Raw genomic sequence first — 57,671 nt, 5'->3', positions numbered from 1 at the left:
ACTCAATCGCATCCGGGTGGAACACAAGGCTGCGCCCGAGTTCAAAATCGGCAGAAGCGTGAATGACTCGCTGCACGACAGGATACTGGTCCTCCGTGAATGAATGCTCGCCTAGCTCCTCTGTAATCATCTCAAAGCTCTTTTCTTCAATTTCCTGCGGCTGTATCGTAAGCGGCTTAAATTCCGTTTTGAAATCCATTCAAAATCCCTCCCAATAATCAAGCCAAAATCGTCTTCACTTGCTCCAAAATGCCTTCGAATTCCGTGAATACGGTACCGAACGCCAGCTCAGGCCGCGAGATCAGGATGACGTCGATGCCCATGCTGAGCGCGGTTTGCACCTTCTCGTCGACGGCTCCCGTCGAGCCGCTTTCCTTCGTCACCATAATGGTCGTGCCGTACTGCCTGTAGAGCGCTTCATTCATCTCACGGGAAAAAGGCCCCTGCATCGCGATGATGTTTTTTTGCTCGACGCCGAGCTCCTCGCATTTTTCCATGTTATCGCGCCTTGGCAGCATGCGAGCGACGAGCCGAATGCTCGGATCGTTAGCCAAATGCCGAGCGAATATATGCAGCGTCTTGCTACCGGTCGTCAGCATGACGGAGCCTTGGCGGCGCTTCGCTTCCAGCGCGGCCTCTTCATAGCCGGGGACGACCGTTAGCCCAGGGTGGTTGTCATAGACGAGCGAAGCTCGCTCGAAGCGAATATAAGGAATGCCCGCGCGCTTCGCCGCTTGCATGGCATTGCGATGCGCTTCCTCGGCGAACGGATGGCTGGCATCGATAACGGCGGCATACCCTTCGTTCGTAAACCGCTCGACCATCTCATCTTCGGTCAACCGGCCCACGCGAACCTCAAGCCCTTCATCCGTGAGGCTCTTCGCCGCGCTCTCCGTAACGACCGATGTCAGCAGCTTGCAGCCGCTCTGCCGAATACGCACGGCCAGCTCCCTCGCATCGCTAGTCCCGCAAAGCATGAAGATCATTGCGGCTCCTCCTTATGCTCGTGAGAATGGCCGTGTTCATGCGAATGCTCATGGTCGTGATGGTGATCATGTGAATGGTCGTGGTCATGGTGATGGTCATCATGGTCGTGTGCATGTTCGTGATCATGATCGTGATCGTGGTGATGGTGATGCTCCATATGAGCAGCCGCCTCCATGCGATATTTGCACAAATCGCAATTCATAGCTGCGCGTCCTTCGAATGCCTCCGCTACCCGGTCCAGCAATAGCTCCGCAAGCTCAGGATGAAACCCGAAATAGTCGGCCAGCACGATATTGCGGTCCGGATGCTGCTCTGCGAATTCCGCAACCATCTGCTCAATGCGCTTGATCAAAATGCCCGTGAACAGGAAGTACGGCAATACGTATACCGTTTTGGCGCCAAGCTGCAAGCATCGCTCCAGCCCTTCCTCAAAGGAAGGCTCAGTTACGCCGATAAAACAGCTTTCCGTCCATTTCACCGGCACCTGTTCCCAGAAGAGGCGAGCCATTTTATAAAAATCGCTGTTCGCATCCACGTCGCTGCTCCCGCGTCCCAGTAGCAGCACCGCTGTGTCCTGATCCCGCTCTCCGCCATATTTTTCTGTTGGGTAACCCGACTCTGCCAATCGGGATTTTAATATATTAATAACCTTCTGATGAACGCCAATCGGACGCCCGTACGCGAATTGGACATGCGGGTACCTCTTTTTCGCATGGTCAATCGCATCGGGAATATGAATCTTCGCATGTCCTGCTGCAAACAAAATGATCGGAACAAGCACAACTCGGCTCGCTCCTTGCGCAACGCATTTTGCAATGCCTTGATCGATCGACGGCTTCGCAAATTCCAAGAAGCACGTTTCAATGAGGAAGCCCGGCGCTTGCGCCCTGACTAGATCAGCAAATCGAAGCAGCTCCTCGTTTCCTTCCGGATCACGGCTGCCGTGACCAACAAGCAATATCGTTTCCATTCCAATCCTCCTCAATCTCCGCAAGCCGCGTCTACTTCAACAGGCGCATGATGGTCCTGATAGGCGAAGCCTGCAACTCGGCCAACCCGTTTGAAAAATTTATGAAACCGTTCGTTCGGATGTCCTTTTTCCGTATACTCCTTAAAAATACGTTCCATCACCGGCACGATATCGGCAGCGGAGATGCCCTCTGCCACCGGCTGCGCAGCATGGGCGTTGCGGCCAATCGTTTTGCCTCCGAGGAACAAATCGTACGCGCCTCTGCGGAACACGATGCCGATATCCTCCAGCACGGCGCCGTAACAAGCCATGCCGCAGCCGTTGATCCCGACCTTCAACTCTTTAGGCGTTTTAAGCCCGCCGATGGCCAGGTTCAGCTGCTCCGCAATCGGGATCGCTTCGTCCTTCTCCAGATTGCAAAAATCGCATGCCTTTACTTGCGCGACATCGCCGATAGGGAACACGAGCAGGTTTTCCGCCTTCAATCGCGACACAATGCTGGACGGGTCCTCCGTCTCCACGCGAATGATGATTTGATGATGCGGCGTATATTCGATCTCGCCCGATTCGCCGACCAGCTCGGCGATCTGCATCATTTGCTGGGCGCTGAATTTTTTGTTCGCGATACCTGGGGCAACGCCTAGCTCAAGAATAGACAAGGTTGTCCGCGCAGGGCTCGGCGACTGGGCCGCTGCTGTCATCCGCCCGCCAGCGACAATTCCCTTCGCTGTGAGCAGCTCAAGCGCTTCCAAGGCGAGCGACACCGGATGATGGGCTGGCTCTGTCTTGGTCTCAGGCGTAGCCGATTCTTCCTCTTCGCTCTCCCAATCTTCTTCTCGCGCGTTGAGCGACCACGGCTCCGCCTCTGTACGCAGGCGTTCGTGTGGCCGTAAAGCTTGCTCGACCGTATCGAGCGTATATTTACGCTTGTATCCGCGCGGCGTTATGATAAGTCCCTCATAGAAAAATGTCGTAGAGTTGCCGATGATGACCGTCGTGAGCATTCCGATATCATGCTCCAGCATCGCGCCGAGTGTCGTCACAATTACTTGCTCCCGGTCACGATAGGCGCTTTTCACTAAACCTACCGGCGTGTCGGGAGACCGATGCGCTAGCAAAATCCGCTGCGTCTCCACAATCTGTCTCGTACGCCGGCCGCTCCGCGGATTGTACAATGCGATAATAAAATCCGCCGCCGCCGCTGCTTCCACTCGTTTTGCAATCTGCTCCCACGGTGTTAAATGGTCGCTTAGGCTAATCGTGCAAGCATCGTGCATGACAGGCGCCCCAAGAAGCGAAGCGCATGAGTTAATCGCGGATATGCCCGGAATAACCTCAACCTCGACGCCCGTCGCCGGATTCCAATTTTTCTCGATCAGCACCTCGTAAACGAGGCCGGCCATGCCGTATACGCCGGAGTCACCGCTTGAGATAACGGCAACCTTTTTCCCCATTTCAGCCTGACGAATCGCTTCCTGTGCACGGCTGACTTCTTCGGTCATGCCCGTCCGGACAATTTCTTGATCGGTCAATAGTCCGCGAATGAGATCCACATAGGTGTTGTAGCCGATAATGACTTCACTTTCTTCGATCGCCTGCCGCGCACGTTCGGTGATATGCTCGAATGCTCCGGGACCGAATCCGATGATGAGCAGCTTGCCATTGTTGCTTGCCATGTTGCTCCTCCTTTTTCTGAGAAACTAATCTATTGGCGCGATAATCCCCTTGACACACAAAAAAAAGCATCCCCATTGGAGGAGATGCCCGCGATTAGAGTATGGTTAGGAAGCAATCAAGCAATGAGCACTGTCGGGAACAAGTTCGATCGACAAGTCTATCGCCTGCATGTTGCTATCTAAACACCTCCCTATTGCGCGTAGGTTCCAGTGGTGTGATAGAACAGGCAGGTCTCCTGACTTGCGGATCGTAGCTAGTGCCCAAGGCCTTCCCGTTTCTCGTTAAGAAACAGTGGCAGTTGTGCAGCTCCCCGCTTACAGTGGCGCGACCGTACCGGATTTTCACCGGTTTCCCTATTATGCCGAATCTTCATCCGACACCCGTTCTCGTCATATAGTTGTTTCATAAATTTATTAGAATATAGCATGCGAACGATAACTCCGTCCACTCCAAATTCCATTGTAGATCTATCTGCTAGCCTTCTACCTTTCACTGCATAACATTCCGTCCGCTAGAAAAAATCCGATTGATCATGCTCCGGTTAAAGGCAAACGCTATGCACGCGATCCGCAAGCATCCGTAGCACTAGCGGATCAATCGGAGCTAGATTCGATTTGTCGTATCGAACAGCCGATCCGAAATGAACTTCCTTTACGCCAGTTTCCTGAATGAAGTCGGTGATGCTTTCTGCCGCAAGTCCGTGGCCTGCCAAAATCGTCAACGGACTTGCGTCGACTGCTGCAACAAGCCGCGCCATCTCCCGCACCGATTGAATCGCCGGACGTGGCCCAGCGGAAGTCAATACACGTGTGATTTGCGGATATCGCTTCAGTGTCTCCAGCCCCGCGTGCTGATCAGCCAGCTCATCGAACGCACGGTGGAACGTTACTTGCAAACCGCGTGTTAGCGGCAGCAGCCGCTGAAGCACTATCTCGTCAATATTCCCCTCCGGCGTTAAAGCGCCTAATACAACACCTGCCGCGCCAGCTTTTGCAATTGCCTCGATTTCCAATGCCATCGTTTCGATATCGTGATCGTCATACACGAATGAACGGCTATGAGGTCGCACCATTACAAAAACCGGAATATGAACCTTTCGAACCACTTGCTCAACTAGTCCGATCCCAGGCGTTAACCCGCCTTCCGTAATGGCTGTTATCAGTTCAAGACGGTCAACTCCACTCGCCTCCGCCGTTAAGGCATCGTCCATGCAGGTTGCAATAACTTCTAGTATCATTTGTACGCCTCCAAGCGGCTTCGAGTATATAGGAATGTTTAAACGACTGCCCATCGGTTTATGCTGATCGCATATCGAATACAGCGGAAACCGGTTGTATAGTAGGAGAAACGATGATGAATGTCAATAACGACTTGTTAGTGAAAAAAGCTTATGCAAGCCCAAAGCTTCGGCAAATGATGGTGAACAGCGGAACGATGTTCCTGTACTGCGATTACGCAGGCTTTGCCTCGCAAAACGTTTATGGTGCAGCATGCTGCATGGTCTACAATCGAACGGTACGAATAACGGCTAAAAAGCTATTGCTTGAACAGGACTTTGGTTCGAGTTACGGCGAGATGATGGCCATCGTACATAGTCTGGAATTACTAAAGGATGCTTGCCTCGTACATCAACCCCGTATCGCCGTTATTTTTACAGATTACAGTCGTATCTCAAACATGTTGGTACAAGACCGTTTCTCGCAAATTCAAACGGAGCAAGGCAGAGATGAATTGCTAGCGGCTCTATCGAATGCCAACCGTCTTTTCCCTAATGTTGACGTTCAAATCAAGTATATTAGCAATCAAAAGAAAAACAACTATTTGCATCAAATCGCTCACAGTGCAGCCAGAAAAGCCGCTTTTACTTAATCAAACAGTAGATGCAGCAGGCAACGCAGCCATTCTGCCGCACCAGCGACTGCCAGCAGCAAAAACCGTCCCCGGCGATGGACGCCAGAGACGGTTTCTTCTAACGATCAATGCAAAAATCGCTTGTTGCGTTATGGCGAAGGGTTAAAATTTTGCAGCCCAAAGCCATATGGGTAAAGCGGATTTCCATAGTTAGTCGGTACCGGCTGATTATTGTTAATCAAGTTGCGGATTTCCGTGCGCTGCGCTTCAGTGGCGCCAATGTCGTATGGCAAATCCCATTTCTCCAGCTGATTGTTGACGTTGTCCGTGCCGATCTGGTCGACCGAGCGCGGAAGCTGGAATGGCAGCTGCCCCTTCGGCAAATAATCGCCGAACAGCAATTGTGCGGTCGCAAGGCCGCCGCCGTTGCCTGGACGGTAAAGCGCGACAATCGCGGAGCACTTATTCACGATGTTCGTCAATACATATGGCCTCGGCATAACGATGGCGCACACGACCGGTATATTCCGGTTGTAGAATTTGTCGATTTCCGCGATTTGATCCGCCGGAATGACCGGTGATTTATCCGCCCACTCCGTGCCGTGCGTGTAGCTCTTCTCACCGATGACGACGACGGCAGCTTTCGCCGAAGCGGCATCGTTCAATACGACGTTGACGCCCGTTCCTGCACGGTCCTTAATGCCTTGGTAATACGATTTGGCCGCTGGGTTGTCATGGTAGATCGACTGCCAGATAACGTTGGCGATGTTATCGGATGCCATGTCGTCGCTCGTTGCGCGAGGGCCCGCAACGACGATCGTTTCGCCATTATTAGGCTTGAGCGGGAGAACGCCGTTGTTTTTCAGCAGCGTCAGCGATTGGCGCGCCGCCTCGTTCACGATGTTGTTGCTTTCCGTGCTGTGCCAGATCGTCGTCGGGTAGTCCGGATCGCCGTAAGGATTCTCGAACATGCCGAGCCTGAACTTCAAATCCAGTACGCGGCGTGCCGCTTCATTCAGCCGCGTCCAGCCGACAGTGTTGATAAGCGTGTTGAAATCGGTGCCGGAAGCAACTGCTCCTCCCATGACATCGGCGCCGGCGTTCATGCTTTTCACCGAAATGTCGGTTGCCGCCGCAAGCCAGTCTGTCATGACGATGCCGTTAAAGCCGACAACGTTGCGCAAGTAGTCGAGCGTTGGCTTGCTGGAGCCAGCCCCTTCGCCGCTTGGATCAAGGAATGGCGCGCCGCCATAGCCCGGCATGACAGACGCTGGGTTCGCATCCATCGCCGCATACCACGGCTTCATGTGCCACTTGATCGTTGCACTGTCATAGACGATGGATTGCTCGCCGCCTGCGCCTTGGCTCGGCCAGTGCTTCACGGTAATCATCATCGATTTAGGGTTAACCTCTGGACCGCCTTGCATGCCGGCAATGATTGCCCGCAGCATTGCAGCGGAGAAGTCGGCGTTCTCGCCCGTTCCTTCCTGGAAGCGCGGGTACAGCACCTTCGTATCGACTTCTGCGATTGGGGACAGCGTGCCGGTGAAGCCCCATGCCTTCTGTTCACGACGCTGCAAGTCGCCTACTTGCCAGATCAGATTCAGATTGCGCGTAGCCGATAAGCCAAGCTCGGTCGGATAGATCGTTTTCCAGCCATGGACTTTGTCGCCGGTGAAACCGATCGGCACGCCAAGACGGGACTCCGCCGACATTTTCTTCTGCGCATCCGTGATGAAGCCAGTCACGCCATACGAGAAGACGAAACCAGCCTGCAGGTTCAATCCGTCGAGCGATTCCTGCGAGAAGAACAGCTGGTTGATCTTCTCATCGTTCGTCATCCGCGACATTAAGTCGTTGATTCGCGCATCGATCGGGTTATGCCAATCCTCATAAGGCTCAATCGTGCCGTTCTTGTTCAAGTCCCTGCTTCCGTTAATCAGGTTTACCCCGTCCGCCACTTGCTCCATATATGGAAGATAAACGCTGAATTGACCGATATTCGATTGGCTGCGATTGCCGCTCGCATCGACAGCAACGACGTACCACTTGTAGGTCCAGCGGTCGACAAGCGAAGGCGCGTTGAACGTCGTGCCCGTCGTTTCGCCTACCTTCGTATAGCGATCGAGCAAGTTACCCGAAGCGTTCCAATCATAATCGTTCCGCGTCACATTCACGTATACTTCGTATTTTGCTGTGCCTGCTTTTGCTTCCCAGGTCAATGCAGGCGTTCTCGTGGTGGTCACCATTTGGCCGTTAACTGGCGACAGCACTTTGAATGCGGCAATGGAATACACAGCCGTGGCCGCAGCCGAGTCCGTCATGTCTGTTTTGATTGCAATCGCGCGAATCGTCTTGTTCGTCGTAATGTTGATCGGTCCCGTATAGGTTGGGGATGCCGCTGTCGGCACCGATCCGTCCGTCGTATACTTGATCGTCGCGCCTGCGGTTGTCGTGGCGATCGCCACATTCTGCGGCGTCGTATACGCGCCTGGAGCAGGCGTGAACGTCGGCGTTGCCACCTTTGGCGGCAGCGGCGTCGTTTGACCATATACCTCGAACTCCCACAGCGAGTAGCCGTAAGGCGTGTTGCGCGTCGTCCCATACATCCGTACGTACCGCGCCGTAACAGGGGTGATCGTCAGGTTTTCGACGCCGCCTGCGCTAAACGCCTGCGTAAACGCATCGGTCCAGGTCGTGCCATTCGTGGACACCTGAATTTTGTATGTCTTCGCGCTTGCGGTTTCCCAATTCAGCTTCACGCCGGTCACGGTGTTATTCGCGCCCAAATCGACCGAGATCCACTGCGGGTCGCTGAACTCCGATTCCCAGCGCGTGCCCGCATTGCCGTCGAAAGCTGCGGCTGCCGTACTGCCGATCTGCGCGGACGATGCTGTCGCCGTTTTGTTCAATGCTAGATTGAGCGCCGACGGCTGCCGATCGATGATTTCGACTGCAATGGCCGAATTCGCATGCACCGTAAAGGTCAGCGGGTTGCCTTTTACTGTATTTCCATTTGCATCGGTCGTCCGGAAAGCGACGTCCTTTTGTTCAACCATGTAGTTAACGCCGATCGTCACCGACGTGCCGACTGGATACTTCGCCGACAGATTGATCGTCGTATTTTGCGCTTTGAGCGTTGTCGTCTGGTTGGAATCAGCCGGGGACAATCCCATCTCCAAATATTGGGCATACGGCCCAGTAATCGGAATCGTCACATCGCTCGGCTGAACTTGCGGTTGACTGTACACTTCGAACTCCCAAAGCGAATAGCCATAACCGGTATTGCGTACCGTGCCATACATGCGCACATAACGGGCCGAAACTGGCGCGAACGAAATCGTCTCGATGGCGCCTGCTCCATTCGTCTGCGTATAGACGTCCGTCCAACTGGTCGCATTCGCCGACACTTGGATTTTGTAAGACTTGGCGCTTGCAGTTTCCCAATTCAGCTTCACGCCGGCAACCGTCGTGGAGGCGCCTAAGTCAACATAAATCCATTGCGGGTCTGCAAACTCGGATTCCCAGCGCGTACCCGCGTTTCCATCGACAGCGGCAGTAGCTGCGCCGCCTGTAAGTGCCGTGGAAGCGATTGCAGGTTTATTGAGCGCTAAATTCGCATTGCTGGTCGTGCCAATTGTATAATTAGCCGTCGACACAGCCGAATCGGTCATGCCCGATTTCGTTGCGATCGCTTTAATCGTCTTGGTCGAGGCAACGTTGATCGCACCTGTGTAGGTTTGCGATGCTGCCGTCGGCGTCGAGCCGTCCGTCGTGTATTTGATCGTCGCACCAGCTGTTGCAGTTGCGATGGTCACGTTCTGCGCCGAGGCATATGTCCCCGCAGCCGGCGTAAACGTCGGCGCCGCAACCTGCTGCGCAGCTCCGGACGACGCGATATTGAACCAGTTCAAATTCCAGCCATTCGTTACTGCATAAACGCGCAGCGTCTGCGTGCCTGCGGACAAATTCACCGATGCGGAGACGGTTTGCCATGCTTGCCAGCCGCCCGTGTTCGGAACCGTAACCGTCGCTAGCGTAGTTGCGCCGCTTTTAAGCTGCAGCTGCGTGCCCGCATAAGGACTTGCTACACGAAAATCAACGGTATACGTCCCGGCGTTCTGCACGCTTACCGTATAGTCCATCCAATCGCCGATGTCCGTATACGCGACGTCCAATCCGCCCTCCGAGCATGTTTCCGTCTGGATGCCGTTCATCGCCGAGTAGCTTTCCGCTTCGATTTTGCCTGGATCCCCAGGCGCGGCGATAGCCGGTGAAGCCGGCGGCAGAAGACTTAAGGTTAGAGCCAATACAAGCAAGATATAAACGATTCTGTTGCGCAGCATTACTGATCCTCCCATTTCATTGTTATTTGGTTGAGGACGCGCCGTCGCCGACGAATAAGTTATGATCGGCAACGGCACGTTTGCTTGCAACTACCTGATACTGCCTAGCGACGGAATGTCCGTCAGCTTCCGAAACGGAACTTTTCGTTTGCGCCAATTGCAGTCGCGCTAGCTGTCAACGGGTTCGCTCCGTTTGCGGTAACATATTTGCCGTTAGCATCGCTGCGAAGTGATATCGTGCCATCGGCGTTGTTAATTCGCTGGAACGTCTCGGATGGGCCTATCGCGCTTTGATTTGCTGTAATCTGCCCGTTGCCGCCTGCTCCCGCGCTTGCGTATTTGTAGTTCATAAGCGCCAGCAGCGCGACTTTGCCGCTGCCCGCATCAATCAGCTCGAATTTTTCCCATGTGCTGGCCGTTTGGCGGCTAGCCGTTAGCAGGCTGTTATTGTAATTATCTGCGCTCACGTACAGCCCGTTTGCCCCTTGAATAGAGACGATGTTCCGGACGGGATGCGGCGGATACACGCCGCCTTCGCGCTGATAAACACGGACGTAGTCGACCGTGTATTTTTGCGGGAATACGGTCGATGCATCCGGCGATCCTGGCCATGCGCCGCCTACGGCTAGGTTCAGCAGCAGGAAGAAGTTATGGTCGAACGGCCACGTTCGTCCCGCTAAATCTTCAATGGTGCGCGTTTGATACAATTGGCCGTCGAAATACCAGCGGATGACGTTCGGCTCCCATTCGATCGCATAGGTGTGGAACGCATTGCTGAAGCCTGCCGGATACGTGTAGGACGTGCCGAGGCTCGTGCCTCCGCTGTAGCCCGGACCGTGAATCGTGCCGTACACGTTCGTTGGCGTGTGGCCGACGAACTCCATGATGTCGATCTCGCCGCTGTTCGGCCAGCCGGCCGTCGGGAGGTCGTCGCCAAGCATCCAAAATGCAGGCCAAATGCCTTGGCCCTGCGGCAGCTTCGCCTTCATTTCGAACTTGCCGTACTTGAAGCTGTATTTGTTCTGCGTTTTGATTCTCCCGGACGTATAATTCTGGTTGCCGTAGGATTCTTGCAGCGCCTTGATCACGAGGAACCTGTTGTTCGCATCCGCAGGGTCCTGCTCCAGATACACGTTGTTCGTCCGGTCGGTGTAATATTGCAGCTCGCCATTGCCGAAGCCGCCTCCGCCCGTTTCATACGTCCACTTGGACGTATCGACGCCCGTGCCTGCTGCGCCATTGAACTCATCGTTCCAAACAAGCTTCCAAGCGCCCGGCTGCTGCTGACCCGTCGAAATTGTGTACGTACCCGTCGTTACAACCGAGTCCGTCATGCCCGACTTGATTGCGATGGCTTTGATAGTCGTCGAAGACGCCACATTAATCGGTCCAGTGTAGGCCGGCGAAGCCAACGTTGGTGTCGAGCCGTCGGTCGTATACCGAATGGTCGCGCCAGGCGTTGCGGATACGAGCGTTACGCTCTGCGCCGACGAATATGTGCCGGGCGACGGTGTAAACGTCGGTGCGGAAACCTGCTGTACAGGCGTACTATTGCCGTACACCTCGAAGTCCCACAGCGAAAAGCCGTATGCCGTCGCGCGCTGCGTGCCGTATATGCGAACATATCGGGCGGATGCAGCCGTAAACGTCACGTCGTCAATGCCGCCGTCGCCTGTCGCCGTCGAATAAACATTCGACCACGCCGCGGCGTCGTTCGACAATTGAATTTGATAAGCCTTGCCATAGGCTGCTTCCCAATTCAGCTTCACCCGGTTGACTGTCGTAACCGAGCCAAGATCGACATAAATCCACTGCGGATCGGCAAATAGCGATGACCACCGCGTGCCGCTGTTGCCGTCCACTGCGCCTGCGGCTGCCATAGCCCCTTCAGCGGATGAAGCGAATGCAGATTTATTCAAAGCCAAATTCCCATTTGCAGGCGGAATCGTACCGTCCGATGTTAAGCTAAGCCAATTCAAATTCCAGCCGTTCGTGACGGCATACACGCGCAGCGTCTGAGCGCCTGCAGGGAGCGTAACCGAAGCCGTTACGGTCTGCCACGTTTGATAGCCGCCCGTATTCGGAACCGTTACGGTTGCGAGTGTCGTCGAACCGCTGCGAAGCTGCAGCTGGGTAGCAGCGTATGGGCTCGCCACTCGGAAATCGACGTTGTACGTCCCCGCACTCTGGACGTTCACCGCATAATCCATCCAATCGCCAGCATCGATGTACGACACGTTCAAGCCGCCTTCTGTACTCGCCTCCGTCTGGATGCCGCTCATCGCCGAATAGCTCTCCGCCTCGATTTTGCCGGGATCGCCCGGCGCCCCCATCACTGGGGATATCGGGAGCAGTAGGCTGAGGACAAGCGAGAAGCTAAGAATGGAGGAAATGATTTTCTTACGAATCATCGTTATGCCTCCTTCGATTATTGGTTCGTTTGGTATTACCAGCCGACCGTTACGATTAGGGCGAGAGGGTCGTTGCGCTCCAAATAAGCGGCTTGGTTGTACACGTCGTCATAACAGAAGCCGTAGGATAAACCGTCAATGCTGTGATCATGCCAGAACTTCGAATAGTAGTTGCTAGGCGTAATTTTGTAGTACTGGCTCGTATCCGTCCATTGCGCCGGATTCGGGTAAACGCCGCGATTCAGCGCAGCGCACAGCTGAGGATCGGCAGCAGCACCGATGCCGAGCAAGATCTCCTGCGTCGTCGGTTTCGGTCCAGTTCCCGTCCACACTTGATTCACATAGTTATCGAAATAATTGGCGTAAGGACCGCCTGCTTTAAATCCGCCCTTCGCTGGAGCCAGAATGCGATAAGGCGCTTGCACGAGCGTTTTGAATTCAGCTGGCACTTCGTTCAGATAGGCGGCGAACAAGTTTGCGCGCGTTTCCGTTTCACCGACTGTACGATCATATCCATCCTTCGTAATGAGGCGGTGCGTAATCGGGAAGCCGAATGCGTCGACGCGGGTCGTATTCCCGTGGTAGCCGCCAGCATCGAGCGTAAATTCAATAAAGTCCCAATAGAGGTCGTTATTTGGGTCGGTCGGATTGTTCACGTCAGGCCCAGCATAGCCGTCATTGTATACTTTGATGTACATTGGCGAGCCGACGCTGAGGAACATGCGCCCGGACGATATCGCAGGCGTGGAGACGATCGGAACATCGCTCAGCTTGTGATAAATGTTCGCGTAGTTCTGTCCGTTTTTCGTCAAATGGCCCGGAGCATCGTTCAGCGCCGTCGATGTCGGCACCAGATTGCCGTTCGCATCGAGATAGCTCAGCTTGTTATTCGCATCCAGACCAAGGACTGCCCAGTAGATCTGATTGTCCGCATAATTGCCTCTAGTTCCGTTCTTGATTTGGAAATCCATCGCGCCGCCGCCCTTGGAGATTTTATAGGCAGCGCTAGCAAGATCAGAGTCGGCCATGCCTGACTTGATCGCGATCGCCTTCACCGAGGTTGTCGTTGCGACTGTAATCGGTCCGGTGTAGGTTAGCGATGCTGCCGTCGGCGTCGTGCCGTCGGTCGTATACTTAATAACTGCACCAGCCGTTGCAGTCGCAAGCGTCACGTTCTGTGCGGTCGCGTAGGTGCCGCCTCCTACAGGAGAGAACGTAGGCGTTGCTGCCTTCGGTGTCGGCGCGCCGACCGTAAACTGAAGCCAGTTCAGATTGAAGCCGCCTGCCGCAGCATAAACCGTCAACGTCTGACTGCCCGCAGCCAGATTGACGCCCGTCGCGATCGTAACGGTCGACCATGTCTGCCAGCCGCCTGTGTTAGAAACCGTTGCCGATCCGAGCACCGTCGCACCGTTTCGCAGCTGGATTTGTCCGCCTGCATTTGGACTTGCCACGCGGAACTGGACCGTATACGCGCCTGCTGTGGCAACGCTTACGTTATAGCTCATCGAATCGCCGGTTTCGATCCAGCCGACGTTTAGTCCGCCCTCCGACGATTGCTCGGTTGCGACTCCGAACATTGCATCGTAACTTTCCGCTTCGATTTTGCCCGGTACCGCTTTCCCGCCGGTTGCGGTTTGAATCGTATAAGAGGCTGCTGCAACCGTCGAATCCGTCATGCCCGCCTTCGTCGCGATCGCCTTGATCGTCAGCGAAGACGACACATTAATCGGCGCAGCGTATGTCGGGGAAGCTGCCGTCGGCGTTGACCCGTCCGTTGTGTACTTAATCGTTGCGCCTGCCGTTGCCGATGCAAGCGTGACATTTTGCGCCGCGTTATACGTTCCGCCCGCCGGTGTGAATGTCGGAGCCGCCACCTGCTGCACTGGCGTTGCCGATGTAATGTTGATCCAGTTCAAGTTCCAGCCGTTCGAAGCGGCATAAACGCGCAGCGTTTGGCTGCCGGCCGTCAAATTAACGGTCGTCGAAACGGTCTGCCAATTTTGCCAGCCGCCCGTGTTCGGATTCGTGACCGTCGCTAGCGTCGTTGCGCCTTTAAGCAGCTGCAGCTGCGTATTCGCATACGGGCTGGACACTCGAAAATCGACGGAATAGGTTCCCGCCGTCTGTACGTTAACCGTATAGTCCATCCAGTCGCCCGCTTCGATGTACCCAACATTCAAACCGCCTTCTGTGCATGTTTCGGTCTGAATGCCGTTCATCGCCGCGTAGCTTTCGGCTTCGATCTTGCCCGGATCGCCTGGCGCTGCCGCAGCTGGCTGCGGTACAAACCCCAGTCCCAAAACAAGCGCAAACACAAGTAAGAGCATCGAGGCTCTTTTCCAAGTCATTAATGATCCTTCCTCTCGGTTATATTCATGCCGTTTCTTGAAGCTCCCATGATGTGTTTTTTCGTCACCTCTTTAATGAAATCGCTTTCATTTTATTGTGAAGCTGCTGCACTCAACTGCATCACCCCCATCGCCTCCCCTTCATCAGGCGGACGGCCGTCGTTCTTCCATCCTAGCATGCCGGTGATGCTGGGAATACGTGTCATTTTTATGATTAGGTGTAGAAATTTTTAGAAATAATGGGATTTGTCCATCAAACTGCCAGGACCCCTCACTCAAACCCCTCCCCCTTGTAGAACCGATTCAATTGATGATTGTATCTCTATAATTTCCCACTAACCTGCCGATATAAAAGATGTCTAGCCAAAAAGCGGAAATCGTTGCAGTCCCCTGCATTATGCCTGAAACGACGGGCCTGATCACCAGATATCGCCGAACGAAAGCATCGATTTGAAGCGCCGCCGTCATCATCCGAATAAGATTATGGTCACCGGGCTAAAGCTTTTTACTTGACAATGTCGACTACTTGCATGCGAATAGCATCATAAGTAAAAGTATTAAGGAGGTTGCAAGGATGAATAGAGAATTCATGCAGGACGAAGAACGAAGCGTCATTAAGGATCGATATTTTGTTTCCGTTCAAACCCTTGATTATTACGGTGCGAGAGTGGATCACCTTGAGATGCTGTTAAATCGAGGATCAGTAGCAACTGCCGGCGATTACATCGCACTCTTCAAGAAACACTATAATGTAGATGCTGAGCTGAAAAATGTAATGCCTTATATGGAGTTTCGAGTTGCTTTGCCTGAACCCAAAGGCATCCGCCAAATTACCGTGCTCAAAATTGCGAAGGATATTACGTATCAACCTATTACAAAAATTTAAGCGAAAAGCATTTCGCTTCCGCAGCATCTTCTCCAAGCTGCCACTTACTCGATAGCCATCATCTGTCGAGGATCGGACAAGCTCTTGTCATCGCCAAATGACAAGAGCTTGTTTCGGCTGCCTTCACCTTCCGAATTAATCCTCCCGTCGTACAGCCCCCTTCTATTCCTTGAATTAAAAAAATCCCGCATCGGCGGGAATTAAAGCTTTCGGCTCATCGGACGCAATGCCCAAGAGGCAATATTTAACGCTGCATAGAAAAGCGGAAGAATGAGATTGAAACCGTAGCTGCCGTAATCATCGGCAAAACCATGCGATAAGGCCGCGCCAGTCATTAAAAAGAAAATACCGGCATGCACCCATTCCTTCAGCCGAGGGAAGCCTGGCAGGATGAGCGCAAAGGCGCCAAGCACCTTCCAGATGCCAAGAATGGTTAACACATAGGTGGGATACCCAATTTTCGATACAAGCTCAAGGTTTCCTCCATATTGCATGAGCTGTCCAATACCGCTTAACGTAATAGCTGCTGCGAGCAATAATGTGACTATCCAAAAAGCAATCTTTTTCCCTTGAGGCACAGCTTCAGCTTTCGAAGTGAGTGCTGCCATTCCAACCTGATTCATTTTATTTCCTCCTCATCATCGGTTCAAGCAAATATGCTTGAATGTCAAACGGCCATCGTCACTTTTAATTAGACACCATTTGGTGTCCATTTAAGTATATGACACCGAATGGTGTCCCGTCAACCGTAAGATGGCTTGCCCTCTTATTTTTACTCAAATAAAAGACCGAAGACCACACAGAGCTGCTTGAATCGCGCCCGCATTCAAATACGACTGCCGGTTCGCTAACACTACGATTAGCCGAGCCTTGGATATCGACATATAGATCAAAATCTCCAATATCAACTTTTCCTGTGAAATCTGAGGATGTGGGCGTAGATGGGCATGCTAATACGGTGGATGATACAGACATTATTAAAGCAACGGACATCACGACAGACAACCATTTTTTACTCAACAAAAATACCCCCTATATGTTTCTTACAAGTGTCTGGAATCGAACCAGAAATTAGCCTATCTCACTCACATATCATTAATTGGAGGTTCTTTATGTAAATATATGATTAATATTATTGCAGATAAGTAATATTACCATATATTAAATTTTTAATAATACCTAATAGTGAACAAAATAACACTATAAGAACAAAAAAACAAACCGGACATCTGAGGGATTTGACCTTCATTGTCTGATTTGTCTTAAAAGAAAACATTATTCATTTGAATATATAAGCTCATTATTCTTGGAATATCCCTTAATCATAATAGGTTCAGTTTGGGATTCGGGCGTAATCGATAAATAATAGCTTCTTCTATCGTAGTCAACTTTCAACAACTGATTATCTGTGATCCCATTTATTGAAAGTTGATTAATACGTTCATCGTAAATAACTCCTGCAAATAATTGCATCTGTTCATACCTGCCCGCTTTCCAATACACACGTTGTCCTTCCATTTCCTTCGATTTAAAGTACACATAATGGATTACGCGATGCTTTGAAAAAAATAAAACATGTACATCATTAAAGCTATCCCTGATAAACGAAATGTCGATGTCCTTTAACTTAAAATCCTGTTGCGTATCTTTTTGTAAAACCAATCCGACATTCACATACTCCGAAATTCTATCGTAAGTACTTTTACTATTCTCATATTTTATAAATAAAATAATGAATAAAATAATCGCAAATGACAATGAGACAAGTAGATATACCCTCTGTTTTTCAGACATATTCTCACCTCCTTAACAGAGTTAAATATAAATCTTCCAATTCATCAGAAGATAATTAAAATAAACATAAAAGGGAAGGAGATTTCTCCCCCTCTCCTTCTTAAATTATTTTGTTAAAAAGTAACTTGGACTATATCAGATTCTAAAAACTTATTCGTACTTGTATTGAAACCTATTCCAATTGACCATGGACCTACACTAATACTATTTACTTCCGTTGTATCCCAAGTATGCCCAACTTCAGCCTTAAAAGATATTGTAGTACCTGCACTTGGCTTACCACCTACAAATGTAAAGTGGTACCATTCCAATAAGCGATATGAATCGTAATTGCTCCAATATGACACTCCTGGGTATCTATTATTGTAAGCTTGTTCTTGCCACGTAAATCCCGCTCCTCTACTATCAACAGGTTCTGAAAGGTTATTATCCGAACGATCTGTGTCATCTAAATCCTCATCGAGGGTGTAAAATTTACGGTTACTAATATTAATATCTTTATGAAGCGAGAAGATTCCAATACCATCTGCACCGCCAATATCAAACCAACCTGAGCCGCAGCCAGTCCACGGACATTCTCCTTGAGCATCATCGTAGTAGTTGTCATTTAACCAATTTCCGCCATAGTGTGCTAAGTATTTTGCAACAGCAGTGTCGTAATATATCGTAAATTCATTATTATCATCAAAATCTGCAGTGGTCGAGGATAGAATCTGAACCCCCGATTTAACTTCTTTCGATACTTTGACAAGTCCAACGTGGATCAGTTGTTCCTCAATTTCTTGAATTTCATTTTCTGCTAAAGTCAGCTCATTTTCAATAGTTACTCTCTTAATTTATGTTTAGATTTTCTCCACAAACATCTCCAGAACTTAATCAATTTACCCAACTTTTAATTCATTCAAGTAAATAGGACCAATTAAACCACTTCATGATACGGATACGTACAAAATAGTTGTTTGGTCGCGTTTTTTTAATGGTTCCCACTCGACCATCACACTGGATAACACAAAGAAGCTGCCCATCAAGAGGCAGCTTCTAATCAAACTAGAAGTATATTAATTCAAATACCTTCCCGTAATCGAATGCTCCACATGGATAATCTGTGAAGGCGTTCCCTCGAACACCACTTGTCCGCCTTTGCTGCCTCCATCAGGCCCCATGTCTATAATCCAATCCGCTTGGCTGATCACATCGAGATTGTGCTCGATGACAATTACCGTGTTGCCGGCATCTACGAGCCGATTCATGATTGCCATGAGGAGACCGATATCGGACATATGTAGGCCGGTTGTCGGCTCGTCCATGACGTAGATACTCCCCTTCTTATGCAGCTCGCTTGCCAGCTTAATTCGCTGACATTCTCCGCCGGAGAGCGTGCTTAGCGGCTGGCCGAGGGTAATATAGTTTAACCCCACGTCGCTCATCGCCTGCAGCTTACGTACAACCTCTTTGATTTGGAAAAACTCTAAAGCCTGCTCCACCGTCATCGCCAGCACTTCAGCAATGGATTTGCCATCCAGCTTGTACGCGAGCACTTCCTCCTTGAATCGTTTGCCTCCACATACTTCGCATGGCAGCTTTACGCTCTCTAGGAACGCAAGATCGGTGTATACAACGCCAAGCCCTTGGCAGTTCTCGCAAGCCCCTTTGGAGTTAAAGCTGAACAAGCCCTGGTTGACTTTGTTTGCTGAAGCAAATGCCTTACGGACATCATCCATAATGCCCGTATAGGTCGCAGGGTTCGAGCGTGTCGACACGCCGACGGCCGATTGGTCAATCACGATCGCGTCCGAATGCTGGCTCAGGAATACGTCGTTAATGAGCGTACTCTTGCCAGAACCGGCAACACCCGTAACGACGGTCAAGACGCCAGTAGGGATATCGACGCTTACTTGATTCAGATTGTGCAGCGTAGCATTCTGGATCGAAAGCTTGCCGGATGGCTGCCTGCAATCCTGCTTCAGATGGAGCGGCCGTTTCATATGATTGCCCGTCAGCGTACCGGACTCCAGCAAACCCTCGAAGCTTCCTTCATACATGATCGTGCCGCCTCGGCTACCTGCATGAGGTCCTACGTCGACGATATGGTCCGCTATTTTGATCACATCGGGATCATGCTCCACGACGAGAACGGTATTGCCTTTGTCGCGCAGCTTTTGCAGCAATTCATTCAGCCTATGTACGTCTCGGGGATGCAAGCCAACGCTGGGCTCATCGAAAATATAGGTGACGTCCACGAGACTGCCGCTTAAATGCTTCACCATCTTGACGCGCTGTGACTCGCCGCCGGACAACGTGTCAGTCTCGCGATCCAGCGTCAAGTAGTCGAGCCCAATATCGACCAGATGCTGCAGACGCTCCGTTAGCGATTTAACAATCGGCGCAGCAACAGGGTTGTCGATTTCCCGAATAACGCGAATGAGCTGCCCGACCTCCATAGAAGACATATCCGCAATATTAAGGCTATTGATTTTGCAATTGAGCGCGGCTTGGCTCAGTCTCGCCCCACGGCAGCTTGAGCAAGGACCTTCGGTGATGTATGGCGCGACCGCTTTTTGCGTCCGCTCGGACATCGTCTTTAAATCCCGTTTGATGTATTTATTGGTGAATTTCTCGATAACGCCTTCCACCGTAATATTGATTGCCTTGCCGCCGAACTGCATCTCCACTTTCCTTGCTTTGCCGTGCAGCAGCAAATCTAATTCCTCAGCGGAATAATCGCTCAGCTTTTTGTCGGTATCGAAGGACCCCGTTTGCACAATGATCGACCAATCCATGCTGTCCACCTTATAATCCGGCAGCAGAATTGCGCCTTCATTAAGAGATTTCGACATGTCCAGCGCCTTGCTCATATCGATGCCCAGCCTGCGGCCGATCCCGCTGCACTCGAGACACATGCCTTGCGGATCGTTGAACGAAAACATATTTGCTTGTCCGACATAAGGCTCGCCTGCTCGAGAGAAGAGGAGTCGGAGAATAGGCGAAATATCCGTAATGGTGCCCATAGTGGAATGGGATCCGCCGCCTAGCCGCTTCTGATCGACGATGACAGCCATGCTCAAATTTTCAATAGCATCTGTATCTGGCTGCGGTACCTTCGGCAAAAAATTGCGAACGAACATGCTGAAGTTTTCATTCAGCAGTCGCGTGGATTCTGCAGCAATCGTATCGAAAACGATCGAGGATTTGCCGGAACCGGAAACGCCTGTGAAGATCGTAATTTGCCGTTTCGGAATACGCAAGGATACGTTCTTGAGATTATTTTCCCTCGCTCCCGAAAGTACGATATATTCCTGATTTGCTTCGCTCATTTTTAGATTTACCCGCCCTTCCATTTCCATTTGTTTCGTATGGCAGACAACATAAACCGGCTGCAAACATGATGCAGCCGGTTTATGTCAATTCGGTTCAAAAATCATATACGATCAAATAGCCGTTATTGTGCCAACAATTTTTCAAGCTCGCCGTTCCAATTCGTCCAGCCGTATTTAGCGCCGCCGAGCGCTTGTGCGTTGGAGATGCCTGTTTGTTCGAGATGAAGGTTGACTTTGCCTTCTCCTAAATCCTGAATCGTCCAAGTAACGGTGTGCGTCTCTCCGCTTGACCATGTATAGGATAAGCGGCTTGGCGCTTCCACCACAAGCACTTCACCATCAATGATTCCATTCCAATATTCAGTTGGCTGTGCGCGGAATTGGAAACGGTGGCCAACGATGGGCTTAAAATCATTTTCGAGCGTCCACTTCGCTAGCTTGGTTGAATCCGTTAACGCAGACCACAGCTTCTCGATCGTAGTCTTGTACTGAAAATCTAAAGATAACGTTAAACTCATCCTTCATCCTCCTCTAATAGTTGGTTTAAACGCAGCATATTGTTGCTCCAAAACTTATGGTAGAACGCCAGCCAATCTTGAACTTCGCGGAGCGGAGAGGCGTTTAGCCTAAATCTCGTTTCTCTGCCCTCTTTGCGGTCAAGCACCAGTCCAGCCTCTTTAAGAATAGTCAAATGTTTGGATACCGCTGTTCGGCCCATCTGGAACTGTGCCGTTAACTCATGAAGCGGTACCTCCGCTGACTCTGATAATAGCCGAATCAGCTGCCGTCTCGTCGGATCTGCAATCGCGTCAAACACGTCCCGCGTCGGGTTGTTTTCGCTCACAACACCCTCTCCTAATTCGTTCTTTCCGAGGAATTTCATTGTCTCCCCGATATGGTTTAAGTTGAGCATCTGCACTGGTTCCAATACGTTTCAACGCATTTGCCTTATAATTCGACACCATTTAGTGTCGTGTTTATTATATGTCACCATTTGGTGTCCTGTCAACGGTTAATCTGCTAGCTATGATGAACGTAAATAAGTAACAGCTCTCCGTATTTGCTTCAGGTCGTAGGTTAAAAATGGATAGTGTGAAAACCACCATTTTCAGAGCTACAAGCAAAAGGAGAGCTGTTACTATGCATTCTGCCACAAAATACATCGGTTTAGATGTGTCCAAAGAAAAAATTTCTGTTGCTATTGCTGACGAGGGAAGAGAAGCGCCTCGTTACTACGGAACCGTTGCGCATACCCCGGCTGCCCTTCGAAAACTAATCAAAGAGTTAGGTCCGGCGGGAAGCCTTTCGTTTTGTTACGAGGCTGGGCCGACTGGCTACGAAACCTATCGCTGGATTGAAACAATGGGCGCTAGCTGTGTCGTCATTGCTCCCTCTCTCATCCCGAAACGACCAGGCGATCACATTAAAACCGATCGTCGAGACGCGGTGCAACTCGCTCGACTATTCCGTGCAGGAGAACTGACGCCTATTCATGTTCCATCGCGTGACAGCGAAGCGTTGCGAGACCTTGTTCGTACTCGTGAAGCTGCGAAAGAAGACAAGCACCGCGCTGCACAACGCATTTTGAAGTTTTTGCTTCGTCACCAGATCCATCCGCCCGTAACGATAAAACGTCGGTGGACCAAAAAGTATCGGGAGTGGCTTGGACAGCTTACTTTTGAACAAGAGGCGCTGCAATTTTGCTTTACTGAGATGCTGCATGCCCTCGAAGAAATTGAACAACGCATGGCGCGAATTGAAAAAGCACTATTCCAATTAGGCACCCAAGGCCCTCATGCGTCAATTATTCAGGCCTTGCAGTCCCTGCGCGGCGTCGCTTTGCTTACGGCAATTACAATCGCCGCCGAGATTGACTCGTTTGAGCGCTTCCGGTCACCTGCGCAATTAATGGCCTATTTAGGCTTAGTTCCGCGCGAACACTCGACAGGGCAAAGTGTAAAAAGAGGAGGCATGACAAGAGCCGGCAACCCTCATTTAAGGCGAGCCTTGGTAGAGTCTGCCTGGAGTTACCGTCACCGCCCATCGGTAAAAGGGGAATTGGCAAAACGGTTAGATGGCATGCCGCCCAACTTGCAACTGCTGTCCTGGAAAGCGCAAGAGAGATTGCATAAGAAGTATCGCCGGCTTGTTTTTGGAATGAATAAGCACAAAAATGTGGCAATTGGAGCAGTCGCTCGTGAATTGGCTGGTTTTATATGGGCGGCCGCTCGCACCTGTGACCAAACAAATTTAGCCTAGTTCTAGGCTGTATTCAAACACGCCAGAAAGAAAAACAATCTCGAGCACTAGGCCCGGGAGCAAACGAAGGTTCAAGAGAGAATCCACGTGGTCCGTTTGCACTAAGTTGAAAAACTGAACGTGCGTTGCTAGCTTGTGATCGCTCTCTTTGACGAAGGCATAAAATGTGGTAACCAACCCACGGATAGCAGCGTGCCAACCGTCGCTCGCATATTTGCTCCCGCGCTTAGTGCTTGAGAAACTGCATGGAAATACTGGAGAATTGACTAAAACGTTCATAGCAACGGACCGAGAAGCCGTTAATTTGACGTAAATAGACAATTCGCAAACCTAACGGACCTCAGGGCCGTTAATCGAGGGAAAACCAGCTGAATTGATCTGAATTTCCGCCAATAACGCTTCTGGAGTCCGTTAGAATCAAAAACTCCCTGATTTTCACCATTTAGCGTCATCTGTGTCCTTTAGCGGTCTACTCTAGGCTGATAGAGCGATTCATAAAAGAAAAAGGAGCTGCCTAGGCAAGCTCCTTTTATTAAGTGTACATATGTTAGAGCGACGAGGTTGGAATCGGCTCTTCCCAACGCGTCATTCCCGCAAGCTCCGGATGGTTATCCGGACAGGATTCCGAAGGAAGCTTCGTCTTCTTGGAAAGTACGCAGCCGCACTTGCCGCAAATTTTCTCGGCGCTGTCGTCAGCGGCTGAGCTGGTCGCAGTCAGCGCATTGTACAGCAGTTTATTCGGCTTGCTTTGAATATGCGGGCATGTCGCGCAAGCGCTCATTCGCTTCCGGTAGACGTCATCCTCCACCGTTGCAAAGCCCGCTCTCGCCCACTTCCACAGCGCTTGGCCCGCTTTTTTCGCCAGCTCCATGTTGGAATGCGACGCAGTCGTCCCGCCAGCCGCGCTCGCCATGTCTGTTCCTTCCGGTATTGCAGCATTAGCAGCTTGCGCCGCTCCTAGCGCTCCAATCGCTTCTCCTCCCCCGACTTGTTGCACAATCGGAGGATTGTTCAGCAAATAGGTCAAAAACATTTCCGATCGACGGGCTGACAATAAATTATGCGCGTAACTGGGATCGTGAACAGCCGCGAAGAGAACCTCTTCCGAAACCGGGCCGTTCAAACCCAGGATGATGCCGAATTGCCTGCGCTGTTCTTCTATAGTCCCCGTGAATGCTCCCATCTCTTGGGCGGCTGATTCCATCGTTATTCTCCTCTGTTCTTATTAGATTGCCACGCTTAGCTGAGCGTAATATCAGCCGAAGAAGCGTGCGGGTCCAAGGTCGAGCCAATGTCCGACGTCAGTGCTCTGGATACTGAAACATTGTAAGCTACGCTGCGCTGCAGCGACACCTTGATCAATACCGAGGACTTGCTGCTGCCCGGTGTTACGTCTGAAATGACCGCGTTTGGTTCAAACGTAAAGTCATCTTCATCAGCCGCGCTTATCGCCTTCACTGTTGTATTAAATTGCAATTCAACGGTCGAGTTGGCATGAAGCAGCACGTAACGAATCTCTTGGGTCAGCAGCGTTTTGTTTTCATCGGCCGAATCGGCAAACAAGAACGAGAGGTCTGTGGAAACTGTGAAATCTGAAGCGACGAGGCCAGTTTCGTCCACGATTTTGTTTGTCTGCAGCAGTTTGAACACCGTCGCCGCTACGTCCGCCGTAATGTCAGCTGTAATAAGCGATGCTGCGCTAATCGTCGGTCCGGTTACCTTCGCTCCGATTACTTTCAAGCCGTTCGCTTCCGGGCCGCCGATGCCGATTGGCGGGAAGTTCATGCCGTTGCCCGCCTCGATCGCGTCCATCCGCGTTCCCGTCGTCGGCTGATATGGATCGGTTTCGAACGCATCATGCGATGCGACATCGATGTTGTTGAAGATCACGAGTTGGATCTGGTGCAGAGCGCTCGTCATCAATGGCGCATAGAGCGTTCCGAAGAACATATTTTGCAAAATAGCTGGCGTATAGTAGTCGCTCATGCCAACGGTTGTGAAGCCATCCGAATTCAGCGGCGCGCTCTTCTGCAGACGGCTGACCATGTTCGCAAGAATGAACGCCATGCCTTCCATCCCGAGCCCTTTAATGCGCGTTAAGCCGCCCGAAAGGACAACATATTGCTTGCCGTATTGCGTGAACGCATAAGCGTTCGGCTCCAGACGCCCGATGTCATGATAGAACGTAATGTCCGGGTAGAAGCCTTGGAACAGGTTCACCAAGTATTTGACCATTGAATTGCCGATGCTTACTTCCGTAAAGCCCCATTTATCCGCTTTATCGTTCACATCAATCGCTTGCAGCGGGCTAAGGAAGGATGCAGCTTGATCAGGCACGAATGCCACATTCGAGCCGTGCACATAGAATTTGCTTAATTGCGCAGACGCTGCTGGCGTCGCCGCATCCGCTGCTGCGTCCGACAAGACGCTCGATGGCGCGCTGAACGACATATAATTGCCCGCCACTAAATGCGTGTGTACCGTTTCGTATTCCTTGGTGCCGACTTTCGGAGAATTCTCCGTTCCTTCTATCAAACCGCTTTTCATCAGCTCGTTCTGATGAATTTGCAGGTTGAAATCACCGGAAACCAGACCTTCAGAAAGCAGCAGATGGCCATCCAGCTTTCCGTCAAAGGAAACATCCGTCGCGATATGATGCACACCGCCAGTATATTCGCCAACGCTGACTTCGTTAATTTCTACCTCTGTGCTGTTATACGAGACCAACAAATCCCTGCCAGGCACCAGTCGGTCGGCACGCTTCAGCTTGCCGCTAGGCATCAGGAACAAATGGTCAGGCGTGACAACGATGCTGCCATGGCCGCCGAACCGAATGAAGATCATAGCTGGCTGGTGGCTCTGAGGTCCTGTACCGTTGCTGAAGTTCAGCTTCGCTTTTTTCCACTCTAGCTGCAAGCCCTTCTCCCCTTGCTGCAAGCTGGCTGTGATGACTTTATCGCCTACGCTGAATTTCTCGATCGCTTGGTGCCCTTGCGGCGTGCCGATTTGCGTGCCGTGAGCGAAGCAGGAGCAGCAGCAGTAGCAAGTGACAACGTTCCAGGTATCGCCAAGGCTCATGCAGCCTCTGTTGCCTAATGTCGCGTTGCTCATATCCGAAGGGTTGCTCGTATTAAAGCATACCTGTGCGGCAAACGGGTACAGGTAGTCATGCGGGGAGCAGCCTGGCACCGGATTTCCGTTAATATCGGTACACTGACATAGACGATGCGCCTGCGGCGAGAAGTTCACGTTGTCTTGGCAGTGCTGGCCGGGGCAAACCAGATAGAACGGCTTGCCAAACTGGAAATTATTGTTGTTAATGTCCTGCGGATTCACCTGCGACCAATTGACATCCGTTAAATTTTGCGCTGCGCCCAGATTGAGCTGAAGTGAGCCTAAACAATCCATGAATAATACCCTCTTTTCGATTAGTTGGTTGTAGCTGCTTTCGCGAATACGTTGGATTGATAAGTGATAATGACGGTAATCCCTGCTAACGCATCCGGATTCAAAGCGCCATTCAACAGCAGCGCATCCGGCGTATTCGATAGCGTAAATTGCAAGGTCGCATTCGAGATGGTTCCTGTTATATTGCTTAGATCGCATGTTCCCGCACTATTGGTTATGTTGATCGGGGCAATCGGATTATCGCCAAGCTTCAAGCTTAAGAACGGCGTGCTCTTATCCTTATCCGATAACGATGCCAGATCGGCCGTCTGAATCAATACTGTAGCAGACAACAGGCTTACATCCGATAAATGGGTCAAAATGGTGCGATCCGTAATCGGGAAGCTGATTTGCTGCACGCCCTGTACGGCAGGCGAACTGAACAAGGCGAACCAATCGCTTGGGAATGCCTGCTTCAGATCGATGGTTTTAGCTGGCGTATACGGATAAGGTGCGCTGTCTGCATGGAGCAACTGCTTCACCTTACTAGCGAACGGCGCTCCGCCATCCTTGGCCGTATACTGAATTTTGACGATGACATCCGAAATATTGCCAAGGTCGAAGCGGTTCGTTTCTGGCGGCAGGTTCAACGTCCACGAAGATACCGCGCCCGTCCCCTCGAACGGCAAATAGCGTTCATCCTTAAAATCGAGAACAAACAGCCCGGCATCGTTCATGCCTCGCGTAACGGCAACCTGCTGGGCCACATGGTTCTGACGCAGCACATCAGGTCCAGGCGCCGGATCGGACGGATTCAGCAGATAGCTGACGCCCGAGCTGTCATTAGCCGAAACCACAACCGCGTTTCGGTTTTGGACCAATGTCGCATTAATGTTCTGGTAAGGCCCGACTACAGCCGGTATGGATATGGAAATGGACTTGATTTTGCGGCAATAGTGACCAGGGAAGTCGAAGTCGAACAGCTTCTCGGACAATTCAAAATCCAGCTTGCCCTGCGTACCTGTACCGCCTGGCATCCCCCCTTTAAAGGCAATAAATTTAATCGGATCGAGATGCAGCAAAGATACGGTTTTCTCCAGCTCCAAATCTCTCGTGTTGTTGAACAAATAAGCTTTCTCCATTTGATTCAAAGCAAGCAGCAAGCCTTCCCCGGCAAGCAGCCCCCTGTGAAGGTTATCCCAATAGTCGAATTGCAGGAATTGATCCTGACGCTCCAGCTCATATTGATAAGCCGATTGCGCAGCCAAAGCCATGTCGACTGCCAGCTGATAGCATTGGAAATACGCCGTTGATAACCGGCTGATCATCCATTGATACAGCTCTTGGCCAGTAAACTTGCTGCGAAGGAACTGATCCATCTCATCCTGCTGCTTCATCGATTGCTGATGGATGTCCAGCTCCCGCTGCAGCATTTCGCCGCGTACATTCCCGCCGGCAATTTGCAAATCCAACTGCCTTACTTCAGAGGCGGCTATATCGCGCTGCAGCCCCCATTCCTCGCGGCGGCGCAAGTACTGCGCGCTGGTGCTTATTAAGCCGGCCGCTTTATCCAAAACGTTCGCTGCCCCGTCCGCCATGGCAGCGCCTGCATTCACCGCATCGCCAAACTGCATCCCGCCGTCAGCCAATCCGAATATGTTCGGAGCGAGATAAGCTGCGATCGATATGCCGTGAATCGCGATGGATGCCGTTTGAAGATCCGCCGAGATCCCTCTTAAAGCGATATCCGTAATTTCGAGTCCGTTGATGTCTTCGTCGTATAAGGAGCTGTAATGGTCATGGCGGAACGATGCGTTATTTCTGCTTTCACTTAGCGACGCAAGCGTGTTGGCCATTTCCTCCAGCTGCTTCTCTTTAATCATGGTCGTGAGGTTAAGAATATTTTTCTCATGCGTGCTTTGGAGCAAGGCAAGCCCCTCGGCATCGTTGCGTTCTAACGCGGCCAACAAGCTGCCGCCGAACTGGGTTAGCGTGCCAGCTAACGATTTGGCGCGTTCCAGCATGAATTCGAAGCGATAGGGTACGCCCTGATTGGCTGTTTTCAGCGCAGACAACGGATTAACGCCCGCGCTCACCATACGGATCAGCTGGGCAGGGTCGATCGGCGGCTCGAACAACGCCAACGATTGCGGAACGCCCTGAATGTTGAGGCAATGCCTGATTTTGAACAGCCGATCCTCCACCCGATCCCAGTAGGCGATGAACCGTTCGTTCTCCGGCACGCAGAAGTAAGTATCCAGTGCATTGAATGGCGCGTAGTCCATGAGCGCTTCGTTCCCTGGCGCTTCCTGCTCCAGAGCAATGAAAAATTGCGGAATGTCGTCCTTGAATTGCGTGAGCAGATCAGCGAATGTTTTGGGCGCAGGCTCCGGGGCTTTCCCCAGATTTTCCGGCCTAGGTCCCAGCAAATCGTAGGCGTACACGTACATCATCGTTGCGGTAACGATCGATTCCCACGTATATTGCGCGAAGTACGAATCGCCCCACTGCAATAAATTATCGATGTACGCCATTACGATCGCTTTCTCGTAAGCGCCGATACGAAGTCCTGCAATCGCATCCGGGTCGAACGGGTCCATATTGTACGCTGCGATTTCCTGCGGATTCGTCAATTGATCCTTCAACGACTCCAGCGTATGGTTGCGGAACGGGCTGAACTGCCAGAAGCGAGCCTCTTGTCTGCCTAATTTGTCATTCAACAACCGGTTGCGGACCGAATCGATCTGTTTGTCGTCCAGAAAAGCAAAGTATTGGCTGATCGGCGTCTTTTCCGAGAAGTCCGCGCTTACGGCGCCCTTATCCGTAATGATGTTTTGATCGACCAGTATTTTGTAAATGCGCTGCGAGCTCGTAAGCCCGATCGTCGAGGTCTGGAAATCGCCCGCTCCGACCTGGAATGGCTGCAGCGTCGGATTAAAGATGTATTGATACCACTTCTCCGCGTCCTGATAGCTTTGGTTCGTTTTTAACAAATCCGCAATCAAGTAAGGCGCATGGAAGAACAGCTCCCAATAATACGTCTTGTACGCACCCCAGAAATCAACCTGCGCGCCATCGGACGCATCCGGCGAGATGACGTATTGGCTGTCGAACTGGAACCGCTTGAACAACAATTCCGCCTCGACCGGGATTTGCTGCGAATCCAAACTGAGAAGCTTATCGATGCCGCCCGTGAAGAGCGTCGAGCTCAGCCTATGCACCGCTGCCGTTGTTAGGCGGAAGGCGGAGAATTGGTATTTCATGCTGCCAATGCCGTCCTTGTTCCGGTCCAAGAAGCCGACTGACACAGGGAAAGGCCATTGATACAGCGTATCCATCACATGCCTAACTTTTAGGTCCTCGTTTGGCTGACCCGCCATTAACCCTTTGACATACTCGTTCAATTCATAGAAATCGATATCCGCCAAAATTCTGCCGTTCGGATCCAGATAACCAGATTTAATAAGCGTGTTGAAGGTTTTTTGGGAGCCAGAGACCTCGATATCAATCGGTGAAGGCGCTACAAACGACAGATCCGTGAACATCGGACTGTTCATTAACACGTTGACGACCGCGGCAGTATTGGCAACTAATTGCGGCTGCAAATACTCCGTTAGGCTCGCTGCATCCGAGTAGCTTTTGAGAACCCCGTTCTGATCTAAAAACCCGCCTTTCACGAGCAAATTATAGATCGTCTGCGAACCATTCGCGTCAATGTTTACATTCGTCGAAATAAACGATGCCGGCGTGAAAATCGTATCCGGATTCAGAAGCGCTTCGCTAATCGTAGGCACTTGCTCCATCAAGTCCGGGTCGATGTCCATCAGCAGGAACGCTTCCTTATCCCCTTTGAACAAGAACGCCGCTGGATGGTTCTTGACGGTTAGCACCTCGTACTCGTTGCCACGCATATTGCCGGACAAAGATACCGTTCCAATCGCCTGACTGATCTGCTGCAGCACGTACGTCGTTTTTGCAGGTATGTTCGTTTGCCCCGCAAGGTAACCAGCGATGTCCTTCTCAAGCTGATCAAAGGCAAAGGAGCCTGTCGCTAAACCCCTGCCATTGAAATAGCCTGTTTTGACCAAGCCGTTCCAAACCGCCGTGGATTGCGTCGCATCGATGCCTAACGCCGTCGATACGAATGAAGATGCGCCTAACGAAGAGGCGGCAATGACGGGCGATGGATTCCGGATGGAATCTGCGGCGTAGTTATCATAGAGAATATGGGCGGTATCAATCAGATTCAGCTGGCCGGAGCTTCGATCGATCTCAGGACGGAAATACGTCTCGCTGATCAACGCTTCTTTCGCCGAAATGATATATTCATCGGGATTCACGATAAAGCCGGATTGCAGATCATCATTAATGACGATTGGCTGGAACACTGGCAGGAAGCCCGTATGCCCGACCTTCTTAGCCAAATTAAACTGGCTAGACACTTTATATAGCTGGTTTTCGAATTGCTGCAACGTGTCCGAAGTGGAAACAGGAGCACTCGGCATTGCGAACGCAGATATGCCCTCGACGTCGATCATCGGACCAAAGAACAGCACAAGCTTTTCGAATGGATTAGCTCCTACGTTCGGCGTCAAATAGTTGTTCCGTTCGATTTTGAGCGGATACACCTTCTTCCACCATTGTTGGGCAGGATCGAACTGAGCAGCGTTAAAGAGTGTTTTAACCCCATCCTGCGCAATGAACGTGCTGTTGTCCGCCCAAATGACCGCATCTTCCGTCAACGTTTGCGGCGCGACCCAGCTGCCGCTGAAATTGTAGAAGGTATACCGAATCGTTGCTTTCACCGACTTTTGCTGCGTCGAACCCGCTCCGGAATCCTTCACAGCCTTCTGCTCCACCCAGAACAGGAAAAGGCGATTAAACACATAGACAGGCGACACCGTGTCGGAGTTGATCGCCACTTTGATCTCGTTCCATTCCGACCACACGTTGCCTTCATCCCGCGTCAAATAGTAATACTTGTAGGGCTGCGTTTCTGTACGGGCAAAAAGATATGTCACTTGCGCATTCTCATGCGTCGGGTCCGTAACATGCGTGTGATAGGTGTCGACCACCTTCAGCTTGGCTAGCTCCGCAAATCGATCCAAATATTTGCGATACGCGGCTTCCACCGTCGTTTTCGTAATATCGCCTTGCTTCAGCGTGTTTTCAAAATCCGCGAACAGCGCGGTTTTGTTTTGCCTGTAGGACGGGTCGATATAATTTTCGGGATACAGGAATACTTGGCGATTCGCTTCCCAAATCCGGTAGTTAATCATCCAGCTCCACCATACCGGCGGGATATCTAAATTGATAACGCCCGGCTCCAGCCGCTCCCTGCTGCGTTGCAGGTACAGCTGCGTCGCATTCAGCGCTTCTTTAATATAAGAAATCGTAGCGCTTCCGCTCATTTCCACGTCGATCAGCAGGTATTCGTATAAATTGCGGCTATTTTCAATCCAGCCGAGATCGTCCTTCTGCGACAACGCGTTGAGTGCAGTAGAGATTAATGCCGTCCGCTGCTTCTCCTGCACGGCTCCGTTCACCTGAAGGTAGAGCGTCTCCCAATCGTCCCCGCCCAACCGTGCACGCAGCGCCATTAACAGATTGTCCGCCGCGGTTACGTAATCCGCCCAATGCCCCGCAGCGTCCAGTCCAGCCACCTTGTTTATCTGCCGCAATAGACTGAAGTTTGCGCCAGTGGACTTCATGATGCTCATAATCTGCTGCAGCAGATACAGCCGCTCGATTCGCGACAATTTCGGGAACGCGTTAAACACGGAAAGAATTTCCGTATCCGCAAGTCCGGTCATGTCCGTGATCGCCGAGGCGGCATCATTGTCTGAAGCAGCCGTCATGTAACGGGAGATGGCCCCGTTCACATCATTGAAGAGCACCTTCAGCTCCTGATAGCCATACACATCAAGCACATTGCTTGCCGTCAGCTTCGCGGCATCCGCGATGCCGAATGCTGTGAGGCTTCCCTTCAGGATTGCCAGATCATCACTAGTCAGCGCCAGCTTCCGCATGAGCACGAGCCATTGCGAGAGCTGCTTCATTCTGGCTTCAGCCGTCGCTTGCTGCTTCGGATCGGTGAATACGGCGACCATGTCGGCAAAATGGAATAAATCGACCAATCCTGCGATTTGCACCGATTGCACATGGAAAAATGCTGCCATTTGCCCGACTAGCTTTTGCAGTACAGTGTCTGCATCTTGATCCGAGCCTGCGCTTGCGATGAGCTGCGGCAGGTTGCTCAGCCAGCCGTCCAATGCATCGGTCCGGTATAGCGGATCAACATAATCGGACACGTTGCCGTTCGCCACATAATCCAATTCGTACACGTTCAGTCGCGAGCGCTTCAACCGATCTGCGTTATTTTTCAATTTCGTCCAGGCATCTAACGCTGGCACCGCAGTCAATTGGTTGAATAAAGAAAGCAGTAAGCTGAACTGCGCTGCAGGCATTCCCAACAAGCTTCCGAACATGACATAACGATCGAGCACAGACAAATTGCCAACGGTCAGCGGAATGGTTGCTTGCTGTCCGAACAATGCAGAAGCAAGCAGGCTAAGGTCGCCCTGACTTACCTTTAGTGCAGCCGCAATCCGGGACGCCAGCTTCATATTATCCGTATCCGTCGCTCCTACCGTCCAGCTCAGGTGGTTGTCGGTAAACATGGCATTAAACGCGTAGCTGCTCTTGCCTTCATCTGCTGGATGATAAGGGGCCGATTCCGGTCCGTTGAAGAGCTTGTCGAACGCGGTATTCGATACGGCCGCATCGCCCTGTCCGTACGTTTTGAGATCGAAAATCAAGGCGCCAGCCTGCTCCATCGACAGCTTCCATTGCTCTTTGGCCGTTTTGAGCTTGGCAAGATCAATCAGCGCTTGGGCATCCAGCTTAGGCGCGCCAGCTTTCACGCAATGCAATGCCCAGTCCAGATCAACGTAGCTCCAGCCGAGCTTATTGCTTAGTCTAAGGAAACGGTGAATCCGGTCTAATGCATCGTCGGTAAGGTTCGCAATCGTCAAAGCGCTGCCTTCATCGTTTACTTGCAGCGGTTTTGCCAGCCCATAGTTGATGAAGAAAGCGTTCGAAAGCCCCGCTTGCCATTCATCCGCGGACAGATCCTGATTAAACAACGATTGCAGTTGGACCAACGTTAAGCCCGTTTGTTTGCAGAATGTGGCAACATCCGACAGTGTCGTCAGATCCGATACGCCGTAGAACGCTTTCAGCTGCGTTTCATCCGTCGTAGAGGTGGAGATGAGCATGAGCTCTTCCTGCGACAGCCCCAGCGTTTCGGCAGCGACGCTTAATGGGGAGGAACCGACCGCCGCATACAAATCCTGAAGCTTCACGCTCATCCGGTTGAGATAAATGCGCATTTGCTCCAGCGGGTATTGGAAAGGCAGGCTAAACGGATAAACTTGACCCGCCAACGGCTGATAAACATCACCTGTAATGCTAAGCGCTGTCTTAACCGTCTCCTCCAGCCGTTCGTTGACGATTTGCAGATAAGGCATCGTCTTGTTCGTGCTCTCGCAAGTGAGCGGGATCGTCGCCAGATCGGGGCGGCGAACGCTCAAGGCCATATTCGCGGGAATCGTCGACCGATTCGGCTCGGTAATGTACTGATTGACGATGCGCATCAAATCGACCAGATACGCCGCCGGACCGAAGATCGATTTGCATTCGTCGCATTCGCAGTAGTTCAGCGTGCCGAATATATCCTGATAATTAGGCAGCGCCTCGTAATGCTGCACGATGGACGTCGAGATGGAGTTCGCGGCATAGCTGCGCGTATGTGGCGCTGTCAGTTGAGAGATGGACGCCCATTGATGCATCGTTTGGGCTTCCACATGCTTTGCCTGCGCGTGAATGTCAGCCGCCTGCGCCTCTCCGTTGTCGCCTAATAACGGCCCATAGGTGCTTACGAATTGGTCCGGATTGATCGCTGCGATTTGCAGCGCGGAATGTAACGGCGGGATTGGCTCATTGCTGCCGCCGTTCTTGCCATTGCTGCCTTGCATCAGCGCGCTGGCAGCACGCGGATCATTCGTAAGCCGAAGCAGCCGTTGATAGCCTTGTAGGAGGCTTAACGCCTCCGCATGCTGGTCGCTCGAACCGTTTAACGCCTCCACAGAAGCGGTGTTCGAGAATTTAAAATGATTAACATCGAAATTCGGGTTATTGGCATAAAATTGCGCCAAACTCGGATGCACATCGCTCAAATACGATTGAATATCCATGAAATTAATGGTCCTCCCTATTGCCCGAATCGATTAATAGCCGAAATGGCTTTTTAAGCTTGTCATCGCTTCTGTTCGCTTTTCCTTCTGAAGCGTATCTGCCCGTAAAATATTCGCACCGAACTTGGTAGCGTAAACTTGTTTGCCGTGCATGTCATAGATTTGATAGAAGAATTCATCCGCAATATGGGTCATCGTGCCGTCTGCCTTCAATCGGACATTTGCCCCGGCTTTAACCAGCAGCTTCTCTCCCGTAGCGCTGACAAAATCTTTAACAGCCAGTTCCAAGCCCAATTGGACAAGGTTAGAGCCTTGGCTGCCAGCGACCAGATTGTCAGAGGATTCCGCGCCGCCTAAGCAGTGTGCGATTAAATGGCACCAAGCTTCCCCTAAGCCGCCATATCCGGAGTCGTCCCTCTTCGAATACAAACTCGCAGGCAAGTTGTTCGTGTTGTGGAACGCGCTAGCTTTTCCCATCGTGTCGTTGGTAGAATCGCGGCCATCCACGTTAAGGCTCGCTTTCGAAACGATTTGCTGCTTTTCGATGTAATCATGCTTGATGCCAAACGTGAACAGACCCTGTACGCCTGTCGGATTCGCGACCTTCACCGGCAGCGCTCTGCCAGAGCTCGGCGGCACGTCGAACTGGTCCAGCTCCATTTGGGCCCTATCCGCTGCTTTGTGAAGCTGCTTGCGGATATGAATCTGACGGTTCTTCGTAACCCGCAGCTTCCGTCCTCTTAACGTTTCAATCGTATCGGCTTTCGTTTTGGAATCGCCCGAGCTGAACCGTTTAAGATCGTCTTTTCGCTGTTTCGCTTTTATTTGCGCGGTTATCTTCTTTTTGGCAATGCCGTTCTTCCCTTTGACCTTCCCGACCTTATTCTTAACTCTTGCCATCCCATTCGGATCGACGAACGAAATCGGATTGCCGCCGACGAACGCATACATGTTCAAGCCATCTGCGGTTCCGGCCGGGTCAGCATTGATCCAGCACCCGAGCCAAGGTGGATAATACCGCGCTCCATAGTAATACAGCCCCGTACAATCGTCTCGCTCTTTGCCGCTGTATCGATACTCCTTCAGCTGCACTTCCCGCTGGTCCATACCCGTTATATAGGACGTTCCGCCGAAGGGCAGGTATTCCTCATAGCTGATCAGACAGGCGTCCTCATCCACTTCCATCGTCGATGAGCCCAAATAGTCGCTGAGCTGATAGCGAAGCTGGCGTTTGCCGATCGTATCCGTCTCGCGTCCCGTGTCATCCTTGGTCCACAGATTCGCGATCGCTGCCGTTCGCGCATCCTCCATAACGCGATAAGAATGGCGTTCCAAAATGAGCGTCCGCACCTCATTCTGGACGCGCGTTATCCGCTTGATCTCCAGACGACCGACATAAATCTTTTCTTGAATTTCGGTCAGTCCGTCGCTGATTTTTCGCTCCTGCACCTTACGGACCCTGTGCCCGCTGCTGTCGTAAACGAAGTAAGATCGGTCAGACTGGTCGCCATCGCGCTCCACGATCGTTGCGTTAGCCAAATTGTTGCGATAATTCCATTCCAAAGCGCGCAAATGCTCCAGCGCCAGAAGGTTGCCGTTGTTATCGTACTCCAGCTGTTCAAGGGCGCCTGATTGGCTGCCGGCGGTCATCGCCTTCAATCGGTTGGAATGCTCGCTGATCTCTACCGCTCGCGTCCAGCTGGCGGAAGCCGCCACATGCCGAGTCTGGACTTTGTTTCCAGCTTCGTCATAGGTGTAGTACTCCGTGTAATTTTCAAGCTTATCCGCATCATTCAGATGCGGCGGGTTCGCCGACAACCACTGGCTTTGCTTAAAGCCGGTAGCATAAGTATCGGGCAAAATGCCCGGATGCTGCCTGCCCGAAGCGCGAGTCAACCGGTAAAGAGCATCGTAGGTGTAATCGCTCAACGGCTCCACGATTTGCTGATTTTGAAACACCGTTTGGAAGCTGTTGTCGCGCGACCTCGTGATGTTGCCAACAGGGTCCATCGTGTAAGTCAGCTTCTGCAGGATCGGGTTTCGCGCAATTCCCTTGGCGTCAGCGGCCGACCGGGATGATACGATTCCGAGCAACCGCTGCGTCGTCGCCTCATAAGCGAATGACGTTGCGGTTCCGTTACCCCGAGTAATCAGCGTATGCTGACCGTTGGCATCATACTGGACATCCTCAATGAACGGCACATTGGACTGTTCCGGGAAATCAACCGAAACCTTCTGCAATCGCCCGCTTAAATTGTAGGCCGTTCGATATACCGTCTTATCCGCGGACGTCTCTGCAATTAATCTTCCGATACCGTCATAGTCGAATGAAGTAACGAAGGATTCGCCATTCAAAGCAGGCTCGCTGCCTTCTCCCCAATTCGGCTCTGACGTGTAATCCGCTAGCAGCGTCTGTTCCATCTCCATAATGTGGCCCTGCAAGCTATATACATGGTTGTGCGTAACCCCTGCTTGATCGAACAAGGTGTACAGCTTGCCGCAAAGATTCCGATTCTGCGCTTCTGCCACGCTAAGTCCAGCATTATCGCCGTAGACGTACCGCTCGACTGTCTGCGCCAATTGTAGATCGGAAGCATGGTCCGTTCCGTCCACGCGGATTTGCAGCGGACGCTGCAGTCCGTCGTACTGCGTAGCCGTATGAAAGCCGCGGCTGTCCCATGTATGTACAGGAAGATCGAATAGATTGTCGATGCCAATGCGCGTGCCTGCATCTTGGCTATCCGTACGCAGCAGGCGATTTTGCATATCATAGGCGAATTGCACATCCTTCAAGAACCCTTCCTGACGGCTGCTGGCATAATAGTTTCTCGCATTCGCCTCATAGAGCACGTTGCTCATGCTGTCATATCCGGTATATTCAGGAAGGCAGCTCTGCCGGAGCAACACGATGATACTGTCAACAAACGGCTGAAATTTGGCATCCACCGTTAACTGGAAGCCAGGTGCATATGGACGGAAGCGGGCAGAGGCCCTTCCCCGTCCTTTGTCGGAATCGGTCAAGTCTACATACCCTTGTTGGACAAGCTCATTCCATACATCCGCTGCTGTCAGCACGCTCCCCTTCACCATGTCGTTGAACAGATCGCTTGACGTTTCGCCCAAGTTATTGTCCAATTTCAAAAACACGCGGCCCAAATGGTCTTTGATCTGAATGACAGGCGTGTCTCGGAAGCAGAAGGCTTTTAGCAGCGCATCCTTTTCATCCATCTGGCTTTGATCCGGTTCGCTTGGGTAGTCACGCATAAATTGCTCGTAATAGCGGGAATCCGCAATCGTATCGTTGGCGTCGTAATGCGCTTCCTCCCAAGGCGAGAACAGCGTTTTCGTATAGAAACCTTTGGGCGAATCCACGCGGTAAACGCGGGATAGCGGATCATAATGGGTGACCGTTGGCGGCGGCAATAGATCGGCTGTATGTACCTGTTCGTCGTACATAGGAACCGTTGAATAGTAGGGCAAAAACTGCTCAACGGGCCTTCCTTTATGATCGTACGCGGTTCTCCCAGAAACGAGCCAACGTACGCTTGCTGTAACAATCGTCGGAGTGCCCGTTGCGTCAGCCGCAGGCTCGTATGCTTCGCCGCCATCTGCCCTTTTCCTCGTCTCGATGACGCGGCCAAGTCCATCCATATAGCTCACATTGATTAAAATCCGAGTGCTCTCGTCCCCTGTTTGCTCCGAAACGCTCGTTTCCCGGTATAGCTCCACCGTTCGGTTAGGGCCCTTCCCTTGTCCCCAAGCGAACACATCGTAGTACGTAAAGGCGGACGCTTGTTGAAGATATCGCTCAGGCTGAGCCAGCACATCCTCGAACGATGCATCCATCACCGGGACATATCCGGCTAGATCACCGTCTCCCACTCGCCGATCCTGCAGTGTCCCGAATAAGGATGTAGCGATGACCATGCCTAATGGATCGTAAAGGATCTGCGCGGTATTGCCGTTGACATCAGTCGTCCGGCTCGGCTTGATCAGGTTGTAATCAAGTGCAAGGGACATCGTGGTCGAGGCTGTTTCGCTCAGAAATTGCGTAGTGCTTGTCGGAACCAAGCAGTATGGATCGTAGCTGAACTCCGTCCGATGGTACAGATTGGCATTGCCCTGAAGCAGCGTGTTTTCGAGCTTCCAAGGCAGGTGGAAGCGATTATCTGTGCTGTACGCATAATGCTGAACCAGCCCTTGATTCCACCAGTACCCTTCGCGCAAAACGTAACCGCAATCATCGCCCATCATCTTATCGGTCAGGCGTACATCAAACAGCTTGCTGATTTGATCGGGCGTCGTCACCGCGTGCTCGCCGTGATGATGGAGCATAACGCCTGTCAGCTTGCCTAGCGGCAAAGCGTCCGTTTGTTCGGCATTCCAATAATACTCCCGACTCCACGAAAGAAGCTCCGCCTGCACCACGCCTGCTGTTGGCGACGTGCCGTACGGGATAACGTTCGCGAGCGCGTCTGGCCATGCGGTTTGCAAATCTATCAGATGAAAATAAGCGTTTGGCGACAGCTGCATGCCGAACAACGCATACGATTGGCTCTCGTATTCTACGCCAAGCATGCGATACGCTTCCGTTTCATTGGCATAGGATTTCACGTGAAGCAAAACCTGTACCTGCTGCTGTTCGGGCAGTGCTAATGGCTGCGCTTGACGGCGCGGGTAATGGATTTGAATCGCTTTGGTCACATGCCCATAGGCATCCGTTTCCACCACCATCTCATGGCTCATGCGCGGATCGCTAGGGTCACGCTCATATTGATAGTCGATCGACTCGCTGGATTGCACCAAGAGCGAGGCAAACAGCCCAGCCTCCCGTCCTTGAACAAGCTTCACGGCATAATTGGTTTCGTTCACCGTATACGGGTGCTCAGATTGTCCGCCCGGCTGGTCTAAGCCGTATACCTCTTCACGCAGTGGAAGCCCTTTCAATGCAACATAACATTGCCGAAGCGTTTCCCCGTCAGTACCGCGCAGTGCTTCGTCCAGCTGGCTGTCGGGCATTGCATAAGCGAGCGCGTCCTGCTTGTAATACTGCTCTTGGAAGTGACGGGATAAAGTCGTTGAATGACGAGCTGACCCGGTATGGAACCATCTCTTCCAGTAAACAGGCGCGGTCTCTGGCCAGTCGGATTCGGCTGAACCCTCCTCTGCATCCCATTGCTCAACGTAACCGAAGCCTCTAAATTCCTTCTCTACCGGGTCGTAATACCCCTCATGATACTTATAGCTTGTAACGAATTGGTTGCCTGAGCACGCCTCTGTCAAACGGACCTGCTCTACCACATGCACGGGGAATGGTAGAATCGTCTCCCAGCGTTGTCCCGCCCGCTTATCTTCCATATAAAACTGGACGGAGCTCGCATAGCTAATATCCGTTATTGCGCCGATGCCATTATCGGTACGGATCAGCAGGTTCGGCTTATGCCCGCCGGAGAAGTCATAATAATAATGCTTGACCGATTCCGTGCTAACCTTCGTGAAGAGCAAGCATTGGCACCCGTTGCCGAGGATGTCAGCCAACTGGATACGATCCACTTCGCCGAAGAACTCGGGCAAGAAGACCGATATCGGCGGGCTGAACGCATTTCCGCCCTGATTCAGGTAAACATCCGCACGATCCGGATAAACATAGACGAGATCCGTTAACCCCGAGCCGCTCAAATCGCCTAAAAACAGCCGCGAAGCATTGAAGCTGTCGTCGAAATACGGCGCTTGCTCCATTCGGATGACGGATGCGAATCGTCCATATCCGAGACTGGGCCAGCACTCGACGCTGCCGTTGCGAATCCGGACCCGATGCGAGAGTCCGTCGCCGATGAAATCGGCAAATGTGACGATTTCCTTCGCGCTGTCTGTCGAGCCAAGCGGAAAATGCGCGGAATCGCGTTCAGCATATTCGGCGCTAATGGGATTGCCATATCCTTCTTCATTTATGGAAGGATATATTTTGATTTGACGATCCTCGAAGACGACCAAGTCCGGCACGCCGTCTCCTTGCATGTCCGACATTTCTTTCGGGAACGGGCTTTGTAAATATTCAAGCGGAAAGCTAGTGAACGACTGCAGGCCGTTCCAGGAGCGCCCATACTCCGTTGCATAGAAGCCCGCCCACTGCGAATCGGTCACGATCAGATCCATAACGCCATCGCCATTCAAGCTCGTTAGCGTATAGGACCGCGATTCAGGAGCCGAACCGTCCGTTAATGGAAATTGTTCAGCAGTTGTGGCGTTTTGATAGACGCCGTCCCCAAGCGGTTCCCAATAGATAGCCGAATTTGCGCCAACTTGCAAAATGCCCGATAAGCCTTCGCCATATAAGTCGGTGAATTCGTAGGAGGAGCCATCCAAATAGCCGGGGATCGTATACCCGTCCTCCGTCTGCAGGAGACGAAAGGCTTGTTTGTCAGGCTCAAAAGTTTCATATGTAAACGCCAAGGGTGGTGTGGAAAGCGTACGATAACGTCCGTCCTCTTGCTTTTGGCAGCCAATCATTTCGACCGAAGCGAGTCGATTCAGCTTTGCTAGCGGATCGATTGCATAATTGAATCGCGTCATTCGAACAAGGCAAGGCTCCGCGCCCAGCTCTGCAAACTGATGGAACATCAGAATCTGTCGGCAAATGCGATGCATGCGCACTTCGAAGCCGCTTCGGTAAGTGGAGAAGGCGTCAGCGCGTGCTGGCCATGTGGTTTGCGGAACGTATGGTTTGCAGCCGGCTTGATTAAGCGAATCTAGCGAAAGCTCATATTCGCCGTAATCTAGCACAAGCTGAAACGCAAATTTCTCTTCCTTATTCGCATCGATATAATTGCCATACTGAATACGTTGCAAATAAACCGCTGCCGACGGTTGTCGATTTTGCTCGGACAGCGAATTCGGAACATTGTCTTGATTTTCGGTCACATAGGTATAAACGCGCTTATTGCCCTTCGCATCGGTTTCCTGCTCTACGTTCCATTGAAACACGTTTACAGGGCGCTCTGGATCCGCCACTCGCGCGGTAGCGCTTTGACCATAGATCGAGCAAATATTATTGCTGGAAATGATCCTCCAATAGGAGGCTGAGACAGACTGCCAAAATTCGATCTTTGCAAAAGAACCTTCCATGCGGTGCATATACTCGGATATTGTCCAGCTTTGCTCCCCGTCCTGTTCGGTTCGAGTCAAAGGCTTCAAGCTGGCAGAATCAAGCTTCGGAATGATTTCTTCGCCGTCCAGCAAAAATCGATCGGTGCTGTCGTACGTTGGTATGCCGGTATCCGTTCGTCTGGAAATGGATGAAGCCGATAACGAGAACCCCAGTCCGTACACGCCATTGCCGCTTCCCGAGCTATATTGAAGCTTCAGCTCCGGCTCAAACTCCCGGCAGGGCGATGCATAAATGGGGATGCTCATGTGCATGCTGCCTGTAAATAAATCCGGCTCGAACGTCTCGCCAATGCCGCGAACCGCTCCTCCCCCTTTCGGAAGCGAAAGCTCTGATTTGGAAAAAGGCTCGGAACGCTCTTGCTCGCTATTCCATGACTTGCTTTGCATTAGTTCCCTCCCATACCGTCAGATCAGACCGTTAATTCGAGCAAACTTTACACAATTCGGCAAAAATCCATATTTTATCAGAGTAAATATAACAGAAAGCGTATTCAGTGTATAGGGCCTTTGTATTGTATGATTTCGTAAAGGAAATATGCTATTACGCTCGTGTCCGTCATGTAGATCCCGCGCAAATAAAAAAGCCGCGTTGAACGCGGCTTTTTGCTTGAATTGCGGACTAATGATTGATGTCGCATTTGTTTAAGATGAACGAGATTTGATTCTCTAGCCGATTGATCGCTTCCTGTGACTCTTTGCCTTGTGCGTGCTGGCCGCGAAGCGATTCCAGCTCTTGCTTCAGTTGATGCAGATCATCGCTCGCATTCGCGCAATCATAATGGCTTTCGAGATTATCAAGCATGCTTATCCTCCATTCTTTCGCTGGGTGTACTTGACTATTATGGTGGATTTCGCTTAACTTATTCAGCTTCGACAATTCGACACGAAGCAGTTCGAATGGCTTATTTCGAAAACGTTTAACATTAGGTTTGGATTCCTATTTTGAACCGCACATTTCTCATGTTAAACTCTTCCATGTAAGCGCTTCACCCATAATGAAAACGATTTAATTTTGTGAAGGAGGTGAGTTGGGTAGTCCTTTCAACGACGACATACCTCATAACGATTTGCCATAATCCTTAAGGAGGCTAATTATGAAACGTTTAGTTAAAGGCCCGAAATCGTTTATTTTTATTATGATCCTCTCTCTTGTCGTTACGCTAATCCCCATTTCGACTGCGAATGCAGCCTATAATCTCGTATGGAGCGATGAATTCAACGGGACCGGGATCGACGGGAACAATTGGTCGTTCGAGACTGGCGGCGGCGGCTGGGGCAACAATGAGTTGGAATACTATACGAATCGTTCGGAAAACGCAAGGATCGAAAGCGGCAATTTGGTCATCGAGGCAAGAAAAGAATCGTACGGCGGCATGAACTATACGTCGGCCCGTTTGAAATCGCAAGGAAAGAAAAGCTTTAAATACGGCAAAATCGAAGCGCGAATCAAAATGCCGAAGGGCCAAGGCTTGTGGCCTGCATTTTGGACGCTTGGCGCGGATATCGGAACGGTAGGCTGGCCTAAGAGCGGCGAAATCGATATCATGGAGCATGTCAACAACGAGAACAATACGAATGGCTTCATCCATTGGGACGCTAACGGCCATGCTTCCTACGGCGGCGCAAGCCAAGCGGTCGATGTGACGCAATATCATGTGTATTCCATCGAATGGACTTCGAGCGCGATCAAGTGGTTCATCGACGGCGTTCAATTCAAGGAAGCCAACATTGCGAACAACATCAATTCGACTGAAGAATTCCATAAGGAGCATTTCATCCTGCTGAATATGGCCGTTGGTGGGAACTGGCCAGGCTCGCCTGACGGCTCAACCGTCTTCCCTGCCAAAATGTATGTCGATTATGTGCGAGTCTACCAAGACGGCGGCACTCCTCCTCCTTCCTCTAGCATCGTCAATGGCGGTACGTACAAATTGATTAACGTCACGAGCGGCAAAGCATTGGACGTTGCATCCGCTGGTACGGCACCGGGCACGAATGTTCAAATCTGGTCGGATAACGGAACCGCTGCTCAAAAATGGACGCTGTATCAAAACGCTGACGGAACCTACAAATTGATTAACGTGAACAGCGGGCTTGCGCTTGACGTATCGGGGTCCGGGACAGCCGACGGCACCAATGTTCAAGCCTGGACCGATTTGGGCAACGGCGCGCAAAAATGGAGTGTCGTCCAGAACGGAGACGGCAGCTATAAGCTTATAAATGCAAATAGCGGCAAGGCACTTGATGTCTCTGCTTCAGGCACTGCCGACGGAACGAACGTCCAGATCTGGACGGACAACGGCACTGGCGCGCAAAAATGGACGCTGGTTAAATTGTAGAAGCACGGATAATTAGCTTAAAATGAGTATAAAAACAGGAAGCTGCGCCCTAATGGATCGCAGCTTCCTGTTTTGTTGTACGAAAGATTGCGGCATCCCAGCATGCATGAATTGCCTCTGTCAACTACAGATGGCAAGGCCCTTTGGAGCCATCGGGACATGTGGTGCCGCTTGTCGTGTTGCCTAATACCGAAACCGAATAATTGACGATAACCGGGATGGGATTTCCGTAGAAATCCTTATACACATTGCTAAATTCGCCCGCTTCTACAGATACTTTCACAGATCGCAAATCGAGCCCATCCATGTTTGCGCCAGTGCAGTCTACCCCGCGTATATCAGCGCCATAAAAGCTTGCATCCGGATTAGGCGGCTGCGAGGCTGGAATCAATTGCGCCTGCTTAAAGCTGGCCCCAACCATTGTCGCTTCGCTAAAATTGCTGCCCCCCTGTTGGGTGCCATCAAATTCCGCTTGAATCAATATCGCTTTGTTGAATTTGGCTTGATTCATCGTTGCGCCCTTCGCGGTCGCTGTTTTATCAGGATCAATTCCCGCATAGGTGAAGAACAAAGCGCCGGAGAAGTCAACGCCATCGCAGAATGCACCGGTGAGATTCGTATTGATCATGAAAGCTTCCGATAAGACAGCGGCTTCAATCTTGTTCGAATCTTTCAGCACCCGGGACTTGCTCTCCGATATAAGATATGCGCTGTCCAGATTGGCGAGCGTCAGATTGGCGCCGATCAGCTTTGCTCCTTTCAGCTTTGCATGCGCAAGCTGAGCCTTCTCCAAGTTGGCTTGCTGAAGCTGAAGCTCATACATCCGGCTGCCTTTGAAGGAGGCGCCTCGAAGGTCTTTTTTGCTTAAATCAAGGCCATCAGGCAGCAGCGCGTAATCCGCGTTCAAGTTCGCTATCGATTCCGGAATGCCTGTAATCTTCGCATCGGACAAATCCAAATAGGACCAATTGCTGCCTAGTAGCTTATAAGGCACGGTAGCCTGTAGGAACGTAGTGCGGTCATTCTCGGCACGAGTAAAATCAGGCGGATAGCTGAAGGAAGCCGATGTCAGGTCACAACGGATAAACTTCGTATGATGCATGATCGCGCCGTCAAATATCGTATTGATCAAAGATGCGCCCGTCAGGTCAGCGCCTGACAAGTCCGCTCCGCTCAGATTGGCACCATCCAAAATCGCGCCAGTCAAATTCGCGTTCGTCAGATTAGACGTGGAAAGATTAACGCCAGTCAGGTTTGCCCCAGCAAGTATAGCTGAGGAGAGCTGGGCAGACGACGGCAATATTTTCGTTAGATTCGTCCCGGTGAAATCCGCATGCGTGAAGTTCGCGCCATGCAAGCTCAAGCCGTCAAAATTTGCTTGCTGCAAATTGGCGTAAACAAATTGCGCATTTTGAAACGATTGGACTCGGCTAAAATTGGCATTGCGGAAAACAGCGTTGGTCAGATCGGCGTTGTCGAGGTTCAAACCGGATAGGTCTTTGCCGGATAGATCGAGATCCCGCGCTGAATTCGTAACGATCAGGATCGGCAGCAGATCGCCTTCCACCTTGAACTTGGTTTCGTGCCCTATGCCGACCGTCGCTTTCCCGAAACCCCAGTTGACCGGATACCAACCCTCATTCGTCACTTGGATATACTGTCCGGCGAGATGCCCTGCTGCGCATTGAAACGCGACTTCGCCATGCCCGCGATTAATAAGCTTGAACTTCTGCTCGTCTCCGATTTGATCGGACGTAAAATTATGATCGATATTTAACCATAACATCATATTGTCATTATAATGGCTGTTCCAATACCAGTTTGTTTTCGTATCCTTGAGCGCGACCACCCCGCCGCCCAAGTTATAGATTTCATATTCATAGTTGTTGGCATTATTGCCCGCACATATGACAGCCAAACCGCCCGCATAGCCTAATTGGGAATAATAGCTCCCCGCGTATCCGTATGGCGACGTATATAAACTCCATTTTGTGATAGGGTTCATTGCGAACCTTCCTTTCTTGGCGTGTTCGGAATCCATTCGCTGACCGAAGGCTCCGTTCGTCCAGCTGGAGAGCTGATTTGTTGGAAATTAAGCGAATACAAATTGCGCCATAGATCAACAGCTAAAGACGATGCTACCAAGCCTTGCTGCGTGAGCATATGGCTTCCTGCTGGCGTATAGATGTCCAAATAATATTGATTCGCATCATAGCCATTGCCGTATTGGCTCAGGACATAGATGTGGCCTTGAATTTCTACGCTCATCGCGAGATATTTAATATCTTGCGTCGAATCATGATTGACCAAATTGATCCAATACGGATGGTCAGCGTTCGTGAACGCCGACACGGGATGGCCCCCGCGGCTGAACGCTTGGATGCGCTGATTGCCTTTCTCCAGAACATAGATCGTTTGATTTGGCGCAATCGCTACTAGCTCCGGTTGCAGCAGCAGCCCTTCCCTCGTGCCTGGTCCGAGCTTGATCGTCGCCCAAGGCGCCTGCTGATCTGGCTGGCCGCTCGACGGCACTTGCAAAATTTGCATGACGGGATAAGCGGGGTTCACGGCAACGATGTACCCGTTCGAGTGATACGCCATTGATGTCGGAAGCAGGTTGAATCGGCCCCAGCTCTCGCTGCCCGATAGATCGAATGCTCGTTGCGGGCTGTCCTGCGGGATCGAAGCGTCGTTGATCGGCTTGATCTGCCTGAGGTGGAAGCCGTCTTTCGTGTCGCCTGTCGGATCCAAGTAGAAATAGACAGCGGCACCGCTTTCTTCCCCGAACTGAGGATAGGCGAGCAGCGGCGCTTTGTTAAAGCCCTTGGGCGTATTCATAATGCCGGCATTCGGGTCCGGTCCATAGGCGATGTTTTTGAATGCATAGAGCTGCAGGTTGTCCCCATCATCTCCATCGACAGGCGGGATGTTCATGCCCGAAGCCTGCCAGGTATAGCCGAGCAAGCCAAGGTTTGAATTCAGCGTGATGCCTGCCAAGCTTTCCAATTCATGACCGGTACCGCCTGTGCCGAGGTTTTCCGCTGTTTCCTTGGGTGCTTCGGATGTCTGCTGCCATGAATATCGCCCATTTTGTTGCACAAGCAATTGGCTGTGATGGTAAGTAGTTTGCTCCGTAAGCGGATATAGCATCTGCTTGACGGTTACAGACGCGACCAGCTGCTCCTTCCCAGGCGTAAGCACATTGTCTAATTGTGCAGACGCTCCTCCGCCAACCAGCCAGCCTTCACTCGAATAGATTGCTGCCAAGAAGGTTACTTTGCCGCCGACCGGAATGTTCTTCAGCTCGAACGATAGGCTGGATACTTTAGGGTCCGCAATATCGCCTTTATACGTTCTTGTCGTATTGTCGCTATATTGTGCCGTCACAATATAATAAGATGCGGTAGCCGCAAATTCAGCTTGCTGTCCATTCTCTGCCAGTGGAACCAGCGTGATCGATGCGTCCATGCTTACAGTCAGTTCAAAATCGACGACACGCGGCGATGTGATCACTTCGCTAACCGTTTGGGCCAACTGAACGACCGTTCCCTCGATCGCTAATGCTTTGAGTCCCCATCCTATGATGGGAATCGCTTCTTCAACCTCTTCAGCTGCTAGAATAGCTGCGAGCTCCGCAGCGAACTCCGTCCCTGTGAGGAGCTTAGATACAATCCGGTCTGCAAACGAAGTAAGAAAATCTCTTACGTCATTGCCTGTGTTGCTTGAGTTATTGATGATATCCTTAACAACCGTATAGATGGAATAGACCGTAGGAGCAATGAAAGTGATTTTTTTGAACAGCGTGTCGAACATCTTGCTGCTCTCGGTCCCTACTGTCATAACCAGAGAGATAGTAGGAATAACTAAATCCAACAGCGCTGTCGCACCGATCCCGATCCATGCCGCGACTGGGTCTGCATCCGAATGGGAATTCCCGTTCCCCAGGCTTCCAATTGACAGACGAAGTTTGCCGATCGGCTCAGCAGACGGCAATTGCAAGGAAATCATGGAGGTAGCGTCGCTGACCGGAACGCCAAGGAAGGTGCCCTCCGCGCTTACCGTGCTAATGAATTTCACCGATTTCGTTCCCAAGAGGAGCTGCTCCGCTTCTCCTAACGCATCGATCCATTGCTGCACGTCAGTCAGATTTTCTCCCCTTAGAATCGCCAGCAAATCGTCCGTATTGATCTCAATTGGAGTGACGCCGTTCCCTTTATAGAAGGTCGCGTAAATCGACATGTGCCGAATGTATGAATTGGTGACTCTCAAATCGAGCTCGAACGCGTCGGTCAGCTTCTCGATTTGTACGGAAACCCCGTATTGCGGTCCGCCATCCTTCAGATTATAGTGATAGCCACCCGAGCTCACGGCAGTTGCGGCCAAATTCTGATGGTTCGCTGAAATATGGCTGACGCCCGGTTGAACATTCCACCGCACGCCTCGCAACGCTTCGTCACTATATGCTTTCTTCTTAATATCAGCCGCAGCGCCTGCCGTTAGATTGAGCAAATACGGATGCAGCTCGTAGGTATAGTAGGGCTTCCCTGATTTGTCCAAGACCGGTTTGCCGTCATCGTCCACTACTAGCTTTGTCGTATTCCAGCTGTCCTTGAGCTGTTCAAGCATAAACACCATTTGGCTGATCGCCGGGACGTCATTCATATGACTGAGCATAATATCGGAGTGCTCGTTTGTTAGAACGGTAATGCTAGGATTTAGAAAAAGAATGGATTTTGCAATATCAGCGGCGGAAAACACTTTATCAGCTTCAGAGGTGGAGATGGCTGTTGCCATAAGCGAGGGAATTCCTTGATCATCAGGTGGACCATAGACACGAATAAGCTGCACCTTAGAACGATCATGCGGCACGGAGGCGCAATAATGAGTGGGATGCGGGACTTCCGACGCAGTATGAAAGCCATTCGCACTGAGAGAATCAAGGGTATGCTCGACGAGCGGGTAGGAGACATTTCCTGCTTTGAGGACATAGGGTCCGCCTTGTCCTTCGTCCCCTAGAAACCGGAGATCGTAGTGGAGATTTCGATTGCCTGTCCCGACAATCGGTTGGCTGACGTTCATAAATTACCCCTTTCTTAATTGGCATGTCTGGAAGCGTTATCCTATTTCGTGCATGCTCATTATAGTAAATGCCTTGCTCATTTGATATGGGTCTATGGAACCAGTGATTGTTCAATGACTTAGCCGTTTCTTCAACAGTTGCTCATCGTGTTTTACATAGTTGCAATGCTCGTATGTTTTAATTGCATCGGCTTTATTTTTCCCCGTCAACACGTGTATACTTCTTACTCCACTCTTTGAGCGCATCCAAATCCAACGATTGTGCCTTGGTATTCTGCTACAACGATCATTTCACTGTTTACTTGTATACTTTCGATGATTTGAACTGCAGGCCTAAGACTCCCGCCATTGAACGCTTGATTTAGCCTCGCGAGACCCTCTACATCGGCAATAGTTGCACGTCTTACCGTAATTTCTGGATTCATCCTATTATTTCTCCCCCTCGTTTCTTAACTAAGTTTTGTTATTTCTACGAGTTAAGCCCAATCCCTCCTCTATTCCCAGCATGAGGTTCATGTTTTGAACGGCTGCTCCCGAGGAGCCCTTTCCGAGATTGTCCAATCTGCATGCAATAAGAACTTGATCGTCGTTCCCTAGGACAAAAATCTCAGCGTTATTGGTTCCATTGCATAATGTCGGATCGAGGTTTGATTGACTCATTCCCTTTGTAGCCTCCGGATGGATGACTTTTACGAACGCTTCCCCTTGATAATAGTCGGTAAGAGCAGTATGAATATTTTGGAGGCTAGGTTGATTAGGAAGCAGGCGTGTAACCACTGGAACAGTCACAACCATGCCATTGTAGAAATTGCATACCGTCGGAAGGAATACTGGCTGGAAAGCAAGATCGGTAAACTTCTGCATCTCAGGTAAATGCTTATGGTCCAAATTTAAGCTGTAGTGCTGCGTACGATTGAACCGATCGATTGACTCGGTAGTGCTGTCTGACTCATATCGTTCGATTAATGCCCTGCCTCCACCGCTATAACCGGTCAAGGAGTGACAGCTAATTGGATAATCGCGAGGAAGCATTCCACACTGAACAAGTGGACGAATGGCTAGTGCAAATGCAGTGGCGTGACAGCCTGGCACCGACACGCGATTAGCGTTGGCTATGGCACCCTTTTGTACATTGGATAATTCAGGCAAGCCATAGACCCAAGCATCATCGGTACGAAATGCCGTACTGCTGTCAATAATTCGAGTGTGAGGATTTGTGATAAGCGTTACAGCCTCTCGAGCAGCTTGGTCTGGCAAACACAAGAACACAACATCTGCTTCATTCATAAATTGAATTCGGATGTGAGGGTCCTTCTTATGCTCCTCGTTAATTGATAAAAGCTCGACATCATTCCGTTGAACAAGTCTTTCATGTATTTTCAAACCTGTCGTACCATACTGGCCATCTACAAATACTTTCATAGCGTAGCAACCCCCTTTTCACAATGAATAACTATACATATATTTGAATTTTTATTCAACCCTAGTTTGGGGCGCCTACTGATCCTTTATGATTTGATTTGATCAATGTGCTGCCGAATGAATAGCACACTTTTTTCTTCCCTATCCGTACTCCGGCGCGTTCACCGACCGATTAGCGCACTTTTTTCTTCCCTATTCGCACTCCGGCGTGTTCACCGACCGATTAGCGCACTTTTTTCTTCCCTATCCGTACTCCGGTCCGTTCACCGACCGATTAGCGCACTTTTTTCTTCCCTATCCGTACTCCGGTCCGTTCACCGACCGATTAGCGCGCTTTCTTTTGACCCTGATTACACGAAAAAAGGCCGTCGAGACTTTCTCGACAGCCAGAGTCCCCTCAGTTTGAGGAAGCTTACGTTTTTCAGGCGATATGATTCATCAAATGATCATCCTGATGCTTGTTAATCCCGCGGGTAATCCAAGCTCATAATGTCCATGAACGGAACCTTAACGGTTTCTTCCTTCGTCTGAACGTGTACCTTGCCTGTTCTGGAATCCAAGTGAACGATCTGTCCGCGCAATGGCTCTTCCCATCCCCATATGGTGAGAAGGATATCTGATTTCTCGTTATACGCCTCAGTGATTTGGTTTCCTATTTCCTCTAAGACAAACTCGTCTCGTGTCGGTCGCTTCGGTACTTTCGCTTTTGCCATGAAGTAATCCCCCTAACATATCCGGCTATGATAAGTCATTTAGCGGTTCAGAGTCAACAAGATTATTTTGTGCTCCCATAATTTAATGTAATCAAACCCGTCAGCAGGCATATAGCTTAAAAGAATGAAGACTGGAGGGGATTGGATCGTGGATGCGTTTGTTGCGCGTTCGCTTGATGAGATTCGTTTTTGGTCAAGAATCATGAAAGAGCATTCGCTTTTTTTAAAGCTCGGCTTTCGGTGTGAAGATACACAATTAATTCAGGAAGCAGACGGTTTTTACCGGCTTTTCGAGCAAATTGAAGCGAAAGCGCATGCGTTTACGACAGCGACCGACCCACAGCAAATTCAGACGTTTAATGTAGAGGTTTATAATGCCGCTTCGCACATTTGGGTCTTCAAACGCAAAGTACTCGGATTAATTTTGACTTGCAAGCTGCCCGGCGCCAATAATTTTCCGCTCTTAGTTGACCACACCAGCAGAGAAGCGAACTATTTTAGAAATCGGCTCGCACAACTCAATAACGGCCAATTAGAGCCATTAGCGGATGCGATCATTGATGAGAATGTTTTCTTCTTGAAAATAATGGCTGACCATGCCAAATTCATCGGACATTTACTCGATCCTTCCGAGCGAAAACTAGTCGAACAAGCACGTGATTTTAGCCATGATTTTGATCAGTTGCTTTGGCAAGCGCAGGATCTAAGTTCGATGCGACCTCAATCGCAAACCCAACCGCTTTTAAGTCAATTTTTGGACCAAAATCGGGTATCCGTCGCCAGCCTTCGGGATTTTAAAAAGACAGCACGTGACCTGATCGCGGCCTGCCGGATCAAAAGCATCATTCATCCTCTTCTTGCTGATCATGTCTATCGGGAAGCGGAGCGATTCCTAGCGATTATCGATATGTTCGAAAATAGTTTGACTGGGAAACCGTCTCCTAATCAAGGCGCTTGGCATTAAAGCTGTACGATAAAAAACAGGAAGATGCGCCCACCGGGTTCGCATTTTCCTGTTTTTTATGCTGTATGGGCAAGCTGCTTCCTTAAGGAATGTTCACAACAAAAGGTACAATGAATGTTTTCCCGTTTTGTTTGAATTGCCCCCAGATTTTATAGTTGCCGCTTGACGGGAAGCTTGTCATGAATTTGGCGTCCGGCCCCTTAGCCTTCTCTTCTGTTGGATGAACATGCAAATAATTTTCGGCATCTTCACTTAGGATAACAACATGGCCGACGGCTCCTAAATAGGGCTGCAAATCCGTAACTGGCTTGTTTGTTTGGGCATCTGTCATATGGAAGGTCATGTTTACCTCTTTATTCGCTTGCAGGCTATCGAAATCTAGCGATACCTTTTTGCCGTCGATCATTTGCTCCTTCTCAAGATCTGGCACGAGCGTCTCCGCCGCAGGTGCCGTTCCTTGAACGGTCACGACGTTGCTTTTCGTTGTTGCCTTTCCGCCAGATGGGATATAGTCGGCAAACATTTTAAATTCGCCTGCGTTTGGCAGCTGCGTAGTAATCGTGAACTCGCCGTTATCCTGATATTCCGGGTGAATATGGTCAAAGTACGATAGATCCTTGCTTACGATAATCAGATGCATTTTCTTCTCATGATTAATGTCGAATTGCTCCACAGGCTTGCCGCTGTCATCCTGGATTTTCACTTTAATTGTAACATCAGCATTAGGGCTCGGATGATCGGCTGATAACGTCCATACTGCCTCTGTGTTGTCTGTAGCTGAATCGGCACGCTCAACTTCATGGCTGTTATGGCTATTATGATCGCTGGTTGTTTTCCCACAGCCGGACAACGCTACCGCAACGGCTAAAATAATAACAAATACTAACCCTCTCATCATTAAACCTCCACTTGATCTGGCTTTACACATACCCCATTGGGGTATTCTTGTAACGAGAGTATAATATACCCACTGGGGGTATGTCAAGTGTTGCAAAAAAAGCGCCAGCTCACGAAATCGTCATGAAACCGGCGCTTATTCGATTGTTTCCCATCCTATTCGTTCTAATGGCGTTACTGTTAGTAAACAAGCTTTAATTGCGACGAGCTGTTCGCTCTATACCGTCAGCAATTGCTTCGTACAGTTGGTGCGGCAGGTCGTGTCCCATGCCGTCCACTACCATCAGTTCAGCACCCGGTATGGCAGATGCCGTGTCCTCGCCGCACGCAGGGACGAACAGGGGATCGTCCGCCCATGAATGACAAGTGATGGTACGTTTATGGACGCCAGCCGCGGACGACTATCACCGGAGACAGCGATCGCAGCAATTTGTCGTCCGACGCTGCCTGGATCGTAGGCTCGCCGGACTTCCTCCATAATGAGCGCCCGATAAGCGTCCTCATCAAACGGATAGCCGGTGCCCGCGATGCGCTTGGCAAAAGTGAGACTATTCTCCAAAAATCCTGCTTCATCCTCAAATGGGTTTGGGGCTGGTTTTGTCATCAATGCCATGACTTCCTGTGAAGCTTGCGGAAGGTTCGGATTACCTGAGCTGGACATAATAGAGGTGAGTGATAACACCCGTTCAGGGTACTCACAGGCTACAAGTATTACCCGGGTATAATATAAATCGGCAAAATAAAAAAGCCGCACTTATGCGGCTTTTAACGAAAATCCTCTTGTTCGCGATCACGCTTGATACTGCTCGTCACTCACCTTTTCCAACCATTCAACCGTCTCGCCGTCCATTCGCTCTTGAATCGCAATGTGCGTCATAGCTGTCGTTGGTGCTGCGCCATGCCAGTGCTTTTCTCCAGGCGGGAACCATACAACGTCACCGGGATGGATCTCTTCAACCGGGCCACCCCAGCGCTGCGCGCGTCCGCTTCCTGCTGTCACGATTATCGTCTGACCGAGCGGATGTGTATGCCATGCCGTTCGAGCGCCGGGCTCGAATGTAACGCTGGCTCCGACTACGCGAGCAGGATCAGTCGCCTCGAATAGCGGGTCCAGACGAACCGTTCCAGTAAAATAATCGGCATGCCCCTTGGCAGAAGGCCGCGAACCAACTCTATTGATCTCCATTGTCTGAATACCCTCCATCGGTATATGTAATTACGCTCTACCGATATTATTACATGAGGCGTTAACGACAAGTCAAGCCGACTCGGATCGGAAAAACAGCTTAATTTCCCGTTCCGCATTGTCCGGCGAGTCGGAGCCATGAATAATGTTTGCCTCGACATCCAAGCCATAATCGCCGCGGATCGTGCCAGGCGGCGCTTCGGCCGGATTCGTCGGACCGATCAGCGCACGCGCATTTTTGACCGCGCCCTTGCCTTCCACAATCATTGCAAAAACAAAGCCTGACGTAATGTAATCAACCAGCTCTTGGAAAAACGGCTTGCTCTGCAGATGACCATAATGGATACGCGCGGTTTCACTCGAAAGCTGCATCAGCTCAGCTCTTACAAGCTGAAGTCCCTTCCGCTCGAAACGGCCGACAATTTCTCCTATTAGTCCACGCTTCACGCCATCGGGTTTAATCATCACAAATGCTTTTTCGCTCATCCATCTCAGCTCCTCTACGTTTTCGGAATTGTCAGCGTAACAGCAGTGCCTTGGCCTCGTGCAGATTCCAATGCTAAGCTGCCGCCTGCAATTCTAGCCCTCTCATTCATGCTGAATCGGCCTACTCCTTGGGTTCTGGCAGTTAGATCAAATCCATTGCCTCGATCCACAACTTGGACTACAACCTCGAATTCATGCTCGTGAATGGAAACCTCCGCTTCCGAGACGTCTGCGTGCTTCGCAATATTCGTCAGCGCTTCTTGTATAATCCGGTAGATGACGGTTTCACTTTGTAATCCGAGTCTTTTGTGCAAATTGCAGTGGAATGCTACGCGAATTCCGTAATGGGATGAAAAGTTATCGATATACGTTCGAATGGCCGGTACGATGCCGAGGTCATCGAGCACCGAAGGGCGAAGCTCCCAAGCTAATCCGCGCACCTCTTCAATTATGCCGGCTACGTGATGACGAATGCCGCTCAGGTCCTCATTCATCTGGCTCGGAGCAGCGATGACGCGGTCCAATTGAATGAGCAGCGAAAACAAGCTTTGGCCGATCCCATCATGAAGCTCCCGGGAAAATTTGCGACGCTCGTCCTCTTGGATCGTCATCACCTTCGCTAACATCGCTTGCAGCTCTTCCTCGACCTGCTTGAGCCGGGTTACTTCGTTGCGGATGGCAAGATACTGGTAGGGGGTTCCTTCTTCGCTGATGAACGGCACGATCGTCGTATTGACCCAGTAGTAAGAGCCGTCCTTGGCTTTGTTCTTAATGTCGCCGCTCCATACTTTCCCGGATAAAATCGTCTTCCACATCTCGTCCATAAACGACTTGCCGTGATAGCCGGAATTAATGATGCGATGATCCTTGCCAAGCAGTTCTTCCCGACCATATTGCGATATTTCGCAAAATTTATCGTTTACGTATTGAATTTTGCCTTTATGATCCGTCATAGCAACGATCGACGACTCATCGAGCGCAAACTTGACATCTGCGAGCTGCTTTAAAGACTGCCTCAACGCCGTGCGAAATGGTAGGTTCTCGATGCGGTCGTCCAACTGCGACAGCAGCGTTTCGACATGCTCGGCAATGACGTTTCGATGCGGAGGCGTTGCATCCTTATTCAAATTGCAGCAGCCCCTTTTTCATCGCATACTTGATCAGCTCGGGCCTTGTCTTCAGTCCCAGCTTCTCCATGACATTGCTCTTATGCGTTTCGACCGTCTTCACGCTAATGACGAGCTGCTCGGCGATCTCTTTGTTCGCGTAACCCTTGGCCGTTAAGCCAAGCACTTCCTTCTCGCGATCCGACAACGAATGGTAGACATCGCCGCTTTCGCCGCGCTTCATTCGTTCCACATAGTCATTCATCAGCCGTTTCGTAGCTGTCGGGTATAAGTAGGCATCGCCTCGGGCAACGGACCGGATGGCCGTCAGCAGCTCCTCATGCGGCGCGTTCTTCAGCACATAGCCTGCCGCCCCGGCATGAATCGCACGGAACAGGTATTCGTCGTCATCGTGCATAGTCAATACCAGAATGGCAAGCTCCGGAAGCTTCTCCTTAAGCTCCGAAGTTGCGGTAAGCCCATCCTTGCCATGCGGCATGCTCAAATCCATGAGCACCACATTCGGTCGCAGCTCAAGCGCTGCTTGAATGCCTTCATCCCCATCGGAAGCCTCGGCAATAACCTCTAGATCCGCTTGTCCGTTCAGCAGCATGCGCAATCCGGAACGTACCATTGCATGATCATCGACAATTAGGATTGTTATCATTCTTCACCCTCTTCTCCTCCGCCTCGCGTTAGCTCCGCATGCGCTTATTCACTCTCCACCAGCATATGCAGGAAAGTGTGGAGTCCTTGCACTTCGTGAACATCGTACCTCTGATCGCTTCTTCGTCCAAGCAGCAATATCCCGTTCAAGGAACATAATGATTCGGCCGGCACCGGGAATGCGATCGCTGATGCCAGCTTCTCTGCAAGCATGACCGGACATTCTCCCAATAATAAGGGGTTCTCACGGTCATTGATCGTATAGGGCACGCCATGGCGAAGCACCATGCCGCCGATGCCAATGCCGGGTTTAAGCTTCATTTGGCCTACTCTACCATTGCGGCTGCCGATTACAAAGTTCCAGCGCATAAGCCGATAATGCTCGGCGGGCATCGCATACGCGACAAAGTCGCTCCCGCTTCTCTCGCGTATGCGTTCAAGCTCCAGCATCATTTGCTCGTTTTTCCCCGGTCCCTTCAATTGTACGCCTCCTTTCCTCCATGTTCCATCCTTCTATTGCGCTATCTGGCTAGTAAATCACTACATCCGGCAAATTTCCTTCGGACAATTCTCGCAGTGGCACACATCGCGCAAATAGGGAAGATCCTTTATGATGAAGCAGCCGTTCGTGTAGTCGACCACCTTTTCTTTCTTCAAATCGCTCAGCATCCGGTTCACGCTATCTCTTGTTGCTCCGATCATGTCGGCCATCTCGGTGTTGTTGATTTTCAACGTGATCACGATCTGTCCGTCCTTCATTTTTCCGTAGGAATTGCTCAAACGAATGAGCAGCGAGCATAATGCGCCTGGCTTGCCGAACATCATTAAATCCCGGAATTTGGTTTGGGTGAGGCGATGCATCATCCCCATCCACTTCATGAACTCGACCGCTAAATCGCCATGCTGCCAAAGCAGCACCTCCAGATCCTTGCGCTGAATGATGCCGACTTGGGCATCTTCTGTTATTTCCGCGCTAAAGCCGTGAACCGAATCCTGAAACGGGTCCATCTGGCCGAGCAGATCCCCCTGTTGATGCAAGTACATCGTCAGCGCTCTGCCGCTATCGGACGTCTTGGTCGTTTTGGCGCGTCCTTCAAGCAGGTAAAACAATTTGTCCGCAGGATCGCCTTCCCAGAACAAGCTGCTCCCTTTTTC

General features: G+C 51.0%; 36 protein-coding genes and 1 riboswitch (2 of these 37 only partly in view). Of the genes, 5 read left to right on the top strand and 31 right to left on the bottom strand.

Translation table 11 applies throughout. From position 1 onward, the window contains the following. From PAECUDRAFT_RS04585 to PAECUDRAFT_RS04565, 5 genes are all read right to left on the bottom strand, one after another. Positions 1–199 carry the start of a precorrin-8X methylmutase gene (locus PAECUDRAFT_RS04585; protein WP_006036940.1) on the bottom strand. The gene continues 452 nt to the left of window position 1, outside the view, so 199 of the gene's 651 nt are visible here — the first part of the coding sequence; it begins with the start codon at positions 197–199; the stop codon falls past the left edge of the window. Between the two features lie 19 nt (positions 200–218). Further along, positions 219–986, bottom strand: coding sequence for a precorrin-6A reductase (gene cobK, locus PAECUDRAFT_RS04580; protein ID WP_006036939.1), 768 nt, complete (start codon positions 984–986; stop codon positions 219–221). After that, positions 983–1,957 (bottom strand): sirohydrochlorin chelatase, encoded by a 975-nt coding sequence (locus PAECUDRAFT_RS04575; RefSeq protein WP_006036938.1) that lies wholly within the window; start codon positions 1,955–1,957, stop codon positions 983–985. The genes cobK and PAECUDRAFT_RS04575 overlap by 4 nt, the downstream gene beginning before the upstream one ends. A gap of 11 nt (positions 1,958–1,968) precedes the next feature. Next, on the bottom strand, positions 1,969–3,633 hold the full coding sequence (cobJ, locus tag PAECUDRAFT_RS04570; RefSeq protein ID WP_006036937.1) for a precorrin-3B C(17)-methyltransferase: 1,665 nt from the start codon (positions 3,631–3,633) through the stop codon (positions 1,969–1,971). Between the two features lie 209 nt (positions 3,634–3,842). Then, positions 3,843–4,033: riboswitch (cobalamin riboswitch) on the bottom strand. Positions 4,034–4,175: 142 nt separating this feature from the next. Continuing rightward, positions 4,176–4,871, bottom strand: coding sequence for a copper homeostasis protein CutC (locus PAECUDRAFT_RS04565; protein WP_006036936.1), 696 nt, complete (start codon positions 4,869–4,871; stop codon positions 4,176–4,178). A gap of 113 nt (positions 4,872–4,984) precedes the next feature. On the opposite strand from PAECUDRAFT_RS04565, the gene PAECUDRAFT_RS04560 reads away from it, so the two are divergent. Further along, positions 4,985–5,503, top strand: coding sequence for a hypothetical protein (locus PAECUDRAFT_RS04560; RefSeq protein WP_233516723.1), 519 nt, complete (start codon positions 4,985–4,987; stop codon positions 5,501–5,503). A gap of 131 nt (positions 5,504–5,634) precedes the next feature. On the opposite strand, the gene PAECUDRAFT_RS04555 is transcribed toward PAECUDRAFT_RS04560, so the two are convergent. From PAECUDRAFT_RS04555 to PAECUDRAFT_RS26615, 3 genes are all read right to left on the bottom strand, one after another. After that, a complete protein-coding gene (locus PAECUDRAFT_RS04555) occupies positions 5,635–9,831 on the bottom strand; it encodes a galactose-binding domain-containing protein (protein WP_006036934.1) in 4,197 nt (1,398 codons plus the stop codon). Between the two features lie 122 nt (positions 9,832–9,953). Next, positions 9,954–12,242 (bottom strand): carbohydrate-binding protein, encoded by a 2,289-nt coding sequence (locus tag PAECUDRAFT_RS24430; protein ID WP_006036933.1) that lies wholly within the window; start codon positions 12,240–12,242, stop codon positions 9,954–9,956. 35 nt (positions 12,243–12,277) lie between these two features. Further along, positions 12,278–14,593, bottom strand: coding sequence for a beta-1,3-glucanase family protein (locus tag PAECUDRAFT_RS26615; RefSeq protein ID WP_006036932.1), 2,316 nt, complete (start codon positions 14,591–14,593; stop codon positions 12,278–12,280). 574 nt (positions 14,594–15,167) lie between these two features. On the opposite strand from PAECUDRAFT_RS26615, the gene PAECUDRAFT_RS04540 reads away from it, so the two are divergent. Then, complete coding sequence (locus PAECUDRAFT_RS04540; RefSeq protein ID WP_006036931.1) at positions 15,168–15,479, top strand: hypothetical protein; 312 nt, start codon at positions 15,168–15,170, stop codon at positions 15,477–15,479. A 200-nt stretch (positions 15,480–15,679) separates the two neighbouring features. Here PAECUDRAFT_RS04540 and PAECUDRAFT_RS04535 read toward each other — a convergent pair whose 3' ends face one another. The 5 genes from PAECUDRAFT_RS04535 to PAECUDRAFT_RS04515 form a co-directional block, all read right to left on the bottom strand. After that, positions 15,680–16,102 (bottom strand): DoxX family protein, encoded by a 423-nt coding sequence (locus PAECUDRAFT_RS04535; RefSeq protein ID WP_006036930.1) that lies wholly within the window; start codon positions 16,100–16,102, stop codon positions 15,680–15,682. 652 nt (positions 16,103–16,754) lie between these two features. Continuing rightward, on the bottom strand, positions 16,755–17,273 hold the full coding sequence (locus PAECUDRAFT_RS04530; RefSeq protein WP_006036929.1) for a hypothetical protein: 519 nt from the start codon (positions 17,271–17,273) through the stop codon (positions 16,755–16,757). A gap of 1,058 nt (positions 17,274–18,331) precedes the next feature. After that, the gene (locus tag PAECUDRAFT_RS04525; RefSeq protein WP_006036927.1) at positions 18,332–20,587 is read right to left on the bottom strand and encodes an ATP-binding cassette domain-containing protein; all 2,256 of its coding nucleotides are present in this window, start codon (positions 20,585–20,587) and stop codon (positions 18,332–18,334) included. A 125-nt stretch (positions 20,588–20,712) separates the two neighbouring features. Beyond that, positions 20,713–21,108, bottom strand: coding sequence for an SRPBCC family protein (locus PAECUDRAFT_RS04520; RefSeq protein WP_006036926.1), 396 nt, complete (start codon positions 21,106–21,108; stop codon positions 20,713–20,715). Beyond that, positions 21,105–21,434 (bottom strand): ArsR/SmtB family transcription factor, encoded by a 330-nt coding sequence (locus tag PAECUDRAFT_RS04515; protein ID WP_040711512.1) that lies wholly within the window; start codon positions 21,432–21,434, stop codon positions 21,105–21,107. The genes PAECUDRAFT_RS04520 and PAECUDRAFT_RS04515 overlap by 4 nt, the downstream gene beginning before the upstream one ends. Before the next feature lie 296 nt (positions 21,435–21,730). Here PAECUDRAFT_RS04515 and PAECUDRAFT_RS04510 point away from each other — a divergent pair, with 296 nt between their 5' ends. Continuing rightward, on the top strand, positions 21,731–22,849 hold the full coding sequence (locus PAECUDRAFT_RS04510; RefSeq protein WP_006036924.1) for an IS110 family RNA-guided transposase: 1,119 nt from the start codon (positions 21,731–21,733) through the stop codon (positions 22,847–22,849). Positions 22,850–23,396: 547 nt separating this feature from the next. On the opposite strand, the gene PAECUDRAFT_RS04505 is transcribed toward PAECUDRAFT_RS04510, so the two are convergent. From PAECUDRAFT_RS04505 to PAECUDRAFT_RS04485, 5 genes are all read right to left on the bottom strand, one after another. Then, positions 23,397–24,053: a hypothetical protein gene (locus PAECUDRAFT_RS04505; RefSeq protein ID WP_006036923.1), complete on the bottom strand. Its 657-nt coding sequence runs from the start codon at positions 24,051–24,053 to the stop codon at positions 23,397–23,399. A gap of 35 nt (positions 24,054–24,088) precedes the next feature. After that, the gene (locus tag PAECUDRAFT_RS04500; RefSeq protein WP_006036922.1) at positions 24,089–26,257 is read right to left on the bottom strand and encodes a Hint domain-containing protein; all 2,169 of its coding nucleotides are present in this window, start codon (positions 26,255–26,257) and stop codon (positions 24,089–24,091) included. Positions 26,258–26,277: 20 nt separating this feature from the next. Continuing rightward, the gene (locus tag PAECUDRAFT_RS04495; protein ID WP_006036921.1) at positions 26,278–34,491 is read right to left on the bottom strand and encodes a Tc toxin subunit A-related protein; all 8,214 of its coding nucleotides are present in this window, start codon (positions 34,489–34,491) and stop codon (positions 26,278–26,280) included. A gap of 33 nt (positions 34,492–34,524) precedes the next feature. After that, complete coding sequence (locus PAECUDRAFT_RS04490) at positions 34,525–42,045, bottom strand: SpvB/TcaC N-terminal domain-containing protein (RefSeq protein WP_006036920.1); 7,521 nt, start codon at positions 42,043–42,045, stop codon at positions 34,525–34,527. A 232-nt stretch (positions 42,046–42,277) separates the two neighbouring features. Further along, positions 42,278–42,460, bottom strand: coding sequence for a hypothetical protein (locus PAECUDRAFT_RS04485; RefSeq protein WP_006036919.1), 183 nt, complete (start codon positions 42,458–42,460; stop codon positions 42,278–42,280). Positions 42,461–42,752: 292 nt separating this feature from the next. Here PAECUDRAFT_RS04485 and PAECUDRAFT_RS04480 point away from each other — a divergent pair, with 292 nt between their 5' ends. After that, complete coding sequence (locus tag PAECUDRAFT_RS04480) at positions 42,753–43,997, top strand: RICIN domain-containing protein (protein ID WP_006036918.1); 1,245 nt, start codon at positions 42,753–42,755, stop codon at positions 43,995–43,997. Between the two features lie 124 nt (positions 43,998–44,121). On the opposite strand, the gene PAECUDRAFT_RS04475 is transcribed toward PAECUDRAFT_RS04480, so the two are convergent. From PAECUDRAFT_RS04475 to PAECUDRAFT_RS04455, 5 genes are all read right to left on the bottom strand, one after another. Next, entirely contained in the window at positions 44,122–46,002 is a 1,881-nt protein-coding gene (locus tag PAECUDRAFT_RS04475) for a pentapeptide repeat-containing protein (protein ID WP_006036917.1), read from the bottom strand. Beyond that, positions 45,999–49,076, bottom strand: coding sequence for an NHL repeat-containing protein (locus tag PAECUDRAFT_RS04470; RefSeq protein WP_006036916.1), 3,078 nt, complete (start codon positions 49,074–49,076; stop codon positions 45,999–46,001). Before PAECUDRAFT_RS04470 ends, PAECUDRAFT_RS04475 begins: the two co-directional genes overlap by 4 nt. Positions 49,077–49,300: 224 nt before the next feature. After that, entirely contained in the window at positions 49,301–49,501 is a 201-nt protein-coding gene (locus PAECUDRAFT_RS26265) for a GNAT family N-acetyltransferase (RefSeq protein WP_006036915.1), read from the bottom strand. 28 nt (positions 49,502–49,529) lie between these two features. Further along, positions 49,530–50,498 carry an N-acetyl-gamma-glutamyl-phosphate reductase gene (argC, locus tag PAECUDRAFT_RS04460; RefSeq protein WP_006036914.1) on the bottom strand — a complete coding sequence of 323 codons (969 nt, stop codon included), beginning with the start codon at positions 50,496–50,498 and terminating at the stop codon, positions 49,530–49,532. Positions 50,499–50,959: 461 nt separating this feature from the next. After that, on the bottom strand, positions 50,960–51,211 hold the full coding sequence (locus tag PAECUDRAFT_RS04455) for a YolD-like family protein (RefSeq protein ID WP_006036913.1): 252 nt from the start codon (positions 51,209–51,211) through the stop codon (positions 50,960–50,962). A 124-nt stretch (positions 51,212–51,335) separates the two neighbouring features. On the opposite strand from PAECUDRAFT_RS04455, the gene PAECUDRAFT_RS04450 reads away from it, so the two are divergent. Then, positions 51,336–52,175 (top strand): DUF2935 domain-containing protein, encoded by an 840-nt coding sequence (locus PAECUDRAFT_RS04450; RefSeq protein ID WP_040711497.1) that lies wholly within the window; start codon positions 51,336–51,338, stop codon positions 52,173–52,175. Between the two features lie 82 nt (positions 52,176–52,257). Here PAECUDRAFT_RS04450 and PAECUDRAFT_RS04445 read toward each other — a convergent pair whose 3' ends face one another. From PAECUDRAFT_RS04445 to PAECUDRAFT_RS04410, 8 genes are all read right to left on the bottom strand, one after another. After that, on the bottom strand, positions 52,258–53,073 hold the full coding sequence (locus tag PAECUDRAFT_RS04445) for a hypothetical protein (protein WP_233516722.1): 816 nt from the start codon (positions 53,071–53,073) through the stop codon (positions 52,258–52,260). Positions 53,074–53,355: 282 nt separating this feature from the next. Then, on the bottom strand, positions 53,356–53,679 hold the full coding sequence (locus tag PAECUDRAFT_RS26260; RefSeq protein ID WP_233516721.1) for an alpha/beta fold hydrolase: 324 nt from the start codon (positions 53,677–53,679) through the stop codon (positions 53,356–53,358). Positions 53,680–53,862: 183 nt separating this feature from the next. Continuing rightward, a complete protein-coding gene (locus tag PAECUDRAFT_RS04435) occupies positions 53,863–54,258 on the bottom strand; it encodes a (R)-mandelonitrile lyase (protein ID WP_006036909.1) in 396 nt (131 codons plus the stop codon). A gap of 72 nt (positions 54,259–54,330) precedes the next feature. Beyond that, complete coding sequence (ndk, locus tag PAECUDRAFT_RS04430) at positions 54,331–54,744, bottom strand: nucleoside-diphosphate kinase (RefSeq protein ID WP_006036908.1); 414 nt, start codon at positions 54,742–54,744, stop codon at positions 54,331–54,333. Positions 54,745–54,758: 14 nt separating this feature from the next. After that, positions 54,759–55,871, bottom strand: coding sequence for a PAS domain-containing sensor histidine kinase (locus PAECUDRAFT_RS04425; RefSeq protein WP_006036907.1), 1,113 nt, complete (start codon positions 55,869–55,871; stop codon positions 54,759–54,761). Then, a complete protein-coding gene (locus tag PAECUDRAFT_RS04420) occupies positions 55,864–56,517 on the bottom strand; it encodes a response regulator transcription factor (RefSeq protein ID WP_006036906.1) in 654 nt (217 codons plus the stop codon). The genes PAECUDRAFT_RS04425 and PAECUDRAFT_RS04420 overlap by 8 nt, the downstream gene beginning before the upstream one ends. 44 nt (positions 56,518–56,561) lie before the next feature. Then, positions 56,562–56,996 (bottom strand): GAF domain-containing protein, encoded by a 435-nt coding sequence (locus PAECUDRAFT_RS04415; protein ID WP_006036905.1) that lies wholly within the window; start codon positions 56,994–56,996, stop codon positions 56,562–56,564. A 60-nt stretch (positions 56,997–57,056) separates the two neighbouring features. After that, on the bottom strand, positions 57,057–57,671 hold the 3' portion of the coding sequence (locus PAECUDRAFT_RS04410; RefSeq protein WP_006036904.1) for a Crp/Fnr family transcriptional regulator. Its footprint extends 96 nt past the window's final position; only the last 615 of its 711 coding nucleotides appear in the window; its start codon lies beyond the right edge, outside the window; its stop codon occupies positions 57,057–57,059.

It is taken from the genome of Paenibacillus curdlanolyticus YK9, from assembly GCF_000179615.1.
Classification (GTDB): Bacteria; Bacillota; Bacilli; order Paenibacillales; family Paenibacillaceae; genus Paenibacillus_T; species Paenibacillus_T curdlanolyticus.
This window is presented reverse-complemented; position numbering and strand designations above follow the sequence as displayed.

Coding starts and splice junctions, on each gene's coding strand:
- PAECUDRAFT_RS04495 (WP_006036921.1), bottom strand. CDS start 34,491: ATGGATATTCAATCGTATTTGAGCGATGTGCATCCGAGTTTGGCGCAA.
- PAECUDRAFT_RS04505 (WP_006036923.1), bottom strand. CDS start 24,053: ATGGAATCAGCCGCCCAAGAGATGGGAGCATTCACGGGGACTATAGAA.
- PAECUDRAFT_RS04480 (WP_006036918.1), top strand. CDS start 42,753: ATGAAACGTTTAGTTAAAGGCCCGAAATCGTTTATTTTTATTATGATC.
- PAECUDRAFT_RS24430 (WP_006036933.1), bottom strand. CDS start 12,242: ATGATTCGTAAGAAAATCATTTCCTCCATTCTTAGCTTCTCGCTTGTC.
- PAECUDRAFT_RS04420 (WP_006036906.1), bottom strand. CDS start 56,517: ATGATAACAATCCTAATTGTCGATGATCATGCAATGGTACGTTCCGGA.
- PAECUDRAFT_RS26615 (WP_006036932.1), bottom strand. CDS start 14,593: ATGACTTGGAAAAGAGCCTCGATGCTCTTACTTGTGTTTGCGCTTGTT.
- PAECUDRAFT_RS04485 (WP_006036919.1), bottom strand. CDS start 42,460: ATGCTTGATAATCTCGAAAGCCATTATGATTGCGCGAATGCGAGCGAT.
- PAECUDRAFT_RS04475 (WP_006036917.1), bottom strand. CDS start 46,002: ATGAACCCTATCACAAAATGGAGTTTATATACGTCGCCATACGGATAC.
- PAECUDRAFT_RS04435 (WP_006036909.1), bottom strand. CDS start 54,258: ATGGAGATCAATAGAGTTGGTTCGCGGCCTTCTGCCAAGGGGCATGCC.
- cobK (WP_006036939.1), bottom strand. CDS start 986: ATGATCTTCATGCTTTGCGGGACTAGCGATGCGAGGGAGCTGGCCGTG.
- PAECUDRAFT_RS04510 (WP_006036924.1), top strand. CDS start 21,731: ATGCATTCTGCCACAAAATACATCGGTTTAGATGTGTCCAAAGAAAAA.
- PAECUDRAFT_RS04560 (WP_233516723.1), top strand. CDS start 4,985: ATGATGAATGTCAATAACGACTTGTTAGTGAAAAAAGCTTATGCAAGC.
- PAECUDRAFT_RS04555 (WP_006036934.1), bottom strand. CDS start 9,831: ATGCTGCGCAACAGAATCGTTTATATCTTGCTTGTATTGGCTCTAACC.
- argC (WP_006036914.1), bottom strand. CDS start 50,498: ATGAAAGTATTTGTAGATGGCCAGTATGGTACGACAGGTTTGAAAATA.
- PAECUDRAFT_RS04565 (WP_006036936.1), bottom strand. CDS start 4,871: ATGATACTAGAAGTTATTGCAACCTGCATGGACGATGCCTTAACGGCG.
- PAECUDRAFT_RS26265 (WP_006036915.1), bottom strand. CDS start 49,501: ATGAATCCAGAAATTACGGTAAGACGTGCAACTATTGCCGATGTAGAG.
- PAECUDRAFT_RS04530 (WP_006036929.1), bottom strand. CDS start 17,273: ATGTCTGAAAAACAGAGGGTATATCTACTTGTCTCATTGTCATTTGCG.
- PAECUDRAFT_RS04575 (WP_006036938.1), bottom strand. CDS start 1,957: ATGGAAACGATATTGCTTGTTGGTCACGGCAGCCGTGATCCGGAAGGA.
- PAECUDRAFT_RS04520 (WP_006036926.1), bottom strand. CDS start 21,108: ATGAGTTTAACGTTATCTTTAGATTTTCAGTACAAGACTACGATCGAG.
- PAECUDRAFT_RS04450 (WP_040711497.1), top strand. CDS start 51,336: ATGAAGACTGGAGGGGATTGGATCGTGGATGCGTTTGTTGCGCGTTCG.
- PAECUDRAFT_RS04445 (WP_233516722.1), bottom strand. CDS start 53,073: ATGATGAGAGGGTTAGTATTTGTTATTATTTTAGCCGTTGCGGTAGCG.
- PAECUDRAFT_RS04455 (WP_006036913.1), bottom strand. CDS start 51,211: ATGGCAAAAGCGAAAGTACCGAAGCGACCGACACGAGACGAGTTTGTC.
- PAECUDRAFT_RS04470 (WP_006036916.1), bottom strand. CDS start 49,076: ATGAACGTCAGCCAACCGATTGTCGGGACAGGCAATCGAAATCTCCAC.
- PAECUDRAFT_RS04535 (WP_006036930.1), bottom strand. CDS start 16,102: ATGAATCAGGTTGGAATGGCAGCACTCACTTCGAAAGCTGAAGCTGTG.
- PAECUDRAFT_RS04500 (WP_006036922.1), bottom strand. CDS start 26,257: ATGGATTGTTTAGGCTCACTTCAGCTCAATCTGGGCGCAGCGCAAAAT.
- PAECUDRAFT_RS04490 (WP_006036920.1), bottom strand. CDS start 42,045: ATGCAAAGCAAGTCATGGAATAGCGAGCAAGAGCGTTCCGAGCCTTTT.
- cobJ (WP_006036937.1), bottom strand. CDS start 3,633: ATGGCAAGCAACAATGGCAAGCTGCTCATCATCGGATTCGGTCCCGGA.
- PAECUDRAFT_RS04525 (WP_006036927.1), bottom strand. CDS start 20,587: ATGAGCGAAGCAAATCAGGAATATATCGTACTTTCGGGAGCGAGGGAA.
- ndk (WP_006036908.1), bottom strand. CDS start 54,744: ATGAGCGAAAAAGCATTTGTGATGATTAAACCCGATGGCGTGAAGCGT.
- PAECUDRAFT_RS04540 (WP_006036931.1), top strand. CDS start 15,168: ATGAATAGAGAATTCATGCAGGACGAAGAACGAAGCGTCATTAAGGAT.